Annotated in this window: 54 protein-coding genes and 2 pseudogenes (2 of these 56 cut by a window edge); 33 read left to right on the top strand and 23 right to left on the bottom strand. The window is 67.9% G+C overall.

The annotated features are described in order from the left end of the window. Both AB0H61_RS02625 and AB0H61_RS02620 read left to right on the top strand, forming a co-directional pair. Positions 1 to 470, top strand: the 3' portion of a protein-coding gene (locus AB0H61_RS02625; protein WP_357298313.1) for a shikimate dehydrogenase. Its footprint begins 388 nt before the window's first position; 470 of the gene's 858 nt are visible here — the last part of the coding sequence; its start codon lies beyond the left edge, outside the window; the stop codon is at positions 468 to 470. A gap of 124 nt (positions 471 to 594) precedes the next feature. Next, positions 595 to 1,071 (top strand): B-4DMT family transporter, encoded by a 477-nt coding sequence (locus AB0H61_RS02620; RefSeq protein ID WP_357298310.1) that lies wholly within the window; start codon positions 595 to 597, stop codon positions 1,069 to 1,071. A gap of 98 nt (positions 1,072 to 1,169) precedes the next feature. Here AB0H61_RS02620 and aroB read toward each other — a convergent pair whose 3' ends face one another. The 4 genes and pseudogenes from aroB to AB0H61_RS02600 all read right to left on the bottom strand — a co-directional run bounded on the left by aroB (position 1,170) and on the right by AB0H61_RS02600 (position 5,349). After that, a complete protein-coding gene (gene aroB / locus AB0H61_RS02615) occupies positions 1,170 to 2,291 on the bottom strand; it encodes a 3-dehydroquinate synthase (protein ID WP_357298308.1) in 1,122 nt (373 codons plus the stop codon). Positions 2,292 to 2,904: 613 nt separating this feature from the next. Then, a pseudogene (locus AB0H61_RS02610) lies at positions 2,905 to 3,573 on the bottom strand (shikimate kinase); the annotation flags it as partial. Next, entirely contained in the window at positions 3,570 to 4,778 is a 1,209-nt protein-coding gene (gene aroC / locus AB0H61_RS02605; protein WP_357298305.1) for a chorismate synthase, read from the bottom strand. The pseudogene AB0H61_RS02610 and the gene aroC, both read right to left, overlap by 4 nt. 139 nt (positions 4,779 to 4,917) lie before the next feature. After that, the gene (locus tag AB0H61_RS02600; RefSeq protein ID WP_357298303.1) at positions 4,918 to 5,349 is read right to left on the bottom strand and encodes a prepilin peptidase; all 432 of its coding nucleotides are present in this window, start codon (positions 5,347 to 5,349) and stop codon (positions 4,918 to 4,920) included. A gap of 233 nt (positions 5,350 to 5,582) precedes the next feature. Between AB0H61_RS02600 and AB0H61_RS02595 the strand changes: the two genes are divergently transcribed. Genes AB0H61_RS02595 through nusB form a run of 3 tightly spaced genes read left to right on the top strand, consistent with a single transcriptional unit; the run spans position 5,583 to position 7,868 of the window. Beyond that, entirely contained in the window at positions 5,583 to 6,710 is a 1,128-nt protein-coding gene (locus tag AB0H61_RS02595; RefSeq protein ID WP_357298300.1) for a Xaa-Pro peptidase family protein, read from the top strand. A gap of 50 nt (positions 6,711 to 6,760) precedes the next feature. Continuing rightward, on the top strand, positions 6,761 to 7,324 hold the full coding sequence (gene efp / locus AB0H61_RS02590; protein WP_357298298.1) for an elongation factor P: 564 nt from the start codon (positions 6,761 to 6,763) through the stop codon (positions 7,322 to 7,324). 34 nt (positions 7,325 to 7,358) lie between these two features. Continuing rightward, positions 7,359 to 7,868, top strand: a complete 510-nt coding sequence (gene nusB / locus AB0H61_RS02585; protein WP_357298295.1) for a transcription antitermination factor NusB — start codon at positions 7,359 to 7,361, stop codon at positions 7,866 to 7,868. 667 nt (positions 7,869 to 8,535) lie between these two features. On the opposite strand, the gene AB0H61_RS02580 is transcribed toward nusB, so the two are convergent. After that, complete coding sequence (locus tag AB0H61_RS02580) at positions 8,536 to 9,480, bottom strand: NADP-dependent oxidoreductase (RefSeq protein ID WP_357298293.1); 945 nt, start codon at positions 9,478 to 9,480, stop codon at positions 8,536 to 8,538. A gap of 1 nt (position 9,481) precedes the next feature. Then, complete coding sequence (locus AB0H61_RS02575) at positions 9,482 to 10,225, bottom strand: alpha/beta fold hydrolase (protein WP_357298291.1); 744 nt, start codon at positions 10,223 to 10,225, stop codon at positions 9,482 to 9,484. A 143-nt stretch (positions 10,226 to 10,368) separates the two neighbouring features. Between AB0H61_RS02575 and AB0H61_RS02570 the strand changes: the two genes are divergently transcribed. Beyond that, entirely contained in the window at positions 10,369 to 11,010 is a 642-nt protein-coding gene (locus AB0H61_RS02570) for a TetR/AcrR family transcriptional regulator (RefSeq protein WP_357298289.1), read from the top strand. Between the two features lie 266 nt (positions 11,011 to 11,276). Further along, entirely contained in the window at positions 11,277 to 12,506 is a 1,230-nt protein-coding gene (locus AB0H61_RS02565) for an FAD-dependent oxidoreductase (protein ID WP_357298286.1), read from the top strand. An 18-nt stretch (positions 12,507 to 12,524) separates the two neighbouring features. Here the strand turns inward: AB0H61_RS02565 and AB0H61_RS02560 are convergent, their stop codons facing one another. Together AB0H61_RS02560 and AB0H61_RS02555 are read right to left on the bottom strand one after the other, a co-directional pair. Further along, positions 12,525 to 13,121 (bottom strand): zinc-binding dehydrogenase, encoded by a 597-nt coding sequence (locus AB0H61_RS02560; RefSeq protein WP_357298283.1) that lies wholly within the window; start codon positions 13,119 to 13,121, stop codon positions 12,525 to 12,527. Positions 13,122 to 13,460: 339 nt separating this feature from the next. Continuing rightward, entirely contained in the window at positions 13,461 to 14,174 is a 714-nt protein-coding gene (locus tag AB0H61_RS02555; protein ID WP_357298281.1) for an HD domain-containing protein, read from the bottom strand. Between the two features lie 216 nt (positions 14,175 to 14,390). Here AB0H61_RS02555 and AB0H61_RS02550 point away from each other — a divergent pair, with 216 nt between their 5' ends. The 3 genes from AB0H61_RS02550 to AB0H61_RS02540 all read left to right on the top strand — a co-directional run bounded on the left by AB0H61_RS02550 (position 14,391) and on the right by AB0H61_RS02540 (position 16,906). Continuing rightward, complete coding sequence (locus AB0H61_RS02550) at positions 14,391 to 15,242, top strand: hypothetical protein (RefSeq protein ID WP_357298278.1); 852 nt, start codon at positions 14,391 to 14,393, stop codon at positions 15,240 to 15,242. 178 nt (positions 15,243 to 15,420) lie between these two features. After that, on the top strand, positions 15,421 to 16,038 hold the full coding sequence (locus AB0H61_RS02545) for a hypothetical protein (protein ID WP_357298275.1): 618 nt from the start codon (positions 15,421 to 15,423) through the stop codon (positions 16,036 to 16,038). A gap of 211 nt (positions 16,039 to 16,249) precedes the next feature. Then, a complete protein-coding gene (locus tag AB0H61_RS02540) occupies positions 16,250 to 16,906 on the top strand; it encodes a hypothetical protein (protein ID WP_357298272.1) in 657 nt (218 codons plus the stop codon). A gap of 70 nt (positions 16,907 to 16,976) precedes the next feature. Here the strand turns inward: AB0H61_RS02540 and AB0H61_RS02535 are convergent, their stop codons facing one another. Then, a complete protein-coding gene (locus AB0H61_RS02535; protein ID WP_357298270.1) occupies positions 16,977 to 17,429 on the bottom strand; it encodes an SgcJ/EcaC family oxidoreductase in 453 nt (150 codons plus the stop codon). Positions 17,430 to 17,561: 132 nt separating this feature from the next. Beyond that, a complete protein-coding gene (locus AB0H61_RS02530) occupies positions 17,562 to 18,188 on the bottom strand; it encodes an alpha-ketoglutarate-dependent dioxygenase AlkB (RefSeq protein ID WP_357298267.1) in 627 nt (208 codons plus the stop codon). A gap of 294 nt (positions 18,189 to 18,482) precedes the next feature. Here AB0H61_RS02530 and pyrR point away from each other — a divergent pair, with 294 nt between their 5' ends. From pyrR to AB0H61_RS02465, 13 genes are all read left to right on the top strand, one after another. Beyond that, positions 18,483 to 19,118 (top strand): bifunctional pyr operon transcriptional regulator/uracil phosphoribosyltransferase PyrR, encoded by a 636-nt coding sequence (gene pyrR / locus AB0H61_RS02525; protein ID WP_357298265.1) that lies wholly within the window; start codon positions 18,483 to 18,485, stop codon positions 19,116 to 19,118. Continuing rightward, the gene (locus AB0H61_RS02520) at positions 19,115 to 20,074 is read left to right on the top strand and encodes an aspartate carbamoyltransferase catalytic subunit (protein ID WP_357298263.1); all 960 of its coding nucleotides are present in this window, start codon (positions 19,115 to 19,117) and stop codon (positions 20,072 to 20,074) included. The genes pyrR and AB0H61_RS02520 overlap by 4 nt, the downstream gene beginning before the upstream one ends. Positions 20,075 to 20,125: 51 nt before the next feature. Further along, positions 20,126 to 21,427 (top strand): dihydroorotase, encoded by a 1,302-nt coding sequence (locus AB0H61_RS02515; RefSeq protein ID WP_357298261.1) that lies wholly within the window; start codon positions 20,126 to 20,128, stop codon positions 21,425 to 21,427. Continuing rightward, positions 21,427 to 21,924 (top strand): transporter, encoded by a 498-nt coding sequence (locus AB0H61_RS02510; protein WP_357298259.1) that lies wholly within the window; start codon positions 21,427 to 21,429, stop codon positions 21,922 to 21,924. Before AB0H61_RS02515 ends, AB0H61_RS02510 begins: the two co-directional genes overlap by 1 nt. Beyond that, entirely contained in the window at positions 21,921 to 23,039 is a 1,119-nt protein-coding gene (gene carA, locus AB0H61_RS02505; RefSeq protein ID WP_357298257.1) for a glutamine-hydrolyzing carbamoyl-phosphate synthase small subunit, read from the top strand. Before AB0H61_RS02510 ends, carA begins: the two co-directional genes overlap by 4 nt. Further along, on the top strand, positions 23,039 to 26,371 hold the full coding sequence (gene carB, locus AB0H61_RS02500; protein WP_357298255.1) for a carbamoyl-phosphate synthase large subunit: 3,333 nt from the start codon (positions 23,039 to 23,041) through the stop codon (positions 26,369 to 26,371). Before carA ends, carB begins: the two co-directional genes overlap by 1 nt. Before the next feature lie 42 nt (positions 26,372 to 26,413). Beyond that, complete coding sequence (gene pyrF / locus AB0H61_RS02495; protein WP_357299819.1) at positions 26,414 to 27,238, top strand: orotidine-5'-phosphate decarboxylase; 825 nt, start codon at positions 26,414 to 26,416, stop codon at positions 27,236 to 27,238. Positions 27,239 to 27,841: 603 nt separating this feature from the next. Beyond that, on the top strand, positions 27,842 to 28,162 hold the full coding sequence (gene mihF, locus AB0H61_RS02490; RefSeq protein ID WP_040708330.1) for an integration host factor, actinobacterial type: 321 nt from the start codon (positions 27,842 to 27,844) through the stop codon (positions 28,160 to 28,162). A gap of 8 nt (positions 28,163 to 28,170) precedes the next feature. After that, positions 28,171 to 28,752: a guanylate kinase gene (gmk, locus tag AB0H61_RS02485; protein WP_357298252.1), complete on the top strand. Its 582-nt coding sequence runs from the start codon at positions 28,171 to 28,173 to the stop codon at positions 28,750 to 28,752. 104 nt (positions 28,753 to 28,856) lie between these two features. After that, positions 28,857 to 29,132, top strand: coding sequence for a DNA-directed RNA polymerase subunit omega (gene rpoZ / locus AB0H61_RS02480; protein ID WP_356978162.1), 276 nt, complete (start codon positions 28,857 to 28,859; stop codon positions 29,130 to 29,132). Between the two features lie 39 nt (positions 29,133 to 29,171). Beyond that, positions 29,172 to 30,398 (top strand): bifunctional phosphopantothenoylcysteine decarboxylase/phosphopantothenate--cysteine ligase CoaBC, encoded by a 1,227-nt coding sequence (gene coaBC / locus AB0H61_RS02475; protein ID WP_357298249.1) that lies wholly within the window; start codon positions 29,172 to 29,174, stop codon positions 30,396 to 30,398. A gap of 257 nt (positions 30,399 to 30,655) precedes the next feature. Then, complete coding sequence (gene metK / locus AB0H61_RS02470; RefSeq protein WP_357298246.1) at positions 30,656 to 31,867, top strand: methionine adenosyltransferase; 1,212 nt, start codon at positions 30,656 to 30,658, stop codon at positions 31,865 to 31,867. Between the two features lie 114 nt (positions 31,868 to 31,981). Further along, complete coding sequence (locus AB0H61_RS02465; RefSeq protein ID WP_357298243.1) at positions 31,982 to 34,246, top strand: primosomal protein N'; 2,265 nt, start codon at positions 31,982 to 31,984, stop codon at positions 34,244 to 34,246. 66 nt (positions 34,247 to 34,312) lie between these two features. Here the strand turns inward: AB0H61_RS02465 and AB0H61_RS02460 are convergent, their stop codons facing one another. From AB0H61_RS02460 to AB0H61_RS02445, 4 genes are all read right to left on the bottom strand, one after another. Continuing rightward, positions 34,313 to 37,105: an AAA family ATPase gene (locus AB0H61_RS02460; protein ID WP_357298242.1), complete on the bottom strand. Its 2,793-nt coding sequence runs from the start codon at positions 37,103 to 37,105 to the stop codon at positions 34,313 to 34,315. A gap of 161 nt (positions 37,106 to 37,266) precedes the next feature. Next, on the bottom strand, positions 37,267 to 37,404 hold the full coding sequence (locus AB0H61_RS02455; RefSeq protein WP_357299942.1) for a hypothetical protein: 138 nt from the start codon (positions 37,402 to 37,404) through the stop codon (positions 37,267 to 37,269). A gap of 38 nt (positions 37,405 to 37,442) precedes the next feature. After that, positions 37,443 to 37,658, bottom strand: a complete 216-nt coding sequence (locus AB0H61_RS02450) for a glyoxalase (RefSeq protein WP_357298239.1) — start codon at positions 37,656 to 37,658, stop codon at positions 37,443 to 37,445. Positions 37,659 to 38,140: 482 nt separating this feature from the next. Then, positions 38,141 to 39,052, bottom strand: a complete 912-nt coding sequence (locus tag AB0H61_RS02445) for an alpha/beta fold hydrolase (protein WP_357298237.1) — start codon at positions 39,050 to 39,052, stop codon at positions 38,141 to 38,143. 52 nt (positions 39,053 to 39,104) lie between these two features. Between AB0H61_RS02445 and AB0H61_RS02440 the strand changes: the two genes are divergently transcribed. After that, positions 39,105 to 39,695 (top strand): TetR/AcrR family transcriptional regulator, encoded by a 591-nt coding sequence (locus tag AB0H61_RS02440; protein WP_357298234.1) that lies wholly within the window; start codon positions 39,105 to 39,107, stop codon positions 39,693 to 39,695. Between the two features lie 38 nt (positions 39,696 to 39,733). Here the strand turns inward: AB0H61_RS02440 and AB0H61_RS02435 are convergent, their stop codons facing one another. After that, the gene (locus AB0H61_RS02435) at positions 39,734 to 40,108 is read right to left on the bottom strand and encodes a hypothetical protein (protein ID WP_357298232.1); all 375 of its coding nucleotides are present in this window, start codon (positions 40,106 to 40,108) and stop codon (positions 39,734 to 39,736) included. Between the two features lie 351 nt (positions 40,109 to 40,459). Then, the gene (locus AB0H61_RS02430) at positions 40,460 to 41,305 is read right to left on the bottom strand and encodes an NAD(P)H-binding protein (RefSeq protein WP_357298229.1); all 846 of its coding nucleotides are present in this window, start codon (positions 41,303 to 41,305) and stop codon (positions 40,460 to 40,462) included. An 82-nt stretch (positions 41,306 to 41,387) separates the two neighbouring features. Between AB0H61_RS02430 and AB0H61_RS02425 the strand changes: the two genes are divergently transcribed. The 3 genes from AB0H61_RS02425 (at position 41,388) to AB0H61_RS02415 (ending at position 43,838) form a co-directional block, all read left to right on the top strand. Next, positions 41,388 to 41,972: a TetR/AcrR family transcriptional regulator gene (locus AB0H61_RS02425; RefSeq protein ID WP_357298226.1), complete on the top strand. Its 585-nt coding sequence runs from the start codon at positions 41,388 to 41,390 to the stop codon at positions 41,970 to 41,972. A 100-nt stretch (positions 41,973 to 42,072) separates the two neighbouring features. Continuing rightward, positions 42,073 to 42,744 carry a PadR family transcriptional regulator gene (locus AB0H61_RS02420; protein ID WP_357298223.1) on the top strand — a complete coding sequence of 224 codons (672 nt, stop codon included), beginning with the start codon at positions 42,073 to 42,075 and terminating at the stop codon, positions 42,742 to 42,744. Positions 42,745 to 42,803: 59 nt separating this feature from the next. Next, a complete protein-coding gene (locus AB0H61_RS02415; RefSeq protein WP_357298221.1) occupies positions 42,804 to 43,838 on the top strand; it encodes an alpha/beta fold hydrolase in 1,035 nt (344 codons plus the stop codon). Positions 43,839 to 43,929: 91 nt separating this feature from the next. Here AB0H61_RS02415 and AB0H61_RS02410 read toward each other — a convergent pair whose 3' ends face one another. Genes AB0H61_RS02410 through AB0H61_RS02390 form a run of 5 tightly spaced genes read right to left on the bottom strand, consistent with a single transcriptional unit; the run spans position 43,930 to position 49,402 of the window. Beyond that, positions 43,930 to 45,075, bottom strand: a complete 1,146-nt coding sequence (locus AB0H61_RS02410) for an alpha/beta fold hydrolase (protein WP_357298218.1) — start codon at positions 45,073 to 45,075, stop codon at positions 43,930 to 43,932. A gap of 19 nt (positions 45,076 to 45,094) precedes the next feature. Further along, positions 45,095 to 45,547 (bottom strand): MaoC family dehydratase, encoded by a 453-nt coding sequence (locus AB0H61_RS02405; protein WP_357298216.1) that lies wholly within the window; start codon positions 45,545 to 45,547, stop codon positions 45,095 to 45,097. Next, positions 45,544 to 47,028, bottom strand: a complete 1,485-nt coding sequence (locus tag AB0H61_RS02400) for a long-chain fatty acid--CoA ligase (protein WP_357298215.1) — start codon at positions 47,026 to 47,028, stop codon at positions 45,544 to 45,546. Before AB0H61_RS02400 ends, AB0H61_RS02405 begins: the two co-directional genes overlap by 4 nt. Before the next feature lie 8 nt (positions 47,029 to 47,036). After that, positions 47,037 to 48,233, bottom strand: coding sequence for a 3-oxoadipyl-CoA thiolase (gene pcaF, locus AB0H61_RS02395; RefSeq protein ID WP_357298212.1), 1,197 nt, complete (start codon positions 48,231 to 48,233; stop codon positions 47,037 to 47,039). A gap of 11 nt (positions 48,234 to 48,244) precedes the next feature. Next, positions 48,245 to 49,402, bottom strand: a complete 1,158-nt coding sequence (locus AB0H61_RS02390) for an acyl-CoA dehydrogenase family protein (RefSeq protein ID WP_357298209.1) — start codon at positions 49,400 to 49,402, stop codon at positions 48,245 to 48,247. Positions 49,403 to 49,700: 298 nt separating this feature from the next. On the opposite strand from AB0H61_RS02390, the gene AB0H61_RS02385 reads away from it, so the two are divergent. Then, entirely contained in the window at positions 49,701 to 50,378 is a 678-nt protein-coding gene (locus AB0H61_RS02385; RefSeq protein ID WP_357298207.1) for a TetR family transcriptional regulator, read from the top strand. A gap of 149 nt (positions 50,379 to 50,527) precedes the next feature. Continuing rightward, positions 50,528 to 51,337 carry a hypothetical protein gene (locus tag AB0H61_RS02380; protein WP_357298205.1) on the top strand — a complete coding sequence of 270 codons (810 nt, stop codon included), beginning with the start codon at positions 50,528 to 50,530 and terminating at the stop codon, positions 51,335 to 51,337. Between the two features lie 146 nt (positions 51,338 to 51,483). Here the strand turns inward: AB0H61_RS02380 and AB0H61_RS02375 are convergent, their stop codons facing one another. After that, positions 51,484 to 52,161, bottom strand: a complete 678-nt coding sequence (locus AB0H61_RS02375) for a phosphodiesterase (RefSeq protein WP_357298203.1) — start codon at positions 52,159 to 52,161, stop codon at positions 51,484 to 51,486. Positions 52,162 to 52,389: 228 nt separating this feature from the next. Then, positions 52,390 to 52,536 (bottom strand): annotated as a pseudogene (locus AB0H61_RS02370) (CDGSH iron-sulfur domain-containing protein); the annotation flags it as partial. 291 nt (positions 52,537 to 52,827) lie between these two features. Here AB0H61_RS02370 and def point away from each other — a divergent pair. From def to AB0H61_RS02350, 4 genes are all read left to right on the top strand, one after another. Beyond that, complete coding sequence (gene def / locus AB0H61_RS02365) at positions 52,828 to 53,391, top strand: peptide deformylase (RefSeq protein ID WP_357298200.1); 564 nt, start codon at positions 52,828 to 52,830, stop codon at positions 53,389 to 53,391. After that, positions 53,391 to 54,311 carry a methionyl-tRNA formyltransferase gene (gene fmt, locus AB0H61_RS02360; RefSeq protein ID WP_357298198.1) on the top strand — a complete coding sequence of 307 codons (921 nt, stop codon included), beginning with the start codon at positions 53,391 to 53,393 and terminating at the stop codon, positions 54,309 to 54,311. The genes def and fmt overlap by 1 nt, the downstream gene beginning before the upstream one ends. A 938-nt stretch (positions 54,312 to 55,249) precedes the next feature. After that, positions 55,250 to 56,653, top strand: a complete 1,404-nt coding sequence (locus AB0H61_RS02355; RefSeq protein ID WP_357298195.1) for a transcription antitermination factor NusB — start codon at positions 55,250 to 55,252, stop codon at positions 56,651 to 56,653. Positions 56,654 to 56,814: 161 nt separating this feature from the next. Further along, positions 56,815 to 57,031, top strand: partial view of an MmcQ/YjbR family DNA-binding protein gene (locus AB0H61_RS02350; RefSeq protein ID WP_357298193.1) — the 5' portion only. The gene runs 134 nt beyond the window's last position; the window shows 217 of its 351 coding nt (coding positions 1-217); it begins with the start codon at positions 56,815 to 56,817; its stop codon lies off the right edge, out of view.

Below are 57,031 nucleotides of genomic sequence, written 5' to 3'. Positions count from 1 at the left end.
GCGGGGTCACGACGCTCGACCGGGCCGTCGTGCTCGGTGCCGGTGGCACCGCTCGTCCGGCGCTGCTGGCGCTGTCGGAGTTGGGCGCCGACGCCGTGACGATCATCGCGCGCGATGCCGCGAGGGCGCGCGGCGCGGTGGAATTGGCCGAACAGCTCGATATGACTGTCGCGGTCATCGGTTTCGACCCGGACGCGGTCCGCACGGTCTGCGTCGGCGCGGGTGCGGTGGTCAGCACGATTCCCGCGGAGGCCGGGGCCGTGGTCGCCGATGCGGTGGCGGCCGCGCCCGTGGTACTCGACGCCATCTACAACCCATGGCCGACACCGCTCGCGGAGGCCGTCGCCCGCGCGGGACATACCGTGGTCAGCGGCCTGCAAATGCTGTTGAACCAGGCATACGGCCAGGTGGAGCAGTTCACCGGCCGCCCGGCGCCGCGCGCGGAAATGGCCGCGGCGCTGGAGAGCTAGGCGAGAGCAACCGGTACTTCGGCCGACCGTGAACCGGTGGTGCGGTGTGGTTCTGCGGCGGAGGCGCGATTTCTGATACCGGTTCTAGTTCGGATCCGGGGAATCGGGCGTTAAGGTGGTCCCCATGAATGCTTGGGTATTGCGGGCCGTCGCGCTCGGCGCGCTGGTCGTCGGGCTGCGCGCCGTGCTCGGGTTCGCGATGGTGAACTGGCCGACGCAGGGGTCATGGATGCGGCTCTTGTGCATGGTCGTGCTGCTCGCCGTCATCCTCTTCTGGGGCGTGCTGGACGGTCGCAGGGACCGGATCGCCCACCCCGATCCCGAGCGCGGCTCCGATCTGACCATCCGGTGGTTGAAGGCCGGGGTCGCGGGCGGTGTCGGCAGCGGAGTGGCCGCATGGGTGCTGGACTTCTTCCCCAAATTCGATCTCGGCGACAACGGCCTGCTCTTCGAAGCCACCGCCGGCGCCTCGTTCATCGTTCTGGTGATCTTCGTTCCCGCCCTCATCGGCGTGGGCATCGGCCGCATGCTGGTCGGTCGCCAGGCGGACAAGTCGGCGACACCGCCGCGCGCCGGGAACCCCATCTCCACCCCGGTCTGACCGAACGACAACGGCGCACTTCCCATGGGAAGTGCGCCGTTGTCGTGCTCACGGACGCGGGTGGGTCCGACACGGTCGGTCTCGGCGCCCACCTGCCACTACAGCAGGATCGCGCCGCCGCTGGGGCTGTCCTCGCGGGCGATGGCGGAGTATGCGGCGGCCAGCAGGGTGGGGTCCGGCCCCTCGAGGCGGCCCGGCTTGGCGAGTCCGTCCAGGACGACGAATCGCAGCACGCCGGAGCGGGTCTTCTTATCGGTCTGCATGGCATCCAGCAGCTGCGGCAGCGCGTCGGCGTCGTAGGAGGTAGGCAGACCGACGGAGGCCAGGACGGTCCGGTGGCGGTCGGCGGTGGCGTCGTCGAGGCGACCGGCGAGGCGGCCGAGTTCGGCCGCGAAGACCAGGCCGACGGAGACGGCCGCGCCGTGGCGCCAGCGGTAGCGCTCGCGGCGCTCGATGGCGTGACCCAGGGTGTGGCCGTAGTTGAGGATCTCGCGGAGGCTGGACTCCTTGAGATCGGCGGCGACAACATCGGCTTTGACCTGGATGGCGCGGCGAATCAGCTCCGGGAGCACCTCGCCGGTCGGGTCGAGGGCGGCCTCGGGGTCGCGCTCCACCAGTTCCAGGATGACGGGGTCGGCGATGAAGCCGGCCTTGATGATCTCGGCCATACCCGCGACGATCTCATTGCGCGGCACCGTCTCCAGGGTCGCCAGGTCGACCAATACCGCCGCCGGTTCGTGGAAGCTGCCGACCAGGTTCTTACCCGCCTCGGTATTGATGCCGGTCTTGCCGCCGACGGCCGCGTCGACCATGGCCAGCAGGGTGGTGGGCACATGCACGATCTGCACGCCGCGCATCCAGGTGGCCGCGACGAATCCGGCTAGGTCGGTGGCCGCGCCGCCGCCGAGGCTCACCACGACGTCGTTGCGGGTCAGCCCGATACGGCCGAGCACCTCCCAGCAGAATCCGGCGACGGCCAGATCCTTACCGGACTCCGCATCCGGGATCTCCACCCGGTGCGCGTCGATCCCGGTGTCCGCCAGTGCCTTTCGCACCACTTCGGCGGTCTCCGTGAGCGGTGGCTGATGGAAGATCGCGACCGTCCGCACACCCTTGGTCGCGCCCGTCACCGACTCGACGAGCTCCCCGAGCAACCCGCGCCCGATGATCACCGGGTACGGGTCGGCGGTCTTGACCTGGATACGACTCGGCTCTGTCACGGATGCTCCGATTCTCTTGGTGCCAATTGCTGCGGTGTGCACGGGTTCGCCGCTCGAATCCCGCTCGGATGCCACATCGTTGTCACGAGCGCTGCTCCGATTCGGTGCGCGCCGGCTGTTCTGCCGCGTGGGCCCTGCCTCGCCGGGCGCGCGCCCGGCGGGCCCGGCCGCTGGACGATGATCGGTCGCCGGACTCCGCCGTGCGGTTGTCATTCGAGTCGGAACGCGAGCCGGTCGTATCGCCGTCGGGCGATGCGGTGGGACTGCGGCGGGGCAGCCACTGACGAGCGGTGGCAGGCGGGGCCTCGGCGGCCTCGGCGCTCGAGGTGCCGCTCGGTGCTCCCGCCGCGCGGCGCGCCCGCCGTGGACGGCCGCCCGAGTTCTCGGAAGGGGTGGCGTCACCGCCGGATCGGCGGGAAAGCCAGGATCGCCCGGCGGGAGTACCGCCGTCGGACAGGCTGGTCGCGGCGCCATCGGATCGTGCGCCGGTGGCCGCGCCGGGGCCCGAATCGGCGGCGGACACCGCGGGCGCGTTCTCTGGGCGGCGACGACCACGAGCGCGTCGCGGACGTCCGCCGGACGTCGCGTCGTCCGTGCGCTCGGACTGCTCGCCGGTCTGTTCGGCGGATGCGGCCCTGCGGCGGGCCGCGGCGCGGGCTCGGGCGCGGCGGCGGGCCCGCGATCGGTTGCTGCCCGATGGTGTCGGGTTCTGGGCGGTCGTATCCGGTTCGGGCTCCGCGCTCGGTGCGACGGGTTCCATGCCCAGTTTCGCCAGGATCATCCGCACCACCCGGCCCGGGCTGCGGCCGTCGGTACGCACCCGGACGGTCGCCACCTCGCGGTAGAGCGGGCGGCGCTTGCGCATCAGCTCGCGATACTTGGCGCCGGGGTCGGCGCCGTTGAGTAGGGGGCGCTGATTGCTCGCACCGGTGCGCCGCAGTCCCTCGGCGACACTGATCTCCAGGTAGACCACGGTGCGGTTGCGCAGTAACGCCCTGGTGTCCTTGGACAGCACCGCGCCGCCTCCGAGCGACACCACCCCGCGTTCGGCGAGGATGGCGCGGCGTACCACCCGCTCCTCGATTTTGCGGAATTCGGGCTCACCATCGGTGGCGAAGATTTCGGGGATGCTTCGCCCGGTCTCACGTTCGATGCCCGCGTCGGTGTCGTACAGCTCGACCCCGAGTTCCCGGGCGAGCTTGCGGCCGATCGTCGATTTCCCTGCTCCGGGCGGTCCGACCAGCACCACGCGCGGCGCGCGCGGGTCGGTCTGGACGATCATTGCGACCGACTGTCCGCGGGCACGTGTGGACGGGAGCTGACGCGCTTGATGTAGCTGTGGATGTTGTCGACGGTCTCGGTCAGCGAATCGCCGCCGAACTTCTCCAGCGCCGCCTGCGCGACCACCAGCGCGACCATCGCCTCGGCGACCACGCCCGCCGCGGGCACCGCGCATACGTCGGAGCGCTGGTGGATCGCGACGGCTTCTTCGCCGGTGGTCATATCCACGGTCGCGAGCGCGCGCGGGACCGTGGATATCGGCTTCATCGCGGCGCGCACCCGCAACGGCTCGCCGTTGGTCATGCCGCCTTCCAGGCCGCCCGCGCGGTTGGTGGAGCGCAGTACGCCGTCCGGACCCGGCTTCATCTCGTCATGCGCCTTGCTGCCGCGACGGCGCGCGGTTTCGAAACCGTCGCCTACCTCGACACCCTTGATCGCCTGAATGCCCATGAGGGCGGCGGCCAGTCGCGAATCGAGACGGTCCGCACCGCTGATGAACGAGCCGAGCCCGACCGGCAGGCCTTCCACGATCACCTCGACGACGCCGCCCAGGGTGTCGCCGTCCTTCTTGGCCGCCTCGATCTCGGCGATCATGGCCGCCTCGGCGTCCTTGTCGAATGCGCGCACCGGGCTCTCATCGATGGCGGCCAGATCCGCCCCGGTCGGGGTGACGCCGGTGGTGTTCGCGGCCGCGCCGATGGAGACGACGTGCGAGACCACCTCGACGCCGAACGCCTGGCGCAGGAAGTTGCGCGCCACCGTACCGGCGGCCACCCGGGCCGCGGTCTCACGCGCGCTGGCCCGCTCCAGCACATTGCGGGCGTCGTCGAAGTTGTACTTGAGCATGCCGGAGTAGTCGGCATGCCCGGGGCGGGGCCGCGTAAGTGGCGCGTTCCGGGCCATATCGGCGAGTTCGTCGGGATCCACCGGGTCGGCCGACATGACCGCGGTCCACTTCGGCCACTCGGAGTTGGCGATCTCGATCGCGACCGGTCCGCCCATGGTGCGGCCGTGTCGGACGCCGCCGACCATGGTGACCTTGTCGGCCTCGAACTTCATCCGGGCGCCGCGCCCGTATCCGAGTCGGCGGCGGGCCAGTTGTGCGGAGATATCGTCGGACGTCACCTCGACACCCGCGATCATCCCCTCGAGGATGGTGACGAGAGCGGGACCGTGAGATTCTCCAGCAGTAATCCAGCGCAGCACGTTCTATATCCTTCCATGTCGGGGCCCATGCGCCCGCATCCGGTCGGTGGTGATCAAGGGCACGCCGCCGCATCTGCCTGCCCACTTCCTCATCGCCGGTCACCGGCGCGGCCGCAACCCCTAATCGGCGGGCGAATCGTCACGGCGGCAGCGCGACCAGGGCGAGCAGGGTCGCCAGGCACATCGCCGGACCATGCGGCACGGTGTGATCGGTCCGGCGGGCGGCCAGCAGTGCCGCCCCGGCCAGCGCCGTCAGCACCGGCGCCGCGAGCGCCGCGCAGACCCACGCCTGCGCGCCACCCAGCGCGGACGCCGCTCCGAGTCCGGCGGCCAGCTTCACATCACCCGCGCCCAGCGCCGCCGGTGCGGCGATGTGGACGAGTAGGTACGGCGTAGCCAGCAGCATCGCACCCAGTGCCGCTGTTGTGAATTGTGTTGTGAACAGCGCGTATCCGAAAACACCGGCCGCGCCGGTTCCGGTGAGTGCGTTCGGTAGCCGCCGCTGGTGTAGATCGAACCAGCCGAGCGCCGCACACCACATCGTGAGCACCGCAAACGCTATGAGGGACATGCCATCCAGCCTCGCCGGTCCCGCCCGGTGTTCCACCCGTGGAACGCGAAATGTGCATAAGTTCCACGCATGTGAACATCCAACGTGTCGCAACAACGGATTTCGTGAGCGCCGGGTAACTCGTCGGTAGGGCCGAGGCGTGCCCACAGCCCTTGCCCCCGATGCCGATGTCACCTGCGTGGCATATGAATCTGGCGTCCAGATCCGGGGACGCGGGGGAGTAGTTTGAACACATGTCTGCTGATCACGCGGGCCGTGGGCCCGACTACGCGGCGCGCCGAGGTGCGTTGCGGAGTCTGCTGGTGGAGAACGAGGTCGACGCGCTGCTGGTCACCGACCTGGTGAACATCAGGTATCTGACCGGATTCACCGGGTCCAATGCCACGCTGCTCGTCCATTCCTGGGATATGCGGAATGCGGAGGAGCGCACCGTGATCGGCACCGACGGCCGTTACCGCAGCCAAGTCGCCGAGCAAGTGCCGGATCTGCGGTCCGAAATCGCACGGGCCACCGCCCGTCGGATCGTGGCGCTGGCGGGGGAATGGCAGCTGGGCCGGATCGGTTACGAGAGCCACGTCGTCACCGTCGACCAGCATCGCGGCTTCGTCGAGCAGGGCACAGGCCTGGAGTTCGTCGCCGCTCCCGGCCTGGTCGAGCAGCTGCGCACGGTCAAGGACGCCTATGAGATCGAGCAGCTGCGGGCCGCCTGCGCGGCGGGCGATGCCGGGTTGGCCACCCTGCTCGAACGCGGCGGGCTCCGTCCCGGTCGCACCGAGCGGCAGGTGGCCCGGGATCTGGAATGGGCGATGTTCGAGCACGGCGCGGAGGCGATCGCATTCGAGACCATTGTGGCGACCGGCGCGAATTCCGCCATTCCGCACCATCGACCCACCGAAGCGGTGCTCGCGGCGGGCGACTTCGTCAAGCTCGATTTCGGTGCCGTGATCGGCGGCTATCACTCCGATATGACCCGCACCCTGGTACTCGGCGCACCGACCGATTGGCAGCGCGAGGTGTACGCCCTGGTCGAGGAGTCGCAGCGGGCCGGACGCAAGGCGCTGCACCCCGGCGTCAAGATTTCCGACGTGGATGCCGCGGCGCGTTCGGTGATCGAGGCGGCCGGGCATGGCAATTTGTTCGTGCACGGCCTCGGGCACGGGGTCGGATTGCAGATCCACGAAGCGCCCGGAATCGCCAAAACCGGAACCGGTACACTTCTGTCTGGTGTGGCGGTGACCGTCGAACCAGGTGTGTACTTTCCCGGCCGCGGCGGGGTCCGGATCGAGGACACGCTCGTGGTGCGCGAAGGGGGCCCGGAGCTGCTCACTCACACCAGCAAAGACCTGACCGTCGTCGAGTGACGCCGGTTGCCCGAGACAATGTTGTTTTACGAACTAGGAGATCCGAGACAGTGGCGGACACCAGCGACTTCAAGAACGGCCTCGTGCTGAAGATCGACGGTCAGCTCCAGCAGATCGTCGAATTCCAGCACGTCAAGCCGGGTAAGGGCCCCGCCTTCGTGCGGACCAAGCTGAAGAACGTCGTGTCCGGCAAGGTCGTAGACAAGACCTTCAACGCCGGTGTCAAGGTGGAGACCGCCACCGTCGATCGTCGCGATATGACCTACCTGTACCACGACGGCACCGACTACATCTTCATGGACGGCGAGACCTTCGACCAGATCTCCATCCCGGAGGCCACCATCGGTGAGGGTGCTCGCTTCCTGCTGGAGAATATGGCCGTCCAGGTCGCCGTGCACGAGGGTGCGCCGCTGTTCGTCGAACTTCCGGTCTCGATCGAGCTCGTGGTCCAGCACACCGATATCGGCCTGCAGGGTGACCGCTCCACCGGCGGCACCAAGCCCGCCACCCTGGAGACCGGTGCCGAAGTGCAGGTCCCGCTGTTCATCAACACCGGTGACAAGCTGCGCATCGACTCGCGCGACGGCAGCTACCTCGGTCGAGTCAACGCCTGATCGCCGGCAGCGGCGTACAGGGATAATGGTGACCGTGGCGGACCAGCCCGGAGATAAGAAGTCCACATTCAAGAAGCTCGGCGCCAGGCATAAGGCCCGCCGCCGCGCGGTGGATCTGCTTTTCGAAGCGGAGGCCAGGGATGTGGACGTGGCCGACCTGCTCACCGAGCGGGTCGATCTGGCCACCCGCGACCAGTCGGTCGCACCGGTGCACGCGTACACCCGCACCCTGGTCGAGGGCGTGGCCGACGATTTGGACCGGGTGGACGGCACCATCGAGTCCTACCTACAGGACTGGGCGCTGTCCCGCCTGCCCGCGGTGGACCGTGCCATCCTGCGCATCGCGGTATGGGAGTTGTTCCACGCCAATGATGTTCCGCCGGTGGTCGCGGTGGATGAGGCGGTGGAGCTGGCCAAGGAGCTGTCCACCGACGACTCCCCGTCCTTCGTGAACGGCGTGCTCGGGCAGGTCGTGCTGGTGGCGCCGCAGGTGCGGGCCGCCGCCGCGGCCACCCGTGCTCCGCGCCCGGAGCCGGAGGCGTGACCGCCAGGTACGCCGACTCGGCCTGAGCTCAGCGCAGCAGCCGCACACTCGATCAACGAGTGTGCGGCTGTTGTCGTTTCGGGGGGTCGAGTACTGATCCGATGCGGTTGAGCCACTGTCTCGCCCGGCCCGGGACCGGCGCTCGTACCCGGCGACAAAGCCGCGGCCGAGTCGTTCCTCCACGACAGCCTGAAGCTCGATGTGATCCGCCGCTACGAGATTTCCTCTCGGAAGGTGACATTCACGCCCCGAGATGGACGACAGCTACTCATCGAACCTCTGAGCGTGCAACTCGGCATTACCGTAACTGATGGCGTCCTGACGCACTGGCGTGGCCAATATGATTCGTATACACGGGATTTCGTCGCTTTTGCGAGGAGGTCTACCGCCAGCCCTGAGCCCGCATGGCCCCGGTCCGTCCGTGGGTGTACCGGGAATCGGCGGGAGCGCACACCGGGAGTCCCCTGGGCCTGACATATTCGTGACCCCGGCTCCCGCCGGTAGGTGTACGGGATCCGGCGGGAGCGCACCGTGAGCGATGCGATCGCTCTCGGAATGGGGGTGTGCGCCCAGTCGTCGAGGTGAATCGGCCGGCCGGACACCTCTTCGATTATTGATCCTCAACTTCACTCGAGGTCAAGGGATCCGGCGGTGACGTGAGCCACGGTCAGTCGTCGGACACGGTGAGGACGACCTTGCCGGTGGTGCGGCCCGCCGCGATGATCCGGTGTGCCTCTGCGGCCTCTTCGAGTGGGAGCACCGTGTCGACGTGGACCCGTAGCTTCTTATCGGCGACGAGATCGGCGAGCGCTTCCAGTCCCGTGTGATCGGGTTCGACGAGGAATCCGCTGGCCCGCACGCCGAGTTCGGCTGCGCGCTTGTACATTCCGGGCGTCCATCCGGCCTGGGCGTTGACGAGAAGGCCGCCGGGGCGCAGGGTCTCCATTGCGCGCAGGGCCGGTTCGCCGCCGAACATCTGGATGACGATGTCGACGTCGCGCACCGTCGCCGGAACATCGGTGGTCGTGTAGTCGATGACTTCGTCGGCTCCGAGTTCGCGCAGGAACTCGTGCTTATCCGCGCGGGCCGTCCCGATCACATACGCGCCGACGGCTTTCGCGATCTGGACGGCGAGATGGCCGACGCCGCCCGCGGCGGCCGACACCAGTACGCGCCGGCCGGATGCGACGTGCGCGGTATCGACCAGCATCTGCCTGGCCGTCAGCCCGGCCAGTGGCAGCGCGGCGGCCTCGATGAAGCTCAGCCCTTCCGGCATCGGTGCGAAGTGCCGCGACGGTGCGGTGACGTACTCGGCGTACGCGCCCGCGGCCCGGGGGAACCACGGCATGCCGTACACCCGGTCGCCGGGTGCGAATCGCGTGACGCCGTAGCCGACTTCCTCCACGACCCCGGCGACATCCCAGCCATTGACGAACGGGAGCTCGAGGACGCGGTTATAGGCCCGGCCTTCCCTGGTGAAGTAGTCGATCGGGTTGACCCCCGCCGCGACGACTCGCACCAGCACTTCGGTGAATTCCGGTTTCGGACGGTCGATCTCGACGTGCCGCAGGGTCTCCGGCCCGCCCCATTCCCGCTGTTGGACTGCGCGCATCTCATTGCCTTTCATTGTTGTTCGCGACCGCGGCGGTGTCGGCCGCGCGAAGGAGGAGTTCGGTCAATGCCGGTGCGGCGGTGACCATGACGTCGTGACCCGATGCCACTTCGTAGACCGGCCAACCGAATTCGTGAGCCCACGCCGCGAAGGGAATCGCGTTCCCGGGTGTGGCGGTGATCGCGAGAGTGTCGATCCGATCGACCGCGCCGGTCAACCGGGTGGGTTCATCGAAGGTACGTAGCGGATGTGCGGTGAGCCGGTCCCGCAGCCAGGCGATGTCGGCGGGATCGTGCACGCCGACCTGCTCCGGTGCGGGCGGCGGAATGTACCGGCCCGCACCGTGGCGCCCGGCGGCGTCGCGCATCGCGGTGACGAACGGCGCCGGGGCGTGGTCGTGCATCGATGTGCCGTCGGCGCCGACCCACGCGTCCACCAGCACCAGTCGGCGAATCCGGTGCGGCACGGCGTCGGCCGCGCCGCGGACCACGAAACCCGCGTAGCTGTGTCCGACCAGGATGACGTCGGTGAGGTCGTGCTGCTCGAGCACCTCGACGATATCGGTGACGTGGGTCTGCAGGCCGACGTCCGGGGTGAGCAAGTGGGCGCACTCGCCGAGCCCGGTGAGCGTCGGCGTGTAGACGCGGTGGCCGGCCATGCGCAGCGGCGTGGCGACGCGGTCCCAGGCCCAGCCGCCGTGCCAGGCGCCGTGGACCAGAACGTAAGTCGATGGCGTATCGGTCACGAGATCCTCCAAACTAAGTGGACGCTCGTACTATTACTTCTGGGCGTCTGAGCTGTCAATATCTCAGTAATGTGCGGATCATCTGGCTAAAATTATGGGACAGCTGTCCATCTATTATGGTAGAGTGTCGGAAGGTGGTGCGCATGATGGTCGAGACCAAGGTCGACGGGCGAGTGCAGCGCGGGGAGCGATCCCGCCGCGTGATCCTCGATCGCGCGATGGACATTGCCTCCGTCGAGGGTCTGGAGAGCCTGTCCGTACGGCGCCTCGCCAGCGAGTTGGAGCTGAGCAAGAGCGGCGTATTCGCCCAGTTCGGTTCGAAGGAGGAGTTGCAGCTCGCCACCGTGCGCGCGGCCGTCGAAGTCTTCGTCGCGGAAGTGGTGAAACCGGCCCGCAGGGCGCCCGTCGGCATCCGACGGGTGTGGGCCCTGGCGGATTCGTGGTTGACCTACGCCGCCGCACCGATCTTCAGCGGCGGATGTTTCTTTCTCTCCGCCGTTTCGGAATTCGACGCCAGGCCCGGCCGGGTGCACGATGCCGTGGCCGCCGCGCGCCGGGATTGGTTGCGGCTCTACGAGACCGCGGTCGCCGAGGCGATCGAGCTCGGTGAGATCGATGCCGATGCCGACCCCGCGAACCTGGCCTTCGAACTCGACGCCATCGCCAGGGTCGCGGGCCAGGACGCGCTGCTGTTCGACGATCCGTCCTACTACGACCGGGCGCGCCGCCTCGTGCGTGCGCGCTTGAAAACGATGGCGACCGCCACTTCGCCCGTGATCCCCTAGCCGGTGAGCAGGAGCCGCTACCGCGGCGCATCAATCCCCAACGAATCGCCGCATGCGCCATGATCATCGTGGACACGTACTTGATGGCCGAATACTGAGGCTCCGCTGAACCGATCCGGCTCCGACAGGGCGGCTCGCGTTCGCTGCCGCATTCCGGGCGGGCGCCGGGTTGCACCGCACTAGAATCGGTGCGGGCGTCTTCATCGGATATCGCACATCCGCGACCGGATGTTCCCGGCGCGTGAGCACGGACGGAGGCCGGGTCGGTGGAGCGGACGACATGCGTGGTGGTGGGCGGCGGACCGGCGGGCATGGTGCTCGGGCTATTGCTCGCCCGGGGCGGTGTCGAGGTGACGGTACTGGAGAAGCACGCGGACTTCCTGCGCGACTTCCGAGGTGACACCGTGCATCCCACGACGCTAGATCTGCTGGACGAGCTCGGGCTCGGCGCGGAATTCGCGAAACTGCCCGCGAGCAAACTCGAATCGATCCAGTTGCCGATCGGCGGTTCGGTGCAGACGCTCGCGACGCTGAAAAACCTTCCGGGCAAACACAAATACATCGCGATGGTGCCGCAGTGGGATCTGCTCGACCTGCTCGCGCGGGCCGGGGATCGGGAGCCCGGTTTCCACCTTCGGATGAATACCGAAGCCACCGATCCGGTGTGGTCCGATGGCCGGGTGGCCGGCATCCGATACCGGACCGCCGACGGCGGCACCGGGGCCATCGCGGCGGATCTGACGGTGGCGTGCGACGGCCGCAGCTCGGTGCTGCGGGCGGCGGCCGGGCTGTCATCCCGGAGCTGGCCTACCCCGATGGACGTGTGGTGGTTCCGCCTGCCCCGCACCGAGATCGACCCGGCGGGCGCGATTCCGGTGCTCAGCGCGCACCGCTCCGCCATCATGCTGGACCGCGGCGACTACTGGCAGTGCGCGACCCTCATCGCCAAGGGCAGCGACGAGGCCGCGCGCCGCGGCCCGGTCGGCGATATCCTGCGCGGTATGGCGGCGGTGTTGCCGTGGCTGCAGGACCGGGTGGATGCGCTGCGGAGTTGGGATGAGGTGAAACTGCTCGACGTGAAACTCGACCGGCTGGACCGCTGGTACATCGACGGCCTGCTGTGCCTCGGCGACGCGGCGCACGCCATGTCCCCGGCCGGCGGGGTCGGTATCAACCTCGCGGTGCAGGACGCGGTCGCCGCCGCCGGAATTCTGGCCGCACCGCTGGCCGCGGGCACCGTGACCACCGCGGACCTGGCCAAGGTGCAGCGCAGGCGAGCCATCCCGACCGCCATTACGCAGGGCATGCAACGCTTCCTGCATGCCCGGGTCATCGGCCCGGCGCTCGCGGGGCGGGTGAATATCGCCAACGCGGACCGGGCTCCGCTCTCCCTTCGCGTTTTCCGCCGTATCCCGGTGGTGCGCAGCATCCCGTCCTACCTGATCGCCCGCGGCGCCCTTCCCGAACACGCGCCGGAGTTCGCCCGGCGGGCCTGAGCCTCCTTGGGTTGCTCACTATGTGTCGGGCCGCAGAATGATCTTGCCGAGCGGTACCCGATCCTCGAGCAATCGGTGGGCCTCGCTCGCCTGGGTGAGGGGTAGCACGGATTCCACGAGCGCCTCGAGTTCGCCCGCGACCGCCGATTCCAGCGTCGCCGCGCGTTCCGCCGCGACGCGTGCCAGCCACTGCGGCCCAGCGCATCCGACGAAGGTGAGCCCGCGGGTGATCAGATCCATCGCCGAGAGCTGCGCAGGTGCGCCGGACAGGAATCCGTAGCCGAGCATGCGCCCACGCAGCGGCGTCATGACGTCGGCCGTCTCCCCACCGATCGAGTCGAAGACGACATCCACCGATATCGCGCCGAGAGTTTCTCGCAACCGTGCGGGCCACTCCGGATCGTTGTGGTCGATCACCTCGTCCGCGTCCAGCTTGCGCGCTCGTTCGGCCTTGGCCGGACCGCCCGCCGCCGCGAGGACACGGTGCGCACCGCGCCGCGCGACGAGCTGGGTGAGCGCGGCCCCGACACCCGTCGCCGCGGCCTCGATCAGCACCGTCTCGGTCCAGGTGAGTGCGGCCGAATCGAGCAGTGTGCGCGCTACCGAGCCGCCCATGAGTACCGCCGCGGCATCTGCCGAGGACAGGCCGCCGGGTATCGGGCGCGGAGGCGGCCGGTGCGCACACACATTCGGCGTAGACGACCGTCCCAGGGAACGCGCCGACGCCGCGCGCAACCGGCGCGCCCCGATTTCGACGCGGAAGCGGTCGGGGCGCTGTTACTGGCGACGTTGGGCGGCGAACTCGTGTCGCGGATGGTGCGGGCGGGACAGTCCGATCGCCTGCGTGCCGCGGTCCGCGCGCTGGTCGAATCGGTGCTACGGGCGCCGTGCTCCACCCGGTGCGGTCAGCGGATCGCAGGGGTGCGGTGCGGCGTTCGGTGCCGACCGGCCGGATCAGTCGCGCGCCAGGATGGCGTCGAACCGCCTGTCGGCGTTGTCCAGCTGGCCGAGGATGTGCTGCTTGACGTGGTCCGCCAGCGGCGTATCCGGGCGGGTGACGAGGTCGCGGTACACATCGGTCAACGGCCGGTATTTGGCGGCGAGCCGCTGCATCACCGGACCCGTGGCATAGAGGATGCCCACACCGTTATCGGTGAAATCGGAGAGTTTGACAATGCGTGCCCACGGCGAGCGCTCCAGATTGGCCGCGACATGTTCCCGGTATTGCACATGCCGATCCTGGGTCGGATCGGGCGGGGGATTGGTCACCGCGGCGATGATATCGGCGACCCGGGTGCCGAACCGTTCGGCGAGTTCGCTCAGCGCGGCGTCCGCCGGTTCGCCCGGGCGGGTCCCCGCCAATTCCCGGGGATGATCCTCGACGGAGTCGTGCAGCAGCCCGGCGATGACCAGATCGGGCTCGCGCACCTCGTAGTGGCTGACTATTCGGATGGCTACCCGCAGCAGATGGTTGAGGTACGGTTCACGCCCGTATCGGTCGTCGCGGTGCAGGTCGGCAGCGAGCTCGAGTGCCTCTTCGAGCCGATCCGCCCCGGGTAGGTCCGCGATTTCGAGCATCAGTCGGTCACGCAGTCCGGGCCCGCCGTAGACGTCGCTGATCGTGTGCAGCGGCATTACGGCCAAGACCCCCGCCCCTGGATTGCTCATACCCTTGCCTCCCCGATGCTCCGCTCCGGCATGCGCGAACCGTGCCGAAGCACGATTCGCTCACTCCGTTCGCTCATACAGCCAATCTATCCGGGCGCACTCGCGGGCGCTGTGCTCTGCGACACTTGCCGCCGCATCGCACCGGCGAAAATGCGTTGCCGACCGCGTTCGTCCGTGGTGTCCTGAACTCACAGCGAGCCAGAAACGGAGGAAATCGTGGCCGCCCAAGACATACGGCCGCGACCCGGTTCGGCCGATACCGACACGCTGAAATTGCACCGTCGCACCATGGTGCTGGATGGGCGCCTGTATTCGGTGCTCACCCTGCGTCCCGGCGGCGACGTCCGCTTCGCCACCAACCGTTACCACAACACCTGGCATGTGCTCTCCGATTGGCGCGGCGCCCGGGTACTGGCCCGGCTGCTGTGGGGCCTGGCCTATCAACGGCGGCCCGGCACCCTGGTGGTGATCGATCCGGGACATCTTGACCCGAATCCGTTCGATGCCGCGACGTCCGACCCGATCGTCTTGGTGCCCTCGGACCTCACCGTCTTCACCCGCGCCGCCGCCGTAGCGCTGCGCAAGCGGCTGCCGCTGCGGGACCGGTCGGCAGGCACCGTCCGATGGCAGACCTTCGGCCTGAAACCGGCACTCGCGCGGTGGCTCGCCCGACGATCGCCCGACCCCGGCGCGGTTGTCTCCCATTATGTGGCTGAGCCGGTCGGGTGGACCCGCATCGACCGGCTCGGCGGACTTCTCGTGATCTACGGTGCCGCGGATCACTTGCGGGACTGGGCCACCTGTCTCATGCGCCTGGGCACCTACGCCCAGGATGGGATGGACTACCTGTACCTGGACTATCCGGTGGTGGACGGCGAGGTGCAGATCTTCCGCCAGTACCGCCGCGAGGTGAATATCGCCCGCCAGGCGCGCAGAGAGGTGCTGGCCCGCACCGGCGGCCGAGCGGAACCCGGCATCGAATCCGCCATTTGGTCCCACGCCGCGACCGTCCGCCACCGTCGCTACCCGCCGCCCGCCGGGCCGGTGTCGCCGGTGGGCGGGCCCTAGCGCTGCGGTATCGGGTCCGGCCGAGACCGGAGACGCTCGTTCCGGGACGAACCCGAATACCCTGGCGTCGAATTCGCCGAGACTTTGTTCCTATGGCTGGGAAGTCGCTTCCGAATGGGCGGGATACGGTGTCGCGCAGTTTGTGTCGGGGTGTGCTGGTGCGGGTTGAGGAGGAGCGGTGTTGCGAACAAGGCTGCGGCGGGGTCGCCTGCGTGTGACGGTGGGAGCGGTGGTTGTCCCGGCGGCGCCGCTGCTGGTGACGGCGTGCTCGAACGATGCCGGTTCGGCCGCGTCCGCGACAACCACGGTGGCTCGGGCCTCGGCAACCGAGACCGCGGCGGCGACGAATCCCGGTGTCGCGGGCCCGAATCCGTCCGCATCCGCGCCGGTGGCGGTGGTTCCCGGACCCCAGACCGTGGAATCGCAGCACGTGCGTCCACCGGCGGTGAATGTCTCGGAGCCGGAGCCACCGCAGGCGCCGCCCACCGGCGAGTACGTGAAATGCACCGATCGGATCAACTACGCGGGCGACCCACGGTCGAATGCGGAAATCAATACCCTCGGCGAGCAGACGGGTCAGTGTCCCGATCCGATTCTGCCGACGGCGACGACATCGCCCACCGATTCGCCGACCGTCACCACATCGCCCACCGATTCGCCGACCGTCACCACATCGCCCACCGCATCGCCCACGGCGACCGCATCACCCACGGTGACCGAAACGCCCACGGCGACCGAAACACCCGCGACAACCGCATCACCTACGACGACCGCCACGGCGTCGCCCACGCCGTAGCGGCTCGCGGCGATCGGCTCTGGCTCGGCGGCGCGATGGCGAAGAGCCGATCGAATCGTGTGTCCACGAGCAGGATTCGGCAGTGGCGGGGTTCCCCGAAGGTGCTCGATCGATGTCCCGGGAATGGCAGGACCGACGCCGAACTGCGGGGCAACCGAACCACACCTACGATCCATACGACACGCCGAGCTCGGGAGGACGAAACCGCTCGATGACCCGTTCCGCGCAGGAAATGCACGCCTACCTGGTCAACCAGGTCAACCTCATGCTGCGACGGCTGGGCATGTTCGGAGGTGAGCCCGCCCTGTGGACACTGTTCGACCACCTGTTCTTCCTCGAGGGCGACGACCACGGAGTGTCGGATCTGCACGAGTCATGGCGTGAGCGCAACGCTTTCACCCCGACCGGTGCACAGGGCGCCCTCCGGCGTTTGCTTCCGGACACCATGAGATCCGCCCTGCCGTCGATGTATGCCGAAGCCGCCCGTCATCGAGGCTGGCTCGATCTGGATCGAACATTGACGCCCGACGAGTACGCGCGACTGCGCACCGCGATCCCTTCATTCGTCGAGGATGACCGCACCTGGTCCGAGGTCGTCGAGGCATTCGGTCAACCCAGCGTCCTGTTCGGCAGCACCAATCGGCTGTACGAGAAGACACTGGCCTACGCGACCGCCGACACGTCCGACCCTATGGTGGTCTTCCACCTCTGGAACGGTGTCGACCCGGGCGCGCAATCATCCTGGCCGCCGAAATATCAGGAACCGATCCTACTCGCGATCCGATGCGGCACAGGCTCGTTCGCCGATACCTTCGTCTTCAGCCCGGAAGGTACTCGCCGCCGGCCACCCGAGGACAAACTCTCCTGAGCTCTGCTCGCGCGGTTATCGCAGTGCGCCGACCTGGTCGGCCGATGGTGCCGCCGGGTCGACCCGGTGCTCATTCCGTCTTCGGGAACAAGGTGTTGTGCCGGGCGGCGACCCACCACCGGCCGTCCTCCTTGACCAGTACGTAGAGCGCGACCATCGCGGGATCGGTGTCGATGAGTTCACCATCGGCGGTGGTGGCGCGAGCGGCCTTGTGCGCCACCGCGATATCCGGTCGCAGGAAGGTGATGTCGGTGACGTCGTAGCGCACGTACTCGTCCTTCAGGAACCCTGCCAGACCCTGCGCCGCCGCACTGAGCAGTGTCGGCTTACCGACCATGACGACGCCGACCGCATTGCCCGCCGCGGCGTTCGCGGTGAAGTCGGCGGTCATCAGCTCGGCGTCATTGGTGTTGTACCCGGCCTGCACATTCGCCACGATCTGTTCGATGGCCGCGATGTCGTCGGTGTGGTCGATCGTGGTGTCCTCGACCACGGGCGGCTGGACTGCTGCTGTCGCGCTCATGGAAACGATCCTGGTTCCTCAACGTATGTTGAGGTCAAGGCTCGTGTCGTCGCGTAGGTCACAGCGTGGGATTCGTGCGCGGCGGTGGGCCGGAGGAGAAGGCCCGCTTGCGGATTCGGACGGCCGTGGCCGTCAGCGCACGCCGCGGGTGCGGAACTGAATGCTGATGCGCGGCCCGGCCGGTTTCCGGGTCTTGGGCACCGCGTGCTCCCAGGTGCGCTGACATGATCCGCCCATGACCAGCAGATCGCCGTGTCCCACCTGATATCGGATGCTCGCCCCGCCGCCACGGGGCCGCAACAGCAAAGCTCTGGGTGCGCCCACCGACACGATGGCGACCATGGTGTCGTGGGTCGCGCCGCGCCCGAAGGTATCTCCGTGCCAGGCCACACTGTCGCGACCGTCGCGGTAGTAGCACAGCCCCGCGGTCCGGAACGGCTCGCCGAGCTCGTCCCGGTAGTGGGCGCTCAGCGCCGCGCATGCCTCGTGCACTGCCGGATCCGGCCACGACTCGTACTCCTCGTAGAACCGCAGCAGTCGTGGTACGTCGACCACCCGGTCGTACATCGGCCGTCGCTCGGCCTGCCAGTCCACGCCGTCGACCAGGCGCTCGAACAGCAGATCGGCGCCGCTGAGCCAGCCCGGCAGCACATCGACCCAGGCCCCGGCGGTGAGGACGGTGCGACGTATGCGCTCCAGCGACCCGACCTCGATCTCCCCGAATCCGTCGAGCAGTGAACCCTGCAACGGTGTCGGCATGCGCTCGAATGTACGCGCTATCGAACATACGTGCTAGCGGCTATCGGTCGGCGTGTCGGATTCGGCCCCGGGATTCGCCGATGACGCCCGCTGCGATCCGGGAAGCGGCGGCGTGGCATCCTCATCCGTCGGCGGCAGGTCGCCCCCGCCCCGCGTGGTCGCGCTCACAGCCTCCGCGTGGGGCAGCTCACAGCGCGATATGCCTGGTGAAAGTGGGGTCAGGGGCGCTGTTAGGCTGCTAGCCGTAAGACATCCTTTAACGGACCGTCCGGTGAGGCGGGGAAGGAGGTCGGTATGGCCGTGCCCGGAGATCGGGCCGCCAAGTCCGGCGGTGCCGAGGTATCGCAGCGGCACACCCCCGAGTGGGTAGAGGCGGGGCGCGAGTTGTTGTCGGCTTCCGATGTGAGCCGGACCGTCGCGCGTATCGCCCATCAGATCATCGAGAAGACCGCCCTGGATTCGGGCGAGTCCGGCACCCCGCGCGTGGTGCTGATCGGCATCCCGACCCGCGGCACCACCTTGGCCGCGCGGCTCACCGAGAAGATCGAGGAATTCGCCGGGGTCCGCCCGGCGCTGGGCTCCCTCGACATCACCCTTTATCGCGATGACCTGCGCAGCCGCCCGCACCGGCCGCTGGAACGGACCTCGGTCCCGGAGGGCGGTATCGAGGACGCGCTGGTGGTGCTCGTCGACGATGTGCTCTTCTCCGGCCGCACCGTGCGCTCCGCGCTGGACGGACTGCGTGACCTCGGCCGCCCCCGCTCGGTGCAGCTGGCGGTGCTGATCGACCGCGGCCACCGCGAACTCCCGATCCGCGCCGACTTCGTCGGCAAGAATGTCCCCACCTCGCGTTCGGAGGATATCTCGGTGCTGTTCACCGAGCACGACGGCCGCGACGGCGTCTACCTGCACCAGGAGGCCGAGGCGTGAAGCATCTGCTGACGGTCACCGATCTGGACCGCGCCGCCGCCGCCGAGCTGCTGGACGAGGCCGAACGTTTCGAGCAGGCACTGCTCGGCCGCGAGGTGCACAAGCTGCCGACCCTGCGCGGCCGCACCGTGATGACGGTCTTCTACGAGAATTCGACCCGCACCCGCGTCTCCTTCGAGGTGGCGGGTAAGTGGATGAGCGCCGACGTGATCAATGTCAGCGCGAGCGGTTCCTCGGTGTCGAAGGGCGAATCGCTGCGTGATACCGCGCTCACCCTGCATGCGGCGGGCGCCGACGCGCTGATCGTCCGGCATCCGGCCTCCGGCGCGGCGCACCAGATCGCGCGCTGGATGGATACCTGGGCCGCCGAGGGACGCGGATCCGCCCCGGCCATCATCAACGCGGGCGACGGTATGCACCAGCACCCGACCCAGGCGCTGCTGGATGCGCTCACGCTGCGTCAGCGTCTGGGCGATATCGAGGGTAAGCGGGTCGTTATCGTCGGTGACATCCTGCACAGCCGGGTCGCCCGCTCCAATGTCTTCCTGCTCGACACCCTCGGCGCCGAAGTGGTGCTGGTCGCGCCGCGCACCCTGCTTCCGGTGGGCGTGCAGGCCTGGCCCGCGCGCATCTCGCATTCGCTGGATGCCGAATTGCCCGGCGCCGACGCGGTTCTCATGCTGCGGGTACAGGCGGAGCGGATGAACGGTGGATTCTTCCCCTCGGCCCGCGAATATTCGGTGAACTACGGCCTGTCCGAGCGCAGGCTCGCACTGCTCGACGAGCATGCGGTGGTGCTGCACCCCGGCCCGATGCTGCGCGGCATGGAAATCGCCTCGGCCGTGGCGGATTCGCCAAGGGCGGCGATCCTGCAGCAGGTCACCAACGGTGTGCATCTGCGGATGGCCGTGTTGTTCCGGCTGCTGGTCGGCACCCAGGAAGCGGTCGTCGCATGAGTCGGCACGAGAACACATCGGTACGGAATTCGGGACGGAAGGCGGCGCGGCATGGGTGAGCTCTTGATCAAGGGTGCGCGGCCCTACGGCGAGGGTGAGCCGGTCGATGTGCTGGTGCGCGACGGCGTCATCGCCGAGATCGGCGCGGGCCTGAGCGCGGGCGAGGCCACCGAGATCATCGAGGCGCGGGGTCAGATCCTGCTGCCTGGCTTCGTCGACCTGCACACCCACCTGCGCGAGCCCGGCCGCGAGGATACCGAGACCATCGAAACCGGTTCTGCCGCCGCCGCGCTCGGCGGTTACACCGCGGTATTCGCCATGGCCAATACCAACCCGGTCGCCGACTCGGTGGTCGTCACGGACCATGTGTGGCGGCGCGGCCAGGAGGTCGGCCTGGTCGACGTCTACCCGGTGGGTGCGGTCACCGTGGGCCTCGCGGGTAAGCAGCTCGCCGAAATGGGCACCATGGCCGCCGGTGTCGGCGCGGTGCGCATGTTCTCCGACGACGGCCACTGCGTGTACGACCCGCTCATCATGCGTCGCGCGCTGGAATACGCGAACTCCCTCGGCGTGCTCATCGCCCAGCATGCGGAAGAGCCCCGACTGACCGAGGGCGCGGTCGCGCACGAGGGTCCGACCGCCGCCCGGCTCGGCCTGGCAGGCTGGCCGCGCGCGGCCGAAGAGTCCATCGTGGCACGTGACGCACTGCTGGCCCGCGACGCGGGCGCCCGCGTGCACATCTGCCACGCCTCCACCGCGGGCACCGTCGAACTGGTGAGATGGGCCAAGTCCCAGGGTATTTCGATTACCGCCGAGGTCACCCCGCACCACTTGCTGCTGGACGACTCGCGCCTCGAGACCTACGACGCGGTCAATAAGGTCAACCCGCCGCTGCGCGAGGCCTCCGACGCGCAGGCGCTGCGCAGGGCACTGGCCGAGGGCATCCTCGACTGCGTCGCCACCGACCACGCTCCGCATGCCGAACAGGACAAATGCTGCGAATTCGCCGTCGCCCGTCCCGGCATGCTCGGGTTGGAGACCGCGCTGTCGATCATCGTGCAGACCATGGTCGAACCGGGTCTGCTGGATTGGCGCGGCGTGGCCAGGGTGATGAGCGAGCGGCCCGCCGCGATCGTCGGACTCGACGAACACGGCCGCCCGATCGAGGTGGGCGAACCCGCCAACCTCACGCTGGTCGATCCGGATGCGAACTGGACGGTGCGGGCCACCGAGCTCGCGAGCATCTCGAACAACACGCCGTTCGAGGACATGACGTTCCCGGCGAAGGTGACGACAACGTTGCTGCGCGGCCGGGTAACTGCCCGTGAGGGCAAGGCGGTGGGAGGTCCGTAGTGGAAAGAACGCTGTGGGTAGTCGGGCTGCTTGCCCTGTTCGCCTTGTGCATCTGGTTGATGTACCGCGGCTGGCAGAACAAGGCGGCGCGTCAGGCCGTGCGCATCGGTGAGCTACCGACGGTGCCCGGGGAACTGGGCGCCCAGGTACTCGAACCGACGACCGGGATGTACCTGGGTAGCACCATCGCGCCCAGTTGGCAGGACCGGATCGCCGTCGGTGACCTGGGCTTCCGGGCCACAGCGGAACTCACGCGGTTCGAACGGGGGATTCTGCTCGAACGCGACGGGGCGACGGTGATCTGGATTCCGCAGGAATCCATTACCGCCGTGCGCACCGAACGCGGACATGCGGGCAAAGTGATGACGGAAGATGGTGTGCTGGTAATTCGCTGGAAGCTGCCGACCGGAACCGAGATAGATACCGGTTTCCGAGGTGACGACAAGACGGTGTACCCGGCGTGGGCCAGGGCGATGACGGGAGATGAACAGACATGACCAGTGGTGTCGAAGCCGCTCTAGTGCTGGAGGACGGGCGCGTATTCCGCGGTACCGCCTACGGCGCGGTGGGCGAAACCCTGGGTGAGGCGGTGTTCTGCACCGCGATGACGGGGTATCAGGAGACCCTGACCGACCCCAGCTACCACCGCCAGATCGTGGTGGCCGCGGCCCCGCAGATCGGCAATACCGGCTGGAACGACGAGGACGACGAGTCCGCCAAGATCTGGGTCGCCGGATATGTGGTGCGCGATCCGGCGCGCCGCGCCTCCAACTGGCGCGCCACCACCACGCTGCCCGACGAAATGCAGCGCCAGCAGGTGGTCGGCATCGCGGGCATCGACACCCGCGCCCTGGTGCGTCACCTGCGCACCCGCGGTTCGATGAAGGCGGGCATCTTCTCCGGTGCCGCCCTGACGGATGCCGACGAACTGGTGGCCCGCGTGAACGGCCAGCCTTCCATGCTGGGCGCGGATCTCGCCGAACAGGTGAGCACCCCATCGCTGTACACCATCGAGCCGATCGGCGAGCGTCGCTGCACGGTGGTCGCGGTCGACCTGGGCATCAAGACCAACACCCCGCGCATGTTCGCCGAACGCGGCATGCGGGTGCACGTGGTGCCCTCGAACACCTCGCTGGACCAGATCCTGGAGCTGAAGCCCGATGGCGTCTTCCTCTCCAACGGCCCCGGTGACCCCGCCACCCAGGATGGCGCGGTCGCGCTGACCCAGGGGATTCTGGCCAAGGGCCTGCCGCTGTTCGGCATCTGCTTCGGCAACCAGATCCTGGGCCGGGCGCTGGGCCGCAGCACCTACAAAATGAAGTTCGGCCACCGCGGCATCAATATCCCGGTCGTCGAGCACGAGACCGGCCGCATCTCGATCACCGCGCAGAACCACGGGTTCGCGCTGGAGGGCGAGCAGGGGGAGCGGTTCGACACCCCGTTCGGCACGGCGGAGGTCAGCCATGTCTGCGCCAACGACGGCACTGTCGAAGGTGTGCGTCTGGTCGATGGCCGCGCATTCTCCGTGCAGTATCACCCGGAAGCCGCCGCCGGACCCCACGACGCCGCTTATCTCTTCGACCGTTTCGCCGGTCTCATGGAAGGAGCCTGATGCCTCGCCGCGAGGATCTACACCACATCCTGGTGATCGGCTCGGGTCCGATCGTCATCGGCCAGGCCTGCGAGTTCGACTACTCCGGCACCCAGGCGTGCCGTGTGCTGCGGTCCGAGGGACTGCGGGTCTCCCTGGTGAACTCGAACCCGGCGACCATCATGACCGATCCGGAGTTCGCCGATTCCACCTATGTGGAGCCGATTACGCCGGAGTTCGTCGAGAAGGTCATCGAGAAGGAGCGTCCGGACGCCATTCTCGCCACCCTCGGTGGGCAGACCGCGCTGAACACGGCGGTCGCACTGCACGAGAACGGTGTGCTGCAGAAGTACAACGTCGAGCTGATCGGCGCCGACTTCGAGGCCATCCAGCGCGGTGAGGACCGGCAGAAGTTCAAGGACATCGTCGCCAAGGTCGGCGGCGAGAGCGCCCGCTCCAGGGTTTGTTTCACCATGGACGAGGTCCGGGAAACCGTCGCGGAACTCGGCTTCCCGGTGGTCGTGCGTCCCTCGTTCACGATGGGTGGCCTCGGTTCGGGCATGGCCTACAACCACGAGGACCTCGATCGCATCGCGGGCGGCGGCCTGGCCGCCTCGCCGACGGCGAATGTGCTCATCGAGGAATCCATCCTCGGCTGGAAGGAATACGAGCTCGAGTTGATGCGCGACGGCCGCGACAATGTCGTGGTGGTCTGCTCGATCGAGAACGTGGACCCGATGGGCGTGCACACCGGTGACTCGGTCACCGTGGCGCCCGCGATGACCCTGACCGACCGCGAATACCAGAAGCTGCGCGACCTCGGCATCGCGATCCTGCGCGAGGTCGGCGTCGACACCGGCGGCTGCAATATCCAGTTCGCGGTGAATCCGGCCGACGGGCGCCTGATCGTCATCGAGATGAACCCGCGCGTCTCGCGTTCGTCCGCCCTGGCTTCCAAGGCGACCGGCTTCCCGATCGCGAAGATCGCCGCCAAGCTGGCCATCGGCTACACGCTCGACGAGATCGTCAACGACATCACCAAGGAAACCCCGGCCTGCTTCGAGCCGACGCTGGACTATGTGGTCGTCAAGGCGCCGCGGTTCGCGTTCGAGAAGTTCCCGGGCGCCGACGCCACACTGACCACCACCATGAAGTCGGTCGGCGAGGCGATGTCTCTCGGCCGCAACTTCTCCGAGGCGCTGGGTAAGGTGCTGCGTTCGCTGGAGACCAAGGCCGCGGGCTTCTGGACCCAGGATGACGGGCCGTGGGCCCCGGTGGACGGCGACATCCAAGCCGCCGTCGACGCGATCCTGGATGACCTGCGCACCCCGACCGAGGGGCGGATCTACCAGGTCGAGCGGGCGCTGCGGCTGGGCGCGAGCATCGAGGTCGTCGCCGAGGCGTCCGGCATCGACCCGTGGTTCGTCGCCGAGGTCGCCGGCCTCGTCGAGCTGCGTCGCGAGATCCTCGACGCCCCGGTTCTGGACGAGTCGCTGCTGCGCCGGGCCAAGCACTACGGCCTGTCCGACCGCCAGCTCGCCGCGCTGCGGCCGGAACTCGCGGGTGAGACCGGCGTGCGGGCGCTGCGGCACCGTCTCGGTGTGCGCCCGGTCTTCAAGACTGTCGACACCTGCGCCGCCGAATTCGAGGCCAAGACCCCGTACCACTACTCGGCCTACGAGCTCGACCCCGCCGCGGAGTCCGAGGTGGCGCCGCAGCGCGAGCGCGACAAGGTGATCATCCTCGGCTCCGGCCCGAACCGCATCGGCCAGGGCATCGAGTTCGACTACTCGTGCGTGCACGCGGCGCAGACGCTCTCGCAGGCCGGGTACGAGACCGTGATGGTCAACTGCAATCCGGAGACCGTCTCCACCGACTACGACACCGCCGACCGGCTGTACTTCGAGCCGCTCACCTTCGAGGATGTGCTCGAGGTCTACCACGCGGAGACCGAGTCCGGCACCGTCGCGGGCGTTATCGTGCAGCTCGGCGGTCAGACTCCGCTGGGTCTGGCGCAGCGCCTGACCGATGCGGGCGTCCCGGTGGTCGGCACCAGCGCCGCCGCCATCGACCTGGCCGAGGACCGCGGTGAATTCGGTGAAGTGCTGGTCGCGGCCGGGCTTCCCGCGCCGAAGTACGGCACCGCCACCACGGTGGAGCAGGCCAAGAAGATCGCCGCGCGGATCGGGTACCCGGTGCTGGTGCGGCCGTCGTATGTGCTCGGCGGGCGCGGCATGGAGATCGTCTACGACGAGCAGTCCCTGGAGGGCTACATCTCGCGTGCCACCGAACTCACCCCGGATCGCCCGGTGCTGGTGGACCGCTTCCTGGAAGACGCCATCGAGATCGACGTCGACGCACTCTGCGATGGCGAGGAGGTCTACCTCGGCGGCGTGATGGAGCATATCGAAGAGGCGGGCATCCATTCGGGCGACTCGGCCTGCGCGCTGCCGCCGATCACCTTGGGCCGCAGCGATATCGATGCGGTGCGCCGCTCCACGGTGGCGCTGGCCAAGGGCATCGGCGTCAAGGGTCTGCTCAATGTGCAATACGCGCTCAAGGACGACGTGCTCTACGTGCTGGAGGCGAATCCGCGTGCCAGCCGCACGGTTCCGTTCGTCTCCAAGGCCACGGCGGTGCCGCTGGCCAAGGCGGCCGCGCGAATCACCATGGGCGCTACCATCGCCGAGCTCCGCAAGGAGGGCATGCTGCCTGCCGAGGGCGACGGCGGCCACGTTCCGCTGGACGCGCCGGTCGCGGTGAAGGAAGCCGTGCTGCCGTTCCACCGCTTCCGGCGGGCCGACGGCACCGGCGTGGATTCGCTGCTCTCCCCGGAGATGAAGTCCACCGGCGAGGTGATGGGCATCGACGCCGATTTCGGCACGGCCTTCGCCAAGAGTCAGGCCGCGGCCTACGGTTCGCTGCCCACCGAGGGCACCGTCTTCGTCTCGATCGCCAACCGCGACAAGCGCGCCATGGTGTTCCCGGTGAAGCGCCTGCACGATCTGGGCTTCCGCATCCTGGCCACCGAGGGCACCGCGGAAATGTTGCGCCGCAACGGTATTCCGTGCGAGCAGGTGCGCAAGCATTCCGAGGAGAGCCCGTCCGACGAGCCGACCATCGTGGAGCAGATCCGCGACGGTGAGGTCGACATGGTATTCAACACCCCCTACGGCAACTCCGGTCCGCGTGTGGACGGCTATGAGATCCGCACCGCCGCCGTGGGCGTGAACATTCCGTGCATCACCACGGTGCAGGGCGCGGCCGCCGCCGTGCAGGGCATCGAGGCGTGTATCAACGGCGGTATCGGTGTGCGCTCCCTGCAGGAGCTGCATTCGGTGCTGCGTGGCTGAGTGGAGCTCGAAACGGAGACGGCCACCGAGGAGGCGGGTTCGATGAAGACATTCGGCGACCGGTTGCAGCACGCGATGCGGCATTTCGGTCCGGTATGCGTCGGCATCGACCCGCATCCGCAGCTACTGGACGCGTGGGGCCTGTCCGATGATGTCGACGGTCTCGAGAAATTCGCGGAAATCTGCGTCGAGGCCTTCGACGGCACGGTCGCGCTGGTCAAGCCACAGGTCGCGTTCTTCGAGGCATATGGCTCTGGCGGAATCGCGGTCCTGGAGCGCACCATCGAGGTCCTGCGGGCCTCGGGCACCCTGGTGCTGGCCGATGCCAAGCGTGGCGATATCGGCTCCACCATGGATGCCTATGCCCGCGCCTGGCTCGGCGACGGCCCGCTCGGGTCGGATGCGGTCACCGTCTCGCCCTACCTCGGATTCGGTTCGCTGACACCGGCTCTGACGCTCGCGGAGGCGAACCATCGCGGCGTATTCGTGCTCGCGGCCACCTCGAATCCCGAAGGGGGACAGGTGCAGCGGGTCGTCGCCGCGGACGGCCGCACCATCGCTCAGGCCATGGTCGACGAGGCCGCGCTGTGCAATGCGGGCGAAGGATTCGGGTCGGTGGGCGTGGTGGTCGGTGCGACGCTGGCCGAGGCCCCCGATCTGTCCACGCTCAACGGGCCGATCCTGATGCCCGGTGTGGGTGCGCAGGGCGGTGACCCGGAGACCGTGCGGGCGCTGGTCCCCGAGCAGATGCTGCGAGCCGTCGTGCCGAACGTATCCCGCGAAGTGCTGCGTGAGGGACCCTCGGTCTCGGCACTGCGTGCCAAGACGAGCGCCCTGCAGGACCAGTTCGCCTTCCTGGGCTCCTGACCGGTTCGCGGGTCCCCGTCGCGTCCGCAGATGGCACCGGACCGGTGGCCAGGAGGCGTTCTGCGCGGGTTTGACGGCGTCGCTGTCCCCTGGCGAGGGCGGGCGCGGTCCGAACGCCCCAGCGGGCAATGCGGGGCACGGAGTGTCGAATATGTGGTCGAACGGCCCCGGATTCCACGGCGAATCCGGGGCCGTTTCGGTCCCCGTACCCGCCCCCGGACATGATCTCGATCGCATCGATGGGGACATGTGTTCGATCCGACACGCGGGAAGTTGCGCCGACACGCGGAAAAATTCGAGAAACTTCCTGGTCGGGCGGGTGTGCGGTAGCTGGGGGGCCGCGCGCCGCTGCCGCTACTGCCCCGCTAACCCTTTTATTTCATGAAAATTGCCTGGTGGCAGGGTATTTCGCCGGATCGGCGGTAGTATCGCCGCAGCGATCCCGGCGCCGCGCGCATCCTGGCGCGCGCGCCCTTACGACATCCGGAATCATGCGCTGACCTGGGGGGTGGGTTCGCAATTGGCGGACGTCGTGGGTACGGTCGCTGAGACTGCCGGGTTACCGGCAGGAGTTGATGCAATGAACGATGAGACGGAGGAACCGTGGCCCTTCCCCAGCTGACTGACGAGCAGCGCGCCGCTGCTTTGGAGAAGGCGGCGGCCGCTCGCCGCGCTCGGGCGGAGCTCAAGGAGCGCTTGAAGCGTGGCGGCACTGACCTGAAGAGCGTCCTCAAGGATGCCGAGACCGATGAGATCCTCGGCAAGATGAAGGTGTCGGCGCTGCTGGAGGCTCTGCCGAAGGTGGGCAAGGTCAAGGCTGCCGAGATCATGACCGAACTGGAGATCGCTCCCACCCGCCGGCTGCGCGGGCTGGGTGATCGGCAGCGCAAGGCGCTGTTGGCCCGGTTCGACTTCGACGCCTGATTACGAGGGTGGTCGAACACACGCGGAAGGGTCGGCTGGTTGTACTGGTCGGCCCCTCGGCCGTGGGCAAGTCCACGGTCGTGCGGTGCGTGCGGGAACGCCTGCCCGAACTGGTCTTCAGTGTGTCCGCGACAACCCGGGCCCCCCGGCCCGGGGAGGTCGACGGACTCGACTACCAGTTCGTCTCCCGAGAAGCGTTCGACGCCATGATCGAGGCGGACGAACTACTCGAATGGGCAGAGATCCACGGCGGACTGCAGCGGTCGGGAACCCCGGCCGGTCCGGTGCGCGAGGCGCTGAAGGCGGGCAAGAACGTGCTCGTCGAAGTCGACCTCGCCGGCGCGCGTTCGGTGCGCCAGGCCATCCCGGAGGCCATCCTGGTTTTCCTCGCCCCGCCCAGCTGGGATGAACTGGTCGCCCGGCTCACCTCGCGCGGCACCGAATCGCCCGAGGTGATCACGCGCAGGCTGGAAACCGCCAGGATCGAATTGGCGGCATGTGACGAGTTCGACATCGTCATCGTGAACGACGAGGTGACCAGCGCCTGTGAGCAGTTGGTATCGTTGTTCGTTAGCACAATTTCGAGATAGGCGCCGCACACGTCGCCGTCCCGGTTCCCACCGGGACGTTGGCAGCGGTCCGAACCCTCGAGTACCCGCTGATTTTTCCACGACAACCCGCAGGAGCCTCCCTAGTGAGCGACACCAAGACCGTGCCCGCGTACGACACCCCGATCGGCCTGACCAACCCGCCGATCGATGAGCTGCTCGAGCGCACGTCGTCCAAGTACGCGCTGGTCATCTACGCGGCCAAGCGGGCCCGTCAGATCAACGACTACTACAACCAGCTCGGCGACGGCATCCTCGAGTACGTCGGCCCGCTGGTGGAGCCGGGTCTGCAGGAGAAGCCCCTGTCGGTGGCCATGCGCGAAATCCACTCCGACCTGCTCGAGCACTCCGAAGGCGAGTGACGTACTGCGGGATTTTCCCGCATTGGACACGGAGGCGTAGTGACCACACGGATCGTCGTTGGTGTCGGCGGAGGGATCGCCGCTTATAAAGCCTGCGCGCTCGTCAGGCGTTTCACCGAGACCGGACACGAGGTCCGGGTGATCCCCACCGACTCGGCGTTGCAGTTCATCGGCAAGGCCACCTTCGAGGCGCTGTCCGGGAACCCGGTGCACACCGACGTGTTCACCGATGTGCCCGAGGTGCCGCACGTGCGGCTGGGCCAGGAGGCGGACCTCGTGGTCATTGCCCCGGCTACCGCCGATCTGATGGCGCGCGCCGCTCAGGGCCGCGCCGACGATCTACTCACCGCCACACTGCTGACGGCCCGATGTCCGGTCCTGTTCGCGCCCGCGATGCATACCGAGATGTGGGAGCATCCGGCGACCGTGGCCAATGTCGAGACGCTGCGCAGGCACGGCGCGATCGTCATGGAGCCCGCGTCGGGCCGGCTCACCGGTACCGATACCGGTCCCGGTCGGCTGCCCGAGCCGGAGGAGATCTTCGGACTCGCCATGCTGTTGCAGGAGCGCGCCGACGCAATCCCGCGTGATCTCGTCGGCCGCCGCGTGGTCATCACGGCTGGTGGCACGAGGGAACCGCTGGATCCGGTGCGTTTCCTCGGCAACCGCAGCTCGGGCAAGCAGGGGTACGCCCTGGCCCGGGTCGCGGCCCAGCGCGGCGCCCTTGTCACACTCATCGCGGGCAACACGATCGAGATGGCCGCACCGGCGGCCGTCGACCTGGTGCACGTCACCACCGCCGAGCAGTTGAAGACCGCCGTGGACAAGCATGCGGTCGGTGCGGACGCGGTGATCATGGCGGCGGCGGTGGCCGATTTCCGGCCCACCAACGTGGCCGCGGCCAAGATCAAGAAGGGTGCGGGCGAGCCGGACGTCATTCCGCTCACCAAGACCGACGACATTCTCGCCGGATTGGTGCAGGCGCGGCGCGACGGCCAGCTGCCGGGTACCGCGATCGTCGGATTCGCCGCCGAAACCGGTGACGAGCACGGCGACGTCCTCACCCACGCGCGGGCCAAGTTGGCTCGCAAGGGGTGCGATCTGCTGGTGGTCAACGCGGTCGGAGAGGGCAAGGCGTTCGAGGTCGACACCAACGACGGCTGGCTACTCGGGGCCGACGGCGCCGAACAGGCCTTGGACCACGGGTCGAAGGCGCTACTGGCCAGCAGAGTGCTCGACGCGCTCGGGCCGCTGCTGCGCGACTGATTGTCGGCGGAACGAATTACGTTGCGACGCAGAATGAATGCCGGAGACCGGTCGATCAGGACGCGGATTATCGGACAATGGCGGTGTGGTGCCGCAGCCGTGGATGATCCGGGTCGTCTGAGACAGTGGCCTCTACTGGATTCATCGCGTCGGTGGTTTGGAATAGTCTGAGATGAAGGGTTGCGCGGGGCTACCGCGGCACTACTGTCACTGTCGCAATCCGATACGAGAAACCCGTTGAGGGAGAGGGAACAACTGTGCGCACGTCTGGCAGCCGCCTATTCACCAGTGAGTCCGTGACCGAGGGTCATCCGGACAAGATCTGTGATGCCATCAGCGATTCCATCCTCGACGCGTTGCTGGCGGAAGACCCGCGCAGCCGGGTCGCGGTGGAAACACTCGTGACCACCGGCCAGGTGCACGTCGCCGGTGAGGTCACCACCTCCGCGTACGCGGATATCCCGCGGATTGTTCGCGAGAAGGTCCTCGAGATCGGATACGACTCGTCCGCAAAGGGTTTCGACGGAAACTCCTGCGGCGTGAATATCGCGATCGGCGCGCAGTCGCCGGATATCGCCCAGGGCGTGGACACCTCGCACGAGGCGCGCGTCGGCGGCGAGGACGACGCGATCGCCAGGCAGGGTGCGGGCGATCAGGGCCTGATGTTCGGCTACGCGAATATCGACACCCCCGAACTCATGCCGCTGCCGATCGCGCTGGCGCACCGGCTCTCGCGGCGACTGACCGAGGTGCGCAAGTCCGGCGTGCTGCCGTACCTGCGGCCGGACGGCAAGACCCAGGTCACCATCGAGTACGAGGGTGACCGCCCGGTGCGTCTGGACACCGTGGTCATCTCCACCCAGCACGCCGCGGACATCGACCTGGACAACCTGCTCGCCCCCGATATCCGCGAGAAGGTCGTCGACTCGGTGGTTGCCGATCTGAACCTGCCCAGCCTGGACACCTCCGATATCCGCCTGCTGGTCAACCCGACCGGCAAGTTCGTGCTCGGCGGCCCGATGGGCGACGCCGGCCTGACCGGCCGCAAGATCATCGTCGACACCTACGGTGGCATGGCCCGCCACGGTGGTGGCGCGTTCTCCGGCAAGGATCCGTCGAAGGTGGACCGCTCCGCCGCGTACGCCATGCGCTGGGTCGCCAAGAATGTCGTCGCGGCCGGGCTCGCCGACCGCGTCGAGGTTCAGGTGGCCTACGCCATCGGCAAGGCGGCTCCGGTCGGCCTGTTCGTGGAGACCTTCGGCACCGAGAAGGTCGACCCGACCCGCATTTCGACGGCCATCACCGAGGTCTTCGACCTGCGCCCGGGCGCCATCATCCGCGATCTGGACCTGCTGCGCCCGATCTACGCGCCGACCGCCGCGTACGGCCACTTCGGCCGCACCGATGTCGATCTGCCCTGGGAGCACACGGACCGCGCGGACAAGCTGCGCGCGGCCGTCGGCCTGTAGGTCGACCATGCGGTTCCGGGTCCCTGCCGCGTGAAACGACCCGCGGCGAATACCCCCGCCGCTCCCGCGGACCAGGCGTCCGAGGGAGCGGCGGCGATATCGTCATCGACAACGGTGGGACACCCCATCGCGCGGGTGCTCCCACTGTTGTCGCCCGCACATCTGGACCGCGATTTCGATTATCTGGTACCCCCGGAATTCGACGAGATCGCCCAGCCCGGCGTCCGGGTCCGCATTCGTTTCGCGGGCCGCCTCGTCGACGGCTACCTGCTGCGACGCCTCGAACACACCGACCACACCGGCAAGATGGTCAAACTGGAACGCGTCGTCTCCGCCGAACGCGTCCTCACCCCCGAAATCCTGAAGCTCGCCACCGCGGTAGCCGCCCGCTACGCGGGAACCCGCGCCGACGTCCTCCGCCTGGCCATCCCGCCCCGTCACGCCCGCACCGAAAATGGCGGCCCGGCGAAGAAGAGTGCCGAAAGTGCGGCCGCACACGATGATTCCGTACGCGTCGAGCAGGATGGTCCGGACTCGGCATTCGGGGAGACGGACGCCGAACCCGCGTCCGACATCGCAACGGGCGACCCTCGCCTGTCCGCCAGCGAATCATCCGGCTGCACAGCGGAATCGGCATCCGGGCGGGCGAATCCGGCAGCACCGAGCCACTCGGAACCGGATGCTTCCACACCCGATGCGGCGCGATCGACCGAACCCGGAACAGACAGTACGGCGCCGGGCTCCGGCGACAAGGGAACTGCCGTTACCGCGGTCGATACCGGGTCGTGGGAACGGTATGTGCACGGTGCCGCCTTTGTCTCGGCGCTGGGGCAGGGGAAGGGGGTGCGGGCGGCCTGGCAGGCATTGCCGGGGGAGGATTGGGCGCGGCGGCTGGCGGAATTGGCGGCGACCGTGGCGGCGGCCGGGCACAGCGCGATCCTATTAGTGCCCGATCAGCGCGATCTGGATCGGGTGTTGGCGGAATGTGTTCGGCTGGTGGGTGATTCGGCCGTCGGACTATCGGCCGGGTTGGGGCCTGCGGCGCGATACCGGCGGTGGCTGGCGGTGCTGCGGGGGGCCGCGCGGATTGTGGTCGGAACGCGCGCGGCGGTCTTCGCCCCCGCGGTCGATCTGGGACTGATCGCGATCTGGGACGACGGGGACGACACCTATGCCGAACCCCGTGCGCCGTACCCGCATGCGCGGGAGGTGGCGATGCTGCGGGCGCACGAGTCCGGCGCGGCGTTCGTGGGCGCCGGGTTCGCACGGTCCGCGGAGGTGCAGGCGGTCGTCGACTCCGGCTGGGCGCACGATCTGGTGGCCGATCGTGCGGTATTGCGCCAGGCCGCGCCGCGCATCAGCGCGCCCGGTGACACCGACGTGGCCCTCGAGCGCGATCCGATAGCGCGAGCCATCCGCATTCCCGGCGTCGCCTTCGCCGCGGCGCGGTCGGCGCTGAAAGAGGGTGCGGCAGTGCTCGTCCAGGTGCCGCGGCGCGGATATGTGCCCGCCCTGGCCTGCGCGAAATGCCGGACGCCCGCGCGGTGCAGACATTGCAATGGTCCGCTGGCGCTGCCGGAGAATCGTGGCCGCCGAGGCGACCCGAACGAGGCACACAGTCCAAGCTGTCGCTGGTGCGGCATCACCGAGGCCGCCTTCCGCTGTCCGGTCTGTGCGTCGCGGGCACTGCGCGCTGTGGTGATCGGCGCGGTACGCACCGCGGAGGAACTCGGGCGCGCATTCCCCGGCGTCCCGATCCGCGGTTCCAGCGGCGGCGCCATGCTCGACTCGGTGGAGCCGGGTCCGCAGGTCGTCGTCGCGACCGTCGGCGCCGAACCCACCGTGCGCGGCGGATACGGCGTCGCACTGCTACTGGACAGCTGGGCCCTGCTCGGCCGCGCCGACCTGCGTGCCGCCGAGGACACGCTGCGCCGGTGGATGTCGGCCGCCGCCCTGGTTCGTTCGCGCGGCCAGGTCATCGTGATGGCCGAACCCGCCATCCCCACCGTGCAGGCCCTGGTTCGCTGGGATCCGGTCTGGCACGCCCGCTTCGAGGTCGAGGGCCGCGCCGAGGTCGGTTTCCCGCCCGCCGTCCGTCTGGCCGCCATCGACGGCGCCACCGATGCCATCGCGGAACTGCTGGCGGCGGCCACCCTGCCCGAGGATGTCGAGATCCTCGGCCCGGTCCCGCTGCCACCGAGCGCCCGTAAACCCTTCGCGGGCGATTCGCCCGCCGAGGTCGAACGCATGCTGTTGCGCGTGGACCGTCGCTCCGGCGCCGCCCTGGCCCAGGCGCTCACCACGGCCCAGGCCATCCGCAGCACCCACCGCTCCGATGCTCCCCTCCGCGTTCAGATAGATCCGGTCGACATCGGGTAACGCCCCGTGCCGGCCGAGGCGTGTTTCGACCACCGCGGCCACGACGGGGTCGTGACGATCGGCTGGTCAGGTTTGCAACAGTTGCGACGCGGGTGTGTGCCCCCCGATCGGCAAGGCGTTCCGGAGGTCTTTGCGCGAGGTGATCTCGAGCTTGTCGAAGACCTTGCGGAGGTGCCATTCGACAGTGCGGTCACTGATGAACAACTGTGCACCGATCTCGTTGTTGGTGTGTCCGTCCCGCGCCAGTCGGGCGATGTATTCCTCTTGCGGGGTGAGCTCGTTCGGGATGTCGGCCTGGCGTTTGCGGATCTTCTCGCCGGTAGCGAGCAGCTCTCTACGGGCTCGTTCGGCAAACCCGTCGGTGCCCATCTCGACGAACATCGCATGGGCGGAACGCAGCTGGGTTCGTGCGTCGACTCGCCTGCCCTCGCGGCGGAGCCACTCGCCGTAGAGCAGTTGGGCGCGGGCGAGGTCGAGGCGTAACCGAGTACGGCCGAGGCGTTCGATGGCTTCGGCATAGCGAGCCTCGGCGACAACACCTTCGCCGAGCATCGCACGGCATTGCGCTAAGGTCCCCGCACCCCAATCGGCAGCCGCGACCGTCGACGATGCCAGCTGTTCGAGCGCTTCGTCGGCAGTCGCTGCCGCACCACTTCGCACGGCGGACTCGACCAGTTCGGGCAGCACCAGTGCGGTGAAGGGTCCGTCGTGGTCGTCGACCGCCTTTTCCGCCGCAACCAGGGCCTCTTTGTAGTGACCGAGGCCGTTGTGCAGGACAGCGGTCGCCCAGTGGGCCATGAGCGAACCGAGCCCCTCGCCGCGCGCCGTCGCGTCGCTGACGATTGCCGCGAACAGCGGTGCCGATTCTGCTGGCCGGCCCCGGTATGCGGCGAGGAACAGTGCACCGTAGGACGCTCTGCGTGTTCCGGTCACCTCTTTGACGATGTCCTCCTCCATGCCGAGTAGCGCGGCCGCCTCCAGGTCACCGTGCCTGATGACCGTTACTCGGTGCATGTTCAGTGCGCCGACCAGTGGGGCCAGCGCGCCCGAGGCGCGAGCGTGCTCGGCGTGGCGAGCGCTGACCTTCGCCCAGCTGTCGGAGTCCCACAGGGCGAGCGCCGCGATCGAGACGAGAACGCCCCAGTGCAGCCACTGGTCCGCGGAGAGCTCGTCGCGGAGGAAGGCGTCCACTGCTCGTCGCAGCGTCGGCGCCGCCGACCCATGCCCCTCGATGACCAGCGCCGCGAGACCGTCGAGGAGGAGGTCACCGGGCTGCGGGTCATGCTGCGCCGGTGGTGCTGATCTAGCGGCGGCCGAGACGTCCAGCAGTCGGCCACCTGGTTGTGCGGCGCTATCGGCGACATGCGCAGCGCCCCAGGCATCGAGATAGGTCTCTCGTGCGAGCCCGATATCCAGCGTCTCCAGGCGCTCGGCCGAGCGGAGCAGCGCAGCGGGTGCCTCACGGCCCGAGCTGGCGGCTCGATCGACTTGGCCTCTGAGCAAGTTCACTCGGGCACGCTGCAGATCGTCCGCGGCATGCGCTTCGGCCGTCGCCAGCACGCTCAGCGCGGCGTCGAAGCTGCCGGCATGCAGGCTCGCATGCGCCGCTGCCAGTGCTCGTTCCGTACGCTGCGCCGGGTCTGCCGTCAAGGCCACCGCGCGGTGGAGAAACGCGGCCGCAGCCGGCAGCCCGCCTCTTACCTGAGCCTTTTCCGCCGTTCGTTCGAGTTCGCACGCGACCTCTTCATCCGGGCAGGTGGCAGCGGCAGCCAGATGCCACACCCGACGCTCGCGATCGGTTTCCGGGTCCGTCGCAGCCGCGAGTGCCATGTGTGCGGCACGGCGCTGCTCCGAAGTTGCCGCCGCGTATGCCGCGGAGCGCACGAGCGGATGCCGGAACTGCACACGGGAGCCGACCTCGAACAGACGCGCGGCCACGGCGGGTGCCATCGCTTCCGAGGGGATACCCAGAGTCTGCGCGGCACGCCACAGTAGTGCGGCATCTCCCGTGGGATCAGCCGCTGCCACCAGCATAAGTTGCTGTGTTTGTGCAGGTAGCGCCTGAATGCGGCGCATGTAGTGGTCCTCGAGCTGTTCGTCGAGGCCGTCGAATCGGCGGGTCGTGCTGTGCACGGCAAAACCACCGGCCAGCTCTGCACGGCTCATCCGCGTGGGCAGCTCCAATAGGGCGAGTGGGTTGCCTCGGGTCTCCGAGATCAGCCGGTCACGAACCTGCTCGTCCAGCTTGCCCGGGATCGTGGCGGCCAGCAGAGCGCGGGCGTCCGCATCGGAGAGCCCCTCGATCGTGATATCCGGCAAGTCGGCCAGCAGCCATTCGTCCGCAGGCTCCCGGATCGCGCACAGCAGCAGGACCGATTCCGCAAGCAGGCGTCGTCCGACGAATGCGAGGATCTGGCTCGACGCTTCGTCCAACCACTGAGCATCGTCGATGAGACATACCAGCGGACGCTCGGCGGCGGACTCCGCCAACAGGCCGAGCACGCCCAGTCCCAGCACCAACCGGTCGGGAGCAGGTCCAGCGGCCGACCCGAAGGCAACGGCCAGGGCATGCTGTTGGGGCTCAGGCAGTGTGGCGGCCTGACCGATCATCGGTACGCAGAGCTGCTGCAGCGCCGCGAACGGTAGTTCGAGCTCGGACTGCACGCCGGCGATCTGCACAACGTGGCAACCGGTCGCCCGGCTCGCGCAGTAGCGCAGCAGCGCGGTCTTGCCGACTCCCGCCTCACCTCGGATGACGAGCACACCGCTTCGGCCGCCCCGGACGGTATCCAGCAACCGCTCGAGTGCCAGACGCTCCTGAGCACGTCCAGTGAGGGCCGGTTTCCGCAGGTCGGCCATGCCGCAACGATACGACTGGTATTCACGCTCGGGAATACCCGAAGCCGCTGCCTCGGCTACGCGGATTCGGGCAATCCCGTAGGCGCTGTACCGGCGACAGCGCCCTCGGCGGCGGAATACTTCCGCCGCGCGCTGGTCGGGTGGTTGGTAGACAACGCGAACTAGATGTACTGACCTGAGAGGTCTTCGTCGGCGCTGTTGCCGAATACCTTCGAGCGGCCTGGTCCGAAGTCGGTGAGCGCGGCGACGAATTGCGCGGCCGTCGCGGTGGTCATCTGTGTGAAGCGGATGGTGGACATGTTGTGCTCCTTGATTGAGCGGGTGCGGCTAATGCGGGTCATACCGGCAGTTCAGCGCCGGTCTGTTCGGCCACCATGTAGGCGGCGTACCAGTGCGTCCAGTTCTCGTCGTGGCGGCCGGTGTGCCTCACGTGCTCGCCGTGGGCGATCGCCGCACGTATCAACGCCTGCATGAGGTCCTGCACCGATGCGAACGTTGTGGCTGTGGTGACGGATGAGTGGTTCTGGTAACTGCGGATCTCCGGGGTGGTCACGGGTTCCTCTCTCTTGGTAGTCATACCGCTGTCGAACTCCAGCCTCGTTTCAAGGCCACCGCGTCACACCAGTGGTGATCCCTGGTCCGACCCCGGGGCAAGCCGCCTGGAGGACACTCAGGCCGCAACGTCCGATACTTCAGCGCGGCCTGCACGGCGATCCCGTCGACGTAGGAGTGCTTCTCCGTGGCTGCGCCGTCCTCGACCAGGACGTGATCCGCGAGGCCGACGCACACGGGATTGCCGGTTGCCGAGGTCCCGGTCAGCTGTCATCGCACCACCCGGAAGTCGTCCCCGACGCGCGACGAGATCAGGCGGAAGGTCAGTCGGGAACCAGGGTGAATCTCCCCGCTGCGGCCCCGTGGATGGCGGCGCGAACGCGGGCTGGGCGGTGTCGGCCCGGTGGGCGCGGGGTCGCCCACCGGGACTGTCGGGGTTGCCGCCACTGACGATCCGTCGTCGGCTGGGCCGGGCTTATCCGGTTATTGCCGGGGCGCTGTCGTATCGTGCGTGTCCGCCCCATTCGGGCTGTGGCCTCGCGAAGGTTCTTCGGCGCGTGTCGGGGTTCGGGTGAGGAAGGCCGATATGGCGGCTGCGACCGCGGCGGGTCGATCGAGCATCGACAGGACGTAGGCGTCGTCGATTTCGATCAGTGTGGCGTTCGGGATCAGGTCCGCGAGCCGGCGACCGTGCTCGCGGGGCATCACCTTGCCCGCGGAGGACCACAGGATCAGGGCGTCACCCGAGAATCGTCGTAGCGCCTCGGTGTTCTCGATCAGCTCGGCGCGGGGGAATCCGGCGCGGGTGTAGGCGAGCAGATCCCGGCGGATTCGCTTATCGCGGAGACCGGGTTCGGTCCACGCGTGAACCAGGTCGTCGGGGACGGGTGTGCGCGCCATCCAGCCGAACAACAGGGGCGAATTGCGCAGTGGGCGGATACGCAGTTGCCGTAGCGCGAGCGGGATTCCGCCGGGTAGGTAGCTGGCGGCCACGGCCATCTTGCCGGGCAGGCCGGGCGGGAAATTGTCGAATGCCTCGCAGGGCAACACGATCAGTCGGCCGACGCGCTCATCCAGTCCGTAGGCGGTGAGGAACAGTCCGCCGCCCCAGTCGGTGTGCACCAGGGTGACCGCGCGCAGGTCCAGCGCGGCGAGGAAGTCCGCGAGGAGTTGGTTCAGCCCGCGCAGGCTCAGGTCAACCCCGGGGCGCATGGGTTCTGGATGCGCGCCCAGGGGTAGATCGGGGAGCAGATAGCGGAAGCCGTCGGGTAACCGGTCGAGCACGGTATCCCACTGCCTGTGATTCATCAGCAGGCCGTGCAGCAGCACCACGGGCGGTCCGTCGCCGCGGTCGACGTAGTGGATCGGGCCCGCGGCGAGATCGACTTTCGGCATGACGTCCTCCATTCGAGCGATCGCTCTAGAGCATTTGCTCTAGTCTGGAACGGTGACCGAGCAAATGTCAACCAGCACCCGGGATCGCCTCACCACGGCCACCGCGGAGTTGATGCGCGCGCAGGGCTACAGCGCGACCAGCGTCAAACAGATCACCGTTGCCGCCCGCGCGCCGATGGGCTCGCTGTACCACCACTTCCCGGAGGGTAAACCGCAGCTCGCGGCCGCGGCACTGCGCACATCGGGCGCCGCCTACATCCAGCTACTGCCGCTGTTGATGGATCCGTACGACGACCTGCGCGACGCGGTGCCCGCCGCATTCGACGCGGCCGCCGAGCAGATCGAACAGACCGGTTGGATCAATATGTGTCCGGTCGGCACCGTCGCGGGCGAAGTCGCCGACAGTGAACCCGGCCTGCGCGAGGTCGCCGCCGAAGTCATCGCCTTCTGGATCGACGAAGGCACCGACTACCTGACGAGTCGCGGGCTGGCGACAGTCGATGCGCGCGAGCTGATCCTCGCGATCCTCTCCGCGCTGGAGGGCGCCTTCGTGCTGAGCCGGACCCTGCGTTCGGCCGAACCGCTGCACGCGGCGGGCCGGGCCATGGCCGCCCGTGTCGAGGCCATGGTGGCGGTCCGGTAGGAGGTCGCTGTACCCGGTGCTAGGTCCCTTGTCGGCCCTCAGTTCATCACGGGTACAAGGGGTTTCCCGTGCCAGTCGACCTCGACCGGGGCGGATTCGGTATCCCGGCACCATCTGATCAGGGCCGCGACGTCGGCCGGTCGCATTGCCTCGGGCGTGCCGAATGCGGGGGAGAGGAAGCGGCGGTGACGAACTCCCGCTCCGGGGACTCCCTTGAACTCCGGTCCGAGGACGGTCATATGCCGCGTTTCGTCGGGTTGGCGCAGGTGGTAGTGGACCAGGAATCGGCGATCCACGGTGGCGACTCGGACAGTGGGGTCGTCGAACGCGTCGTCGGCACCCACCGCCACCCACCAGATGTACTCGCGGTCGTCCACGACGATCCGGCGGCGGTTCTTCGTGCTGATACCCATTACGTCAAGCTAAGGCAGTCGGTGCCCGGCCGCACCTGATTATCGCTGTCGGACATCCGATCTCACCGGGGTCGGTGTCGCTCCGAAGTTGCTCCGGCTGTTCGTATTCGGCGGCACTATCGCCGGGCTTCACCCCTGCCCGCAAGGGCGCCGATCGTGCCGAATTCGAGTTCGGTGACCTTCGCCGCGGGCGGCCTGTGCTTTCCGTTGCGCTGCAAAGGATCACCGTGCCGGTCGACAGCGCACCGGATGCCGGTGCGCCGTCGACACCCCGACGGGCATCCGCGAAAATCATCGGAGTCGAAAACCCAAGGGGAATTTCGGATTTGCCTCACCCGCCGGAGCGCACGCTCAGGCGAACACCGCGCGGTTGCGCTCGGCCCACTCCGCGTACGTCCGGGGCGAGCGCCCGAGCACCCGCTCCACATCGGGACTGATGAGCTGTTCGTCCGGGGTGGGCGTGCCGAGAATGTTCAAGGTGTGGTCGGCCACGGGCTCCGGCATGAACCGCAGCATGCCCTCGAACGCCTGCGACCGTGTCAGCTCCACGAACCGCAGCTCGGTGCCGAGCGCCGCACCGAGTGCGGCGGCCTGGGTGCGCGGTGTGCTCAGATCCGGCCCGGTCAGGGTGTAGATCTGGCCCACGTGCCCATCCTCGCGCAGCGCCGCGGCGGCGACCGCCGCGATATCGGCCGGGTCGACGGACGGCAGGCCGACATCGCCGAACGGCGCGGCGATGACGCGTTCGTTGCGCACCGATTCGGCCCAGGCTCCGGTATTGCTGAAGAAACCGCCCGGCCGCAGCAGCGTCCACTCCAGCCCGGACTCGCGAATCGCGTTCTCGAACGCGGCGAGTCGTGCGTATCCGGCGGCACCCGCCCGGGTCACCACGCCCTGTGAGGATACGAACACCACGCGCCGGACACCGCCCGCCCGAGCGATGTCCAGGAACCGTTCCGGCGCGGGTCCATCGACCAGCTGGTCGCCCGTGATGAGCAGGAACAGTGCGTCGGCTCCCGCGACGGCGGGGGAGAGGCTCTCGGGATCGGCCAGATCGGCGGTGACATGCCGAACGCCGTCGGGCAGCCGCATTTCCTTGGTGCCGCGCGACACTGCCGTCACCTGTTCGCCCGCCTCCGCGAGGAGGTGGACCAGGGTTGCGCCGATGTTCCCGGTGGCGCCGGTGACCACGATCATGTGTTTGCTCTCTCTACTTAGTTAGTTGACTGACTAACTGGAATCTAGCCCATCCTCCCTCCGGTTGTCTACAGTTAGTTGTATGACTAACTCAGTGGACGCCGAGCGGACGCAAACCAAACCCGGGAAGCGGGAGCGGCTCGTCGAGGCTGCCGTGCGGGTGTTCTACGAACAGGGGATCGAGAAGACGACCATCGCGGATATCGCGCGGGTGGCCGAGGTGCCGGTCGGCAATGTGTACTACTACTTCAAGACCAAGGATCAACTCATCGAGGCCGCGATCGGGGCGCACGCGCGCTCGCTGGATCAGATCGTCGCCGAACTCGAACGGCTCGATGACCCGCGCGAGCGACTGAAGTCGCTGATTCAGGGATGGGTCGACGGGCGTGAGCTGGCGGTGCGATTCGGTTGCCCCTTCGGTTCGCTCACCGCGGAGCTGACCAAGCGTGCCGACCCGCTGGATGGTCATGCCGCCGAGGTCATGCGTGCGCTGGTCGACTGGGCCGAGCGGCAATTCGCGATCATGGGCCGCTCCGACGCCCGCGAACTCGCGGTCGCGCTGATCGCGTCGTATCAGGGAATCTCTTTGCTCACCAATGCCTTTCGCGACCCCGGCCTGATGGCCGCCGAGGGTGACCGGCTGGCTCGCTGGATCGACTCGCTCTAGCGCGCTCCCCGCCGCTGCGCACCGGAGGACCCCGCCGATGGCCCGGGAATTCTCCGGCGCTTCCTTGCGTTCGATGCATTGTCGATATATCGTCGATAATATGAATAGAACACGGGAGCCCGAGGAGGCCCACATGGAAGGCATGGACAAGAGAGATTTCGGACGGCGTGGCCGTCGGCGTCAGCCGGGACACGAGGAATTCGGACCCGGCAGGCGTCAATTCCGCCGTGGCGGACGGCACGGTTTCGGCCCCGAGTTCGGCCCGGGCTTCGGACCCGGCGCGCATTTCGGGCGTGGCCGCGGCCGCGGCGGTCGGGGCAGACGCGGTGACGTGCGTGCGGCCGTACTGCTGCTGCTCACCGAGCGGCCGATGCACGGCTACGAACTGATCCAGCAGATCCGGGAACGCAGTGACGACATCTGGCGACCCAGCCCGGGATCGATCTACCCCGCGCTGGCGCAGCTCGAGGATGAGGGTCTGGTGCTCATCGAGAAGGTGGCCGGACGTAAGACCGCCAAGCTCACCGAGACCGGCGCCGAGTACGTCACCGAGCATCGGGACGATCTGGGAGATCCGTGGGCGGACGTCAAGGAAGACGTCGGCGCTCAGGCGATCGACCTGCGCGGACTCACCGGTCAGCTGATGGGTGCGGTTGGTCAGGTCGCTGCCGCGGGTACGCCGGAGCAGGCGGCCAAGGCTGCCGAGGTGCTGACCGAGGCCCGCCGCGCGCTGTACCGAATCCTCGCCGACGATGACGTGTCAGAAAAGTAACACCGCGAAACACTTCCCAGGCGTGCACTTTTCGCGATGATCCGGTAAATCATTGTGATATGGAACAGCCATTTGGTGTGTGGGGTTGGGGACGATCACAGGTCGGTCGCTTGATGGTGGCCGGCGTCATGGCCGGAGCCGGATTTCTCGGCTCCGGCGCGACGCCCGCGACCGCGGATCCGGCCGACGTTGCCGAAGCCCAGGTCTACCGGTCGCCGGATGTGCCGACCGAGGCCGCGCCGCCGCAACCGGATCACCTCGGCGCGGCGTTTTATCTGAAGAACCACCGGAATGCGGCGCCGATCGGCACCAACGACTTCACCTGTGCACCCACCGCCGCACATCCGCGGCCCGTGGTACTCGCACACGGTACCGATTCCACCGCGTACTCCGACTGGTCGGCCATCGGGCCGCAGCTCGCCGCGGCCGGAATGTGCGTCTACGCACTGAATTACGGCGGCGCGCCGGGTGCCGAGAGCTATGGCACCGAGGATGTGCGGATGAGCGCCAGGCAGGTCGGCGAATTCGTGGACCGGGTGCTGGCCGCGACCGGTGCGAGCCAGGTCGATCTGGTCGGATTCTCCCAGGGTGCCAATGTGACTCGCCTCTACGTCAACAAGCTCGGCGGTGCACCGAAGGTCGGTGTGTGGGTCGGCTTGGCCTCGCCCAGCTACGGCGGTGTGATGTACGGGCTGGTGCCGGTCGCGCAGGGGATCCCGGGTGCGCTCGACGTCTTCGCGCGGGTCACCTCGCTGGCGGCGGTGCAGCAGGCGCAGGATTCACCGATCATGCTCGATCTCAACGCCGGCGGCGACACCGTGCCGGGCCCGCGATACGTCACCATCGGAAGCCGAGTCGACGAGATGATCCAGCCGTTCAGCAATATCGCGCTGCGCGGTCTTGGCGCGGAGAACATCGCACTGCAAGATCTGTGCCCGGATGATCTGACCGGCCATTTCCATATGGTCTACGACCCGTTCGTACAGGAACTGCTGTTGCGGGTCCTGGATCCGGCACACGCCCCGGCGCCGAGCTGCCAACCGGTCGCGCTCGGCACCGGCATCCCGCAGGTGATCATCGCGGGCAATTCCTGAGTGGGCGACGGTAAGCCGAACTAGTGGTGGAGGAGCAAGGCGGTCGGCCCGGAGGTCGACCGCCTTGCGCACTCTGGAGACCCCTCCGGTGTCAGATCTGGCCGCCGCCGCCGATCATCCAGGGGTTGAATGTGCATTCCAGACCTTGGTTCGCATCACCATCGAGAGCCCGCAGGGTGATGGACGCGGCCCGCGGCGAGTACATCAACGTCAAGTGGTCGGACATGTCCTGCGCGCAGTCGTCTTGCAGTGTGATGTTGCGGACCGTCGCGTCCGGACCGGGCTGTAGGAAGGTCCATTCGTAGGGATTGGAGATCTCGTCGTGCCGGGTGCCGATCGCGGTGTAGTCGATGCCGGGAACCGTGTCACCGTGCTCGTTGAGTTTCGCGTAGAACTCCGAGCCCACTACCTGCTGGACATTGGCTCGGCCGATGATCGGATCGTAGAAGCCGAGGATATTGATGCCGAGGTTGTTGATCAGCCGCCCCAGGGTCGCCATGCCGAGCAGCGACGTACCATGGTTGGTCGCGCCGAGGGTGACGACCTTGCCGACTTTGTCCGCGCCGCCTTCGAATTTGAGGTACTGACTCGTCACCGGTCCACCCTGCGAGTGCGCGACGATATCGACCTTGTCCACCCCGGTGGTGGTACGTACGTGATCGACGAATTCGGCGAGTTGCCGTGCGGAATCCTCCATCGGACCGACCCCGAAACGTCCGGGCAGGATCGGGCCGAGGCCGCCTCCGTCCAGTACCCCGGCGCGACCGAAGTTGAAAGCGAATACGCAGTACCCGGCGCGCGCGAGTCGTGGTGACAGGAATGCGAACGTGTCATAGGTGTTGAGCCAGGTGCCGTGGACGAGCACGACAGGCTTCGGATGTGCGGCGGTCGGCGTGCAGTCCGGTTTATTGGCTCCCGGCGGGGCGGCATCCGGATGTGTCAGCCCATAGGCGAAGGCCGCGAGGTATGCGGACACTTCGGGGCCCTCGCCGACCACCCGCGAGGCGTAGCTGCGGGATGCGGATCCCGTGCTACTACCCGTATCGACAACAGCTTTCGGCTGCCTGCCGTCGGCTGTGGGCAGGAGACCGGCGTTGATGGAGTCGACCAATTGCTGTTCGGTGGACGGGGTTTGCGGCTCCGCGTGCACGACACCGCCGCTGAGGTTGATTGCCAGTGTGGCGATGCCGCTGATAACGGCCACTCCGAGCACACCGGGTCCAGCTCTGAATTTCATTGCTACCTTTCTTCTCTGATCAGGTCAGATAGCGCACCAGGTTTTCGGCGACGCACGCCGGACGCTCGGCACCCTCGAGTTCGACGATGACGGTGCGTTCGGCCTGGACGCCGCCGGGCACGTCGGAAATGGAGGTCAGTGTCACGGTTCCGCGAATGCGGCTACCGACGGGAACCGGAGCGATGAATCGGACCTTGTTCAGTCCGTAGTTGATTCCCATTCGCGCGCTGCGCACCGTCATCACCCGTTGGGTGATGGGCACCAGCAGCGACAGGGTGAGAAAGCCGTGCGCGATGGTGCGCCCGTAAGGGCCTCGGGCCGCTCGTTCGGTATCGACGTGGATCCACTGGTGGTCATCGGTCGCGGCGGCGAACCCGTCGACTCGCTGCTGGTCGATGGTGATCCAGTCGCTGGTGCCGATCTCGGTGCCTACCGCCGCTCGCAGCGCGTCGAAGTCGGGGAATTCCCTCATGCGAACTGCTTTCGGAGGTCTTTCTTCAGGACTTTGTGACTGGGTCCGAGCGGAAGTTCCGAGACGAACTCGACTCGCCGTGGATATTTGTGCTTGGCCAGATGCTCTCGCCCGTAGGCGATCACCTCGGCGGCGGTCAGCGGTTGCGCGGCCACGACGACGGCGCAGATCTCCTCGCCATAGGTCGGATCGGTGACGCCGATGACCGCTACCCGGGCGATGCCCGGATGCCGCATCAGCACCTCCTCGACCTCGCTCGGATACACGTTGAACCCGCCGCGGATGATCACATCCTTGATCCGGTCCACGATCGTGAGATAGCCCTCGGCATCCTTCACACCGAGATCGCCGGTCCGGAACCAGCCGTCCACGACGACCTCGGCGGTGGCCTCGGGGCGGCCGATGTAACCGCTGAACAGATTGTGACCGCGAATGACCACCTCGCCCGATGAGCCGGTGGGCACCAAGACGATTCGATCGGCGATATCCGGGTCGGCGATCTCCACGTCGACACCCCAGACGGGATGTCCGACCGTGCCCGCCCTCGGACCGAGCACCGGCTGATTCACCGCCGATGTCGGAGAAGTCTCCGACAGCCCGTACCCCTCGAGGATCCGCGCGCCGAACAGCTCCTCGAATGCCTCCAGTACGGGCTGCGGCAGCGCCGCCGCGCCCGAGACGCACAACCTCAGGTTCGGCAGGGTTTCCGCATGGCGTGCGGCGTCGATCAGCCCGAGATACATGGTCGGCACACCGTGGAAGGTATTGACGCCCTCGGCGACCATCAGCCGGATCGCCTCGGCGGCCTCGAATCGAGGCTGTAGCACCAGGGTCGCGCCGGCGCGCCAGGTCGAGTTCATCGACACCGTCTGACCGAAGACGTGGAACAACGGCAGTGCGCCCAAGGCGATATCGTCGCGGTGTACCTCATTGGCGTCGAAGGCGTTGACCGTCGCATTCATCACCATATTGAGATGGCTGAGCTCGGCGCCTTTCGGTCGTCCGGTGGTCCCACTGGTGTAGAACACGACCGCCGGATCCTGCGGTTGCCGGGAGATGAAGGTGGGGATCGGTTGCGCGGTAAGCGAATTCGTGTCGTAGAAGTCGATGCCCGCGCCTGCCGCGGCGGCCCGCCCCACCTCGGCGAACCGCTCGTGGCACAGCAGCAGCCGAGACTCGGTGTCACGCAAGACATATTCGGCCTCGGGGGCGGTCAGCAGCAGATGTACGGGGACCACCACCGCACCGGCGGCCAGAATCGCGTAGTAGGCGCGTGGGAATTCGATCGTATTCGGCCCCATGAGCGCGACGCGGTCGCCCGGCCGCACACCCAGTTCGATCAAGGCCGCGGCCTGCGCCCGTGACTGCTCCCACAACTGGGCGAAGGTGATCCGCTGCGTGCCCTCGATCAGGGCGATGTGGTCGGGGCGCCGGCGGGCTTGTTCGGCGAGGATGCTCGCCAGGGACAGAGACGCATTCACGAGGGTTCCTAACGTTCGATCGAGACGGCGATGCCCTGGCCGACGCCGATACACATGGTGGCGATCGCGCGGTGGGCTCCGCGTTCGGCGAGTTCGAGTGCGGCGGTGAGGGCCAGGCGGGCGCCGCTGGCGCCCAGAGGATGACCGAGGGCGATGGCCCCGCCATTGGGGTTGACATGTTCGGCGTTGTCCGGCAGGCCGAGCTGACGCAGCACCGCGAGTGATTGCGCTGCGAAGGCTTCGTTGATTTCCAGGACGTCGATCTCGCCGATGCGCCGTCCCATTCGAGCGAGCAACATGCCGGTTGCGGGGGCCGGGCCGATACCCATCACACGCGGCGGCACCCCGGCGGCGACCGCGGCCCCGATGCGGGCCAGCGGTGTGAGGCCGTAGCGTTCGACGGCTTGTTCGGACGCGACGAGAACCGCTGCCGCGCCGTCGTTGACCCCGGAGGAATTGCCCGCGGTAATGGTGCCACCGGCGACCACCGGCCGAAGTCCCGCCAATGCCTCGAGTGACGTCGATCGTGGATGTTCGTCCGCTGCCACGACTACCGCATCGCCCTTGCGCTGGGACACGGTGATCGGAGCGATCTCCCGCGCCAGCCGACCGGTGCGCTGGGCGACGGCGGCTCGTTGCTGTGACCGTACGGCAAACCCGTCCTGGTCGGCGCGGTCGATGCCGTATTCCTCGGCCACGATCTGCGCGGTTTCCGGCATCGAATCGGTGCCGTATTTCTCGCGCATCCGCGGATTGACGAATCGCCAGCCTATCGTGGTGTCGAATATTTCGTTCGAACGCGACCATGCCGCATCGGCTTTCGCCATGACGAACGGTGCCCGGCTCATACTCTCCACACCGCCCGCGACGATCAGATCGGCATCACCGGCCCGGATGGCGCGGGCGGCGCCCGCGATCGCGTCCAGTCCCGATCCGCACAGCCGGTTCACGGTGCTACCCGGTACGTCGACCGGCAGCCCGGCCAGCAGTGCCGCCATGCGTGCGATATTGCGGTTGTCCTCGCCTGCCTGATTCGCGCAACCGAGGATCACGTCGTCGACAGCACCCCAGTCGACCGTCGGAAGTCGCTGTACCAGTTCGCCGATGACGTGCGCGGCGAGATCGTCCGGCCGCACCGTGGCGAGCGCTCCGCCATAGCGGCCGAACGGCGTCCGCACTCCGGCAACGAGATATGCCGTGGTCATCCGCGCCACCCCTACAGGCCCATGTCCTTGGCGATGATCATCTTCATTACCTCGCTGGTGCCGCCGTAGATGCGATTGACGCGGCTATCGGCGTACAGGCGCGCGATCGGGTACTCGTTGATGTATCCGTAGCCGCCGTGCAGTTGCAGACACCTGTCGATGACACTGGAGGCGGTTTCGGTGCAGAACAGCTTCGCCGACGCCGCATCCGCCGCTGACAGTTCGCCGCGGTCGTGTGCTTCCAGGGCGCGATCGACGACCGCCTCGGCGGCGTCGACCTGCGACCGGCAGGTCGCCAGCTCGAATTTGGTGTTCTGGAAGCTCGCGACGGACTTGCCGAAGACGGCCCGGTCCCGGGTGTACTGTTCGGCGAATCGCACGGCCGCCTTGGCTTGGGCGTAGGCGCCCGCCGCGATGCTCAGCCGTTCCTGCGGCAGGTTCTGTCCGAGATAGGAAAAACCTTCGTGCGCATCGCCGAGCCGGTCCTGTACCGGAACCCGCACATCGGTGAAGGTCAGCTCGGCAGTGTCGGAGACCCTCAGACCCAACTTGTCGAGTTTGCGGCCCACCTGATAGCCGGGCGACGTCGTATCCACGACCAGCAGCGAGATGCCGTAGCGGCGGTCGTCGTCGCGAGGTGGTGCGGTGCGAGCACAAACGATGACCCGGTCGGCATGGACACCGCCGGTGATGAAGGTTTTCGCGCCGTTGAGCACATAGTGCGAACCATCGTCGGCGAGTTTCGCGGTGGTACGCATTCCGGCCAGATCGGAACCCGTTCCCGGTTCGGTCATGGCGATGGCGAACATGGTCTCGCCGCTCACGAAGCCGGGCAGCCAACGCTGCTTCTGTTCGTGGGTCGCATAGGTCTGTAGATACGGAAGGCACAGCGCGACATGCACACTGGAGCCGCCGAAGGAAACCCCCGCCCGGGCGAGTTCCTCGGTGATCACCGCCTGGAATTTGAAGGATTCGATACCCGCCCCGCCGTATTCGGTGGGTACCTCGATGCCGAAGACGCCGAGTTCGCCGAGTTTGTAGTAGAGGTCGCGGGGCACGATGCCCGCCTCGTACCACTTGTCGTAATCGGGTACGACCTCGGATTCGATGAACGCCCGGATCGTGTCACGGAATGCCTCGTGATCGGCGTCGAAAACGGTTCTGCGCATGAAACTTTCCTTATCGGTGCTGGATCGGAGCCGACGTCCGCCGTCGGCGTGGATGGTTCGGCCGGTGCTGAACGAGGCGCTGCCGGGGAGCTGCGCAGCCGCCCGCACGCACCGGATCGCGCAGGTCGCGAGGGGCGTCGCCCCGTTCGAAATCCATCCCTTCCGCTCCTTAACCAAACGGCGTTAGGTTTACGACAGGCGACGGTATCCTAACGGTGTTCGGTTTACAAGGCTCCGGGTGCGCCGGTGGTAGGTTTGACCGACGCCGCGGGCGGGATCCGGATCGAGGAGGTGTGGAGTGGGTAGGCCACGGGTGCCGCTGCTGAGCCGTGAGCGCATCCGGGAGTCGGCACTGGCGCTGATCGACCGGGAAGGTCTGTCGGAGCTGACGATGCGGAAGCTGGCGACCGAGCTGGGTGTGCAGGCGGCCTCGTTGTACGGGCACTATCCGACCAAGGACGATCTGCTCGACGAGATCGCGCACGTGATCATGAGCCAGGTGGATGCCTCCGCCTTCGAAAGCGAGGACTGGCGACCCGCGCTCGTCTCGTGGGCGCGGTCTTTCCGGGCCGCCCTCGCCGCGCACCCGAATTTCGTGCCGTACCTGGCTACTTCTGGACCGGGTCGCCGCGACGAGGCACTTCGCGCCGCCAATGCTGTGCACGGCGGGCTGGTCCGCGCGGGCTGGCCGCCGCGCTACGCCACGATGATCGGCGCCTCCGCCCGATTCCTGGTGCTCGGGTCGACAGTCGGATCGTTCTCCCGGGGATTCATCGAGGACGCGAAGGTATACCGGGACCGGTACCCGAATCTGGAGCAGGCGCATCTGCTGCCCGGCAAGGCCGACGAAATCGACTCCGACAGTTTCGAGTTGGCGTTGACCGCATGCCTCGACGGTCTGGAACGGCAGTTCGCCGCCATCGAAAAGCGAAAGACGTCCGGCCGGGCGCGCACGGCTCGCCCGCCATCCTCCTGACCGGCACCCTGCCACCAGGCCCTCGCCCGGCCGCCGACGCTGAAATCGACAGCCGAAATTCCTCGGGCGGTGTCCTTGTAGAGGGATGTCTCACTTGGGACGAAGCCACGGGAAGGTTCGATCCGGAGCGGTCCGATGTCGCCCTGCCGGTGCTGACTCGGCCGGGGGTCCTCACTACCGGACCGTTCTACGTCGATGTCAGCGAGGATGCGCCGTGGGATCCCGCCGCGCCGATGTTCCGGGAGAAGGCCACCGACCTGGCCGCCCCGATCCACGGTAAACCCAAGTACGAGCTGGCCAGTGAGGATCTGCGGGAGCAACGTCGCTTCCGGCGGATGCGACGCGCCGCCATTGCCGGACTGGTCCTGCTGACCGTGCTCGCACTGCTTTTGGCCACGCACGCTTTCCAGCAAGGCCAAATAGCGATACTTCGACAACACGAGGCGGTACGTCAACGTAACGAGGCGCTAGCTCTCGTTCTGGCGTCAGCTTCCCGCGATGTCGCAGCCAGCAATGGCGCTCTTGCTGTTGCTCTGGCCGCGGAGAGCACTCGGGTGACACCGGCTCCGCTGTGGCAGGCGTCTGGCGCGTTGGTAGATGCCCGCTTGGCGTTCGGCCGAAGGCCTGCGCAGCAAGTTCGTACCCCGCTCACCGGCCACACCGACGCGGTTCTGGGAGTGGCGTTCAGCCCGGACGGTACCCGGCTGGCCTCCGCCAGCCGGGACAAGACCGTGCGGTTGTGGGATCCGGCCACGGGTGAGCCGGTCGGTGACCCGCTCACCGGTCACACCGACGTGGTGATCGATGTGGCGTTCAGCCCGGACGGTACCTGCCTGGCCTCCCGGGTTTGCTATCGATCGTGTGCGGAATGCCAGCACCGGTCATTACGCCCACCCAACCACAGCCACGGGAAGAGCAAAGCCACGATGATCGACCCGATGCCCTGCATATTTCAGTAGACGCCTCGGGGTCAGAGATGTACACCCCTGTTTATCGGAGTGGGAGATCGACGGTGTTGCGGCGGTATTCGATCCGCCGAATTACCCCTTATTTGCAGCCGAATTCGACCGAATCCGATGCGGCACAGCTTATGTGGTCGGGCTGCTCAGGTTACTTCGCCACGGCCACGCCTGCTGCCGAGGTAGGACATTTCACGGATCTTGCTGAGTGCCGCAGGCATGAGGACGACACCCTCGGGATGGTTGAGCATAGGGTCGAAGAAGTCGGTTCGGTAATCGGCAGTGTCCGCTCGATGCAGTGTCAGTTCACCGATCTTGTCCTGCCCTCCGTCTGTCCCTCTGGCGGTCAGTTCGAAGGTGATCTGGTGATCGTGTAGGTGCCGGATCATCGCCTTGAGCGACGCTGTATCTGGCTGGCTCGCATCAGGCTCGGCGAACACCCAGGTCAGGCCGGAGTCCCCGAGGCGGTACGGCAGCAGCGCGCCGTACCGAGCGCTGTCCCACCCCCGTGCCACGGTGATCACGAACCTGCCGATGAAACCCGTGCCCGTGGTCGTAAGCGTGAAGTCCCACGGTTGGTTGTTTCGATCGAGCACTCGGAAGGCGAGCCCGAGTACATCCGGCACCCCGGCTGGGGTTCCGGTTGCTTTGGACAGCCGGGCGATGACGGCCCGCTCACCCGCGCCGAACAGCGACTCGTATCGCGTCTCGGCGTGTAATCGGCCGGACAGCCGGATTCCCACGGGATATAGGACTCGTGCGTGCCGAACCCTTGCGGCAACATCGAACGCGCTCTTCACGAATGCGGAAGGCAGATTAGTCATGGTTGATCCCTCTGGTAACTACAGCTGACGTTCCGTGCGCAGGCACGGATATCGGATATGTCTACGGTTGACGCCATTCGTTGCTGATCAGCTGGCCTGATTGCGGACCCATGAGCAGTATTCCACCGTCGACAACATAGGAAGCGCCTGCAACAGAGCCCGCCGCGGGCGTTGCGGAAAAGGGCAACGACGTCTCGCGTGCGGTTGAGGGTCTTGCCGAGCGGATCGGCTGGTATCGCATAGCGCGAAGAGCTTCGATCGGCGACACAGACACAGGGCCACGGTGAATCGGTCGCACCGTATGGTGCGACCGTCCGCGGTCACCAGCTCCACCGGGCCTTCGACCAGTGCCGGACCGTCCGCGGTGTAGGTAATGCGCCGCGGTTCACCATGGGATGCGGTCACTGCGAATCACCACCAGATCCTCGTGTCGTTGGTCCGCCGCGATGTGCCGTTCGGCAAGTGAACAGCAGAGACAAACCAGGGTCGCTGACCAGGTCGTTTCCGGGCGGCCGGGCGGAGGTGTCGACACCCCGCCCGGACCGCATTCGATTTCTACCAGCATTGTGCCCCGGTATCGGGGACATCCGGGTGATCGGCGTCGCTCTCTAGAATGAGACGACCTCTTTCCGAGATGACCCTGTTCAACCGCTTCCGGGAGCTGCCGTGACCATTCAGCCCGTTCGCCTGTTCGGCGATCCGATCCTGCGTGCCCGTGCGGCCGAGGTCACCGAATTCGATCGTGAGCTGCGTCAGCTGGTCACCGACCTGATCGACACCATGCACGACGACGGCGGGGTCGGGATGGCGGCGCCGCAGATCGGGGTGGGGCTGCGGGTCTTCGTCTACGACACCGGTGACGCGGCGGGGCACCTGGTGAACCCGGCCTACGAGGTGGTCGGCGACGAGGAACAGGTCGGGCCCGAGGGCTGCCTGTCGATTCCCGGCCTGCGCTACGACACGCGGCGGGCCCTGCGGGTGCGGGCCTCGGGGTTCGATATGACCGGCGCTCCGGTGGAGTTCGAGGCCGAAGGGCTGCTGTCCCGGTGCGTCCAGCACGAATACGACCACTTGGACGGGGTGTTGTTCATCGACCGGCTGGATCCGGCGTCCCGCAAGGAGGCCAAGCGCACCATTCGCGAGTCCGATTGGTTCACCGCGGGCGTCACGGTGCGCAGTTCACGCGCCCTGGGCGCGGGCCAGGCCGGACCGTTCGGACGGGGTCGCTGATGCGCATCGTCTTCGCGGGTACGCCCGAGCCCGCGGTGCCCTCGCTGCGGCGCCTGCTCGAATCGCGCCACGAGGTGGTCGCCGTGGTGACCCGGCCCGACGCCGTCGCCGGCCGCGGTCGCAAGGTGACCCGTTCGCCCGTCGGCAGGCTCGCCGACGAATCGGGTATTCCGGTGCTGACGCCGCGTCGCCCGTCCGATCCCGAATTCATCGCGCAGCTCACCGAATTGGCGCCCGACTGCTGCCCGGTGGTCGCCTACGGCGCGCTGCTGCCGCAGCCGGTACTCGACATTCCCCGCTTCGGGTGGATCAACCTGCACTTTTCGCTGCTGCCCGCCTGGCGCGGCGCGGCGCCGGTGCAGGCCGCGATCGACGCGGGCGACGAGATCACCGGCGCCTCCACCTTCCAGATCGAGGCGGGCCTGGACACCGGGCCGGTCTTCGGGGTCGTGACCGAGAAGGTCGCGGTGACCGATACCGCGGGCACACTGCTCGACCGGCTCGCCGGAACCGGCGCCCACCTGTTGGAAACCACCCTGGACGGGGTGGAGAACGGAACGCTGCAGGCGATCCCGCAGTCCACCGAGGGGGTCTCCTACGCACCCAAGGTGGTCGCCGAGGACGGGCATATCCGGTGGGATCAGCCCGCACTGGCCATCAGCAGGCGCATCCGGGCCGTCACCCCGGCGCCTGGCGCGTGGACCGAGATCGGCGGTATCCGCCTCAAGGTCGGCCCGGTCGCGATGGTCGAGGAAGTGCTGCCCGAACGCGCCATCGAAGTGCGCAAGTCCGGCGTCTTCGTCGGCACCGCGACCACCGCGGTCCGCTTGGACCAGGTTCAGCCGCAAGGTAAGCGGATGATGGCGGCGCTGGACTGGGCGCGCGGCGCCCGCTTGCAGCCAGGAACGGTGGTCGAATGAGTCGGCGCCCCGATAGCCGGGACCACGCCGCGGGCGATCGTCGCAACGGCCCGCGGGGGACCGGTGCGCGACGGTTCGAAACATCCGATCGGGGTACCGAGTCCGGGTCGGCGACGAGCGGTGGTTCGTCGCGCGGCAAGGCCGGTGCCCGCTCGGTCGACGGCGGCTGGCTTGCTCGTACGCAGTCCGCGAAACGGTCTGCGCAGCAGGAGAACTCGCGCGATGGCTCGACCCCGGCGACACGGAAGGCGGCAGGCGAGCGATTCGGCGCGCCACGCCCGTGGCGCGACAACGATCTCCGCGGCGATGCGCCCCGGACCCGACCAGAGCGGTGGAATATGACAACACAGCGCAAGTCAGGGGCATCGGGGGACGATTCGGGAGAGCGCCGCACCGGCGCACGGAGTGATTCCGCCTCGGGTCGGGGAGCGAGGCCGGGCACCGGCCGGCAGGACGGACCGTCGCGTCAGGGTCCGCGTGCGCAGGGTGCTTCGGTGCAGCGGCGCGGCGGCTCGGCGCGAAATGACTCGGGCAGCGGCGCCCGACGCGGCGATTCGGCACCACGACAGGGCGGGGCGTCGCGAGACGAGTCGAACCGTTGGGGCGGAACGTCCCGGGATCACGGGTCGGCATCCGGTGACTCGGCCCGGCGGGGCGCCGGGTCGGGATGGCAGCGGGATGCCGCCGCCGGATCGCGTGGTGGCCGGGATCGCGAGGATCGGGGCCCGAGTGGCGGTGCCGGTCGATCGCAGGGTGGTAGTGCGTCGGGCGGTGAGCGGCGTCCGGTACGTGGGCAGGGGGATGCGGCGGCGAAGTCCGGTGCGCGGCAGCGTGGTCGAGATGATGCGCGGGCGGGTCGGGCCGGGTCCGGCGATTCCGGGCCCCGCTCGGCCGGTCGTGGACAGGCCGGTCAGGGATCGGGCGGACGTGGTTCGTCGATGAAGGGCAGCTCGTCGGCGAAAGGCGGTGCGCGACAGCAGGATCGTGAGCGGAAGGGGCGCGCTGGGTCGGGGTCGGGCGATCCGGTGCGATCGGTCGCGCGCGATGTGCTGCGGGCGGTGCGGGAACGCGACGCCTACGCGAATCTGGTGCTGCCCACCCTGCTTCGGGAGCGCGGGCTCTCCGGGCGGGATGCGGCGCTGGCGACCGAACTCGCCTACGGCGCCAGTCGTTCACTCGGCTTGCTCGACGCGGTGATCGCGGACGGGGCGGGACGGCCGGTCGCGGAGATCGACGGTCCCCTGCTGGACGTGTTGCGGCTCGGGGTGTACCAACTGCTGCGCACCCGGATCGGGGCGCATGCGGCGGTGGATACCTCGGTGGATCTGGCGCGCACCGAATTCGGTGCGGGCAAGGCCGGTTTCGTGAATGCGGTACTGCGCAGGGCCGGGGAGAAGACGGTCGACGAATGGGTGGACAAGCTGGCCCCGTCCGATCCGGTCGGGCGACTGGCGTTCGAATTCGCGCATCCGGTGTGGATCGCGCAAGCCTTCGCGGATGCGCTCGGCGCGCGAGCCGGTGAACTACATGATCTGCTCGCGGCCGACGACGCCCGGCCCGCCGTCCATCTCGTGGCGCGTCCCGGCGAGATCACCGCGGAAGAGCTGGCGCTGCTCACCGGTGGCGAGGAGGGTCGCTGGTCACCGTATGCGGTGTACCTCGAGGGTGGTGACCCCGGAAAGCTGGACCCGGTGCGCGAGGGCTTGGCCACCGTGCAGGACGAGGGCAGTCAGCTCGTCGCACTGTCACTCACCCGAGCACCGCTGGAAGGCCCGGACCAGGGCCGCTGGCTGGATCTGTGCGCCGGCCCCGGCGGCAAGGCGGCCCTGCTCGGCGCACTCGCCGCGATCGATCAATTCCACGTCGACGCCGTCGAACCCGCCGAGCACCGTGCCGAACTGGTCCGCAAGGCCACCCGCGACCTCCCGGTCGAGGTGCACGTGGTGGATGGCAGGGATAGTGGACTGACGCCCGGCTACGACCGAATCCTGGTGGACGCGCCCTGCACCGGCTTGGGCGCGCTGCGCCGCAGACCGGAGGCCCGCTGGCGCCGCACCCCCGCCGACGTCCGCGACCTGGTCGTGCTTCAACGCGAATTGCTCAGCGCCGCATGGGATCTGCTGCGCCCCGGTGGTGTCGTGATCTACTCGACCTGCTCGCCGCACCTCCCGGAAACGGTGTCGATCGTCGCCGATTTCGTCCGCCGGACCGGAGCCGTCCAACTCGACACCCGCGACCTGCTCCCCGGCGTCACCGATATCGGTGACGGGCCCGGCGCCCAACTCTGGCCCCATCGCCACGGCACCGACGCGATGTTCATGGCCGCCCTGCGCAAACCCTGAGCCGGTCGGGCCGCCGCACGCTCTCGTCCAGGCGTTCCCGGAGGGGTCGTCGGCGGCCCGGACGCATCGCCGAAGCCGAACTGTCGGCACCGGCACCCCGACGGGGAATCCGATTCCATTCGTCCAAGCCCGCCGCGGTCCCGACCGGGCAGACTCGGCATATGACTATTACCTGGCAGCAGGTGGTCGCGCTGGCGACCGAGCTCCCCGAGGTCGCCGAGTCCACCTGGTGGCGCAGCCCGGCGTTGAAGGTCGGCGGCAAGGGTTTCGCGCGGTTACGCGACGAGGCCGAGGGCGGCCTGGCGCTACTGTGCGAGACCGAGGAGAAAATGGCGCTGCTCGCCTCGGGCGATCCCGCGTTCTACACCACCGCGCACT

Source organism: Nocardia sp. NPDC050710, from assembly GCF_040654375.1.
Taxonomy (GTDB): Bacteria; Actinomycetota; Actinomycetes; order Mycobacteriales; family Mycobacteriaceae; genus Nocardia.
This window is presented reverse-complemented; position numbering and strand designations above follow the sequence as displayed.

Excerpts from the sequence above, each read along its gene's own strand:
- AB0H61_RS02425 (WP_357298226.1), top strand. The coding sequence starts at position 41,388 with ATGACTAACTCAGTGGACGCCGAGCGGACGCAAACCAAACCCGGGAAG.
- AB0H61_RS02355 (WP_357298195.1), top strand. The coding sequence starts at position 55,250 with ATGAAGGGCAGCTCGTCGGCGAAAGGCGGTGCGCGACAGCAGGATCGT.
- AB0H61_RS02375 (WP_357298203.1), bottom strand. The coding sequence starts at position 52,161 with ATGACTAATCTGCCTTCCGCATTCGTGAAGAGCGCGTTCGATGTTGCC.
- carA (WP_357298257.1), top strand. The coding sequence starts at position 21,921 with ATGACCAGTGGTGTCGAAGCCGCTCTAGTGCTGGAGGACGGGCGCGTA.
- AB0H61_RS02430 (WP_357298229.1), bottom strand. The coding sequence starts at position 41,305 with ATGATCGTGGTCACCGGCGCCACCGGGAACATCGGCGCAACCCTGGTC.
- pyrF (WP_357299819.1), top strand. The coding sequence starts at position 26,414 with ATGAAGACATTCGGCGACCGGTTGCAGCACGCGATGCGGCATTTCGGT.
- AB0H61_RS02435 (WP_357298232.1), bottom strand. The coding sequence starts at position 40,108 with ATGGGTATCAGCACGAAGAACCGCCGCCGGATCGTCGTGGACGACCGC.
- AB0H61_RS02415 (WP_357298221.1), top strand. The coding sequence starts at position 42,804 with ATGGAACAGCCATTTGGTGTGTGGGGTTGGGGACGATCACAGGTCGGT.
- AB0H61_RS02570 (WP_357298289.1), top strand. The coding sequence starts at position 10,369 with ATGATGGTCGAGACCAAGGTCGACGGGCGAGTGCAGCGCGGGGAGCGA.
- carB (WP_357298255.1), top strand. The coding sequence starts at position 23,039 with ATGCCTCGCCGCGAGGATCTACACCACATCCTGGTGATCGGCTCGGGT.
- AB0H61_RS02540 (WP_357298272.1), top strand. The coding sequence starts at position 16,250 with ATGACCCGTTCCGCGCAGGAAATGCACGCCTACCTGGTCAACCAGGTC.
- AB0H61_RS02530 (WP_357298267.1), bottom strand. The coding sequence starts at position 18,188 with ATGCCGACACCGTTGCAGGGTTCACTGCTCGACGGATTCGGGGAGATC.
- AB0H61_RS02580 (WP_357298293.1), bottom strand. The coding sequence starts at position 9,480 with ATGCGCGCAGTCCAACAGCGGGAATGGGGCGGGCCGGAGACCCTGCGG.
- AB0H61_RS02620 (WP_357298310.1), top strand. The coding sequence starts at position 595 with ATGAATGCTTGGGTATTGCGGGCCGTCGCGCTCGGCGCGCTGGTCGTC.
- pyrR (WP_357298265.1), top strand. The coding sequence starts at position 18,483 with ATGGCCGTGCCCGGAGATCGGGCCGCCAAGTCCGGCGGTGCCGAGGTA.
- AB0H61_RS02390 (WP_357298209.1), bottom strand. The coding sequence starts at position 49,402 with ATGCGCAGAACCGTTTTCGACGCCGATCACGAGGCATTCCGTGACACG.
- AB0H61_RS02595 (WP_357298300.1), top strand. The coding sequence starts at position 5,583 with ATGTCTGCTGATCACGCGGGCCGTGGGCCCGACTACGCGGCGCGCCGA.
- AB0H61_RS02460 (WP_357298242.1), bottom strand. The coding sequence starts at position 37,105 with ATGGCCGACCTGCGGAAACCGGCCCTCACTGGACGTGCTCAGGAGCGT.
- pcaF (WP_357298212.1), bottom strand. The coding sequence starts at position 48,233 with ATGACCACGGCATATCTCGTTGCCGGAGTGCGGACGCCGTTCGGCCGC.
- AB0H61_RS02420 (WP_357298223.1), top strand. The coding sequence starts at position 42,073 with ATGAATAGAACACGGGAGCCCGAGGAGGCCCACATGGAAGGCATGGAC.
- AB0H61_RS02405 (WP_357298216.1), bottom strand. The coding sequence starts at position 45,547 with ATGAGGGAATTCCCCGACTTCGACGCGCTGCGAGCGGCGGTAGGCACC.
- AB0H61_RS02555 (WP_357298281.1), bottom strand. The coding sequence starts at position 14,174 with ATGAGCAATCCAGGGGCGGGGGTCTTGGCCGTAATGCCGCTGCACACG.
- AB0H61_RS02410 (WP_357298218.1), bottom strand. The coding sequence starts at position 45,075 with ATGAAATTCAGAGCTGGACCCGGTGTGCTCGGAGTGGCCGTTATCAGC.
- AB0H61_RS02445 (WP_357298237.1), bottom strand. The coding sequence starts at position 39,052 with ATGCCGAAAGTCGATCTCGCCGCGGGCCCGATCCACTACGTCGACCGC.
- fmt (WP_357298198.1), top strand. The coding sequence starts at position 53,391 with ATGCGCATCGTCTTCGCGGGTACGCCCGAGCCCGCGGTGCCCTCGCTG.
- AB0H61_RS02560 (WP_357298283.1), bottom strand. The coding sequence starts at position 13,121 with ATGGGCGGCTCGGTAGCGCGCACACTGCTCGATTCGGCCGCACTCACC.
- AB0H61_RS02600 (WP_357298303.1), bottom strand. The coding sequence starts at position 5,349 with ATGTCCCTCATAGCGTTTGCGGTGCTCACGATGTGGTGTGCGGCGCTC.
- AB0H61_RS02455 (WP_357299942.1), bottom strand. The coding sequence starts at position 37,404 with ATGTCCACCATCCGCTTCACACAGATGACCACCGCGACGGCCGCGCAA.
- AB0H61_RS02515 (WP_357298261.1), top strand. The coding sequence starts at position 20,126 with ATGGGTGAGCTCTTGATCAAGGGTGCGCGGCCCTACGGCGAGGGTGAG.
- AB0H61_RS02535 (WP_357298270.1), bottom strand. The coding sequence starts at position 17,429 with ATGAGCGCGACAGCAGCAGTCCAGCCGCCCGTGGTCGAGGACACCACG.